This window comes from Microbacterium indicum DSM 19969 (genome assembly GCF_000422385.1).
Classification (GTDB): Bacteria; Actinomycetota; Actinomycetes; order Actinomycetales; family Microbacteriaceae; genus Microbacterium; species Microbacterium indicum.
Window position 1 is genome coordinate 1 of record NZ_AULR01000017.1, and the last position, 57054, is coordinate 57054.

The 57054-nt window shown below is 71.8% G+C and carries 52 protein-coding genes, 1 tRNA gene and 5 pseudogenes (1 of these 58 only partly in view); 43 read left to right on the forward strand and 15 right to left on the reverse strand.

The window, feature by feature from the left end; all coding sequences use genetic code 11:
* The 5 genes and pseudogenes from H576_RS17000 to H576_RS17010 form a co-directional block, all read left to right on the forward strand.
* Positions 1-202: pseudogene (locus H576_RS17000) on the forward strand (hypothetical protein); the annotation flags it as partial.
* Positions 203-357: 155 nt separating this feature from the next.
* Complete coding sequence (locus tag H576_RS0111065) at positions 358-660, forward strand: IS3 family transposase (protein WP_029150988.1); 303 nt, start codon at positions 358-360, stop codon at positions 658-660.
* A pseudogene (locus tag H576_RS17370) lies at positions 660-941 on the forward strand (helix-turn-helix domain-containing protein); the annotation flags it as partial. The gene H576_RS0111065 and the pseudogene H576_RS17370, both read left to right, overlap by 1 nt.
* A 92-nt stretch (positions 942-1033) precedes the next feature.
* Positions 1034-1231, forward strand: a pseudogene (locus H576_RS17375) (DDE-type integrase/transposase/recombinase); the annotation flags it as partial.
* Positions 1232-1289: 58 nt separating this feature from the next.
* The gene (locus H576_RS17010) at positions 1290-1457 is read left to right on the forward strand and encodes a hypothetical protein (RefSeq protein ID WP_211215812.1); all 168 of its coding nucleotides are present in this window, start codon (positions 1290-1292) and stop codon (positions 1455-1457) included.
* Between the two features lie 62 nt (positions 1458-1519).
* Here the strand turns inward: H576_RS17010 and H576_RS0111075 are convergent, their stop codons facing one another.
* On the reverse strand, positions 1520-3472 hold the full coding sequence (locus H576_RS0111075; RefSeq protein WP_036320643.1) for a TPM domain-containing protein: 1953 nt from the start codon (positions 3470-3472) through the stop codon (positions 1520-1522).
* Between the two features lie 60 nt (positions 3473-3532).
* On the opposite strand from H576_RS0111075, the gene H576_RS0111080 reads away from it, so the two are divergent.
* The 5 genes from H576_RS0111080 (at position 3533) to H576_RS0111100 (ending at position 6530) form a co-directional block, all read left to right on the forward strand.
* The gene (locus H576_RS0111080; RefSeq protein ID WP_036320646.1) at positions 3533-4369 is read left to right on the forward strand and encodes a DUF3097 family protein; all 837 of its coding nucleotides are present in this window, start codon (positions 3533-3535) and stop codon (positions 4367-4369) included.
* A 15-nt stretch (positions 4370-4384) separates the two neighbouring features.
* Positions 4385-5101 carry a tRNA (guanosine(46)-N7)-methyltransferase TrmB gene (trmB, locus tag H576_RS0111085; protein WP_029150991.1) on the forward strand — a complete coding sequence of 239 codons (717 nt, stop codon included), beginning with the start codon at positions 4385-4387 and terminating at the stop codon, positions 5099-5101.
* Between the two features lie 76 nt (positions 5102-5177).
* The gene (locus H576_RS0111090) at positions 5178-5687 is read left to right on the forward strand and encodes a hypothetical protein (protein ID WP_051172665.1); all 510 of its coding nucleotides are present in this window, start codon (positions 5178-5180) and stop codon (positions 5685-5687) included.
* Between the two features lie 68 nt (positions 5688-5755).
* Positions 5756-6418, forward strand: a complete 663-nt coding sequence (locus tag H576_RS0111095) for a YcnI family copper-binding membrane protein (RefSeq protein ID WP_029150993.1) — start codon at positions 5756-5758, stop codon at positions 6416-6418.
* Positions 6419-6457: 39 nt separating this feature from the next.
* Positions 6458-6530 (forward strand) — tRNA-Arg (locus tag H576_RS0111100).
* Positions 6531-6636: 106 nt separating this feature from the next.
* On the opposite strand, the gene H576_RS0111105 is transcribed toward H576_RS0111100, so the two are convergent.
* Positions 6637-7200: a TetR/AcrR family transcriptional regulator gene (locus tag H576_RS0111105; protein WP_029150994.1), complete on the reverse strand. Its 564-nt coding sequence runs from the start codon at positions 7198-7200 to the stop codon at positions 6637-6639.
* Between the two features lie 93 nt (positions 7201-7293).
* On the opposite strand from H576_RS0111105, the gene H576_RS0111110 reads away from it, so the two are divergent.
* A complete protein-coding gene (locus H576_RS0111110; RefSeq protein WP_029150995.1) occupies positions 7294-8256 on the forward strand; it encodes an alpha/beta hydrolase in 963 nt (320 codons plus the stop codon).
* 55 nt (positions 8257-8311) lie between these two features.
* On the opposite strand, the gene H576_RS0111115 is transcribed toward H576_RS0111110, so the two are convergent.
* Positions 8312-9100 (reverse strand): tyrosine-protein phosphatase, encoded by a 789-nt coding sequence (locus tag H576_RS0111115; protein WP_029150996.1) that lies wholly within the window; start codon positions 9098-9100, stop codon positions 8312-8314.
* Between the two features lie 86 nt (positions 9101-9186).
* Here H576_RS0111115 and H576_RS0111120 point away from each other — a divergent pair, with 86 nt between their 5' ends.
* Both H576_RS0111120 and gdhA read left to right on the forward strand, forming a co-directional pair.
* Positions 9187-10485: a dicarboxylate/amino acid:cation symporter gene (locus H576_RS0111120; protein WP_029150997.1), complete on the forward strand. Its 1299-nt coding sequence runs from the start codon at positions 9187-9189 to the stop codon at positions 10483-10485.
* 117 nt (positions 10486-10602) lie between these two features.
* Positions 10603-11944 (forward strand): annotated as a pseudogene (gdhA, locus tag H576_RS15515) (NADP-specific glutamate dehydrogenase).
* A 55-nt stretch (positions 11945-11999) separates the two neighbouring features.
* Here the strand turns inward: gdhA and H576_RS17380 are convergent.
* Both H576_RS17380 and H576_RS15525 read right to left on the reverse strand, forming a co-directional pair.
* Positions 12000-12170 (reverse strand): annotated as a pseudogene (locus H576_RS17380) (hypothetical protein); the annotation flags it as partial.
* Between the two features lie 525 nt (positions 12171-12695).
* Positions 12696-13463 (reverse strand): SGNH/GDSL hydrolase family protein, encoded by a 768-nt coding sequence (locus H576_RS15525; RefSeq protein WP_245559171.1) that lies wholly within the window; start codon positions 13461-13463, stop codon positions 12696-12698.
* Between the two features lie 26 nt (positions 13464-13489).
* Here H576_RS15525 and argS point away from each other — a divergent pair, with 26 nt between their 5' ends.
* The 8 genes from argS to H576_RS15535 all read left to right on the forward strand — a co-directional run bounded on the left by argS (position 13490) and on the right by H576_RS15535 (position 25001).
* On the forward strand, positions 13490-15139 hold the full coding sequence (gene argS / locus H576_RS0111140) for an arginine--tRNA ligase (RefSeq protein ID WP_029150998.1): 1650 nt from the start codon (positions 13490-13492) through the stop codon (positions 15137-15139).
* 13 nt (positions 15140-15152) lie between these two features.
* Positions 15153-16565, forward strand: coding sequence for a diaminopimelate decarboxylase (gene lysA / locus H576_RS0111145; RefSeq protein WP_029150999.1), 1413 nt, complete (start codon positions 15153-15155; stop codon positions 16563-16565).
* Positions 16562-17872: a homoserine dehydrogenase gene (locus tag H576_RS0111150; protein ID WP_029151000.1), complete on the forward strand. Its 1311-nt coding sequence runs from the start codon at positions 16562-16564 to the stop codon at positions 17870-17872. Before lysA ends, H576_RS0111150 begins: the two co-directional genes overlap by 4 nt.
* Positions 17869-18777 (forward strand): homoserine kinase, encoded by a 909-nt coding sequence (gene thrB, locus H576_RS0111155; RefSeq protein ID WP_029151001.1) that lies wholly within the window; start codon positions 17869-17871, stop codon positions 18775-18777. Before H576_RS0111150 ends, thrB begins: the two co-directional genes overlap by 4 nt.
* Before the next feature lie 8 nt (positions 18778-18785).
* Positions 18786-20189 (forward strand): threonine synthase, encoded by a 1404-nt coding sequence (gene thrC / locus H576_RS0111160; RefSeq protein WP_029151002.1) that lies wholly within the window; start codon positions 18786-18788, stop codon positions 20187-20189.
* Between the two features lie 220 nt (positions 20190-20409).
* Positions 20410-22464 (forward strand): transcription termination factor Rho, encoded by a 2055-nt coding sequence (gene rho, locus H576_RS15530; protein WP_036320649.1) that lies wholly within the window; start codon positions 20410-20412, stop codon positions 22462-22464.
* An 18-nt stretch (positions 22465-22482) separates the two neighbouring features.
* Entirely contained in the window at positions 22483-23556 is a 1074-nt protein-coding gene (prfA, locus tag H576_RS0111170; RefSeq protein WP_029151003.1) for a peptide chain release factor 1, read from the forward strand.
* A 95-nt stretch (positions 23557-23651) separates the two neighbouring features.
* The gene (locus H576_RS15535; RefSeq protein WP_036320651.1) at positions 23652-25001 is read left to right on the forward strand and encodes an amidase; all 1350 of its coding nucleotides are present in this window, start codon (positions 23652-23654) and stop codon (positions 24999-25001) included.
* Between the two features lie 108 nt (positions 25002-25109).
* On the opposite strand, the gene epsC is transcribed toward H576_RS15535, so the two are convergent.
* Both epsC and cysK read right to left on the reverse strand, forming a co-directional pair.
* A complete protein-coding gene (gene epsC, locus H576_RS0111180) occupies positions 25110-25676 on the reverse strand; it encodes a serine O-acetyltransferase EpsC (RefSeq protein ID WP_036320653.1) in 567 nt (188 codons plus the stop codon).
* Between the two features lie 21 nt (positions 25677-25697).
* Complete coding sequence (gene cysK, locus H576_RS0111185) at positions 25698-26636, reverse strand: cysteine synthase A (RefSeq protein ID WP_029151005.1); 939 nt, start codon at positions 26634-26636, stop codon at positions 25698-25700.
* A gap of 123 nt (positions 26637-26759) precedes the next feature.
* Here cysK and prmC point away from each other — a divergent pair, with 123 nt between their 5' ends.
* The 16 genes from prmC to H576_RS0111265 all read left to right on the forward strand — a co-directional run bounded on the left by prmC (position 26760) and on the right by H576_RS0111265 (position 42509).
* Positions 26760-27656, forward strand: coding sequence for a peptide chain release factor N(5)-glutamine methyltransferase (gene prmC / locus H576_RS0111190; RefSeq protein WP_029151006.1), 897 nt, complete (start codon positions 26760-26762; stop codon positions 27654-27656).
* Positions 27657-27668: 12 nt separating this feature from the next.
* On the forward strand, positions 27669-28361 hold the full coding sequence (locus tag H576_RS0111195) for an L-threonylcarbamoyladenylate synthase (RefSeq protein WP_029151007.1): 693 nt from the start codon (positions 27669-27671) through the stop codon (positions 28359-28361).
* On the forward strand, positions 28358-29536 hold the full coding sequence (locus H576_RS0111200; RefSeq protein ID WP_029151008.1) for an MraY family glycosyltransferase: 1179 nt from the start codon (positions 28358-28360) through the stop codon (positions 29534-29536). The genes H576_RS0111195 and H576_RS0111200 overlap by 4 nt, the downstream gene beginning before the upstream one ends.
* Positions 29536-29997: a Cg1360 family ATP-synthase-associated protein gene (locus H576_RS0111205; protein WP_036320659.1), complete on the forward strand. Its 462-nt coding sequence runs from the start codon at positions 29536-29538 to the stop codon at positions 29995-29997. The genes H576_RS0111200 and H576_RS0111205 overlap by 1 nt, the downstream gene beginning before the upstream one ends.
* Positions 29998-30207: 210 nt before the next feature.
* Entirely contained in the window at positions 30208-30972 is a 765-nt protein-coding gene (gene atpB / locus H576_RS0111210; protein WP_245559172.1) for a F0F1 ATP synthase subunit A, read from the forward strand.
* 42 nt (positions 30973-31014) lie between these two features.
* Positions 31015-31251, forward strand: a complete 237-nt coding sequence (atpE, locus tag H576_RS0111215; protein WP_029151011.1) for an ATP synthase F0 subunit C — start codon at positions 31015-31017, stop codon at positions 31249-31251.
* A gap of 33 nt (positions 31252-31284) precedes the next feature.
* Positions 31285-31833, forward strand: a complete 549-nt coding sequence (locus H576_RS0111220) for a F0F1 ATP synthase subunit B (protein WP_029151012.1) — start codon at positions 31285-31287, stop codon at positions 31831-31833.
* Complete coding sequence (locus H576_RS0111225) at positions 31833-32615, forward strand: F0F1 ATP synthase subunit delta (protein ID WP_029151013.1); 783 nt, start codon at positions 31833-31835, stop codon at positions 32613-32615. The genes H576_RS0111220 and H576_RS0111225 overlap by 1 nt, the downstream gene beginning before the upstream one ends.
* Positions 32616-32669: 54 nt before the next feature.
* Positions 32670-34304, forward strand: coding sequence for a F0F1 ATP synthase subunit alpha (atpA, locus tag H576_RS0111230; RefSeq protein ID WP_029151014.1), 1635 nt, complete (start codon positions 32670-32672; stop codon positions 34302-34304).
* Between the two features lie 21 nt (positions 34305-34325).
* On the forward strand, positions 34326-35225 hold the full coding sequence (locus H576_RS0111235; RefSeq protein WP_029151015.1) for a F0F1 ATP synthase subunit gamma: 900 nt from the start codon (positions 34326-34328) through the stop codon (positions 35223-35225).
* A 24-nt stretch (positions 35226-35249) separates the two neighbouring features.
* On the forward strand, positions 35250-36692 hold the full coding sequence (gene atpD, locus H576_RS0111240; protein WP_029151016.1) for a F0F1 ATP synthase subunit beta: 1443 nt from the start codon (positions 35250-35252) through the stop codon (positions 36690-36692).
* A gap of 2 nt (positions 36693-36694) precedes the next feature.
* Positions 36695-36958 (forward strand): F0F1 ATP synthase subunit epsilon, encoded by a 264-nt coding sequence (locus H576_RS0111245; RefSeq protein WP_029151017.1) that lies wholly within the window; start codon positions 36695-36697, stop codon positions 36956-36958.
* Positions 36959-37023: 65 nt separating this feature from the next.
* Complete coding sequence (locus H576_RS0111250; RefSeq protein WP_029151018.1) at positions 37024-37782, forward strand: YaaA family protein; 759 nt, start codon at positions 37024-37026, stop codon at positions 37780-37782.
* Between the two features lie 72 nt (positions 37783-37854).
* Complete coding sequence (locus H576_RS15540) at positions 37855-38622, forward strand: hypothetical protein (protein WP_051172673.1); 768 nt, start codon at positions 37855-37857, stop codon at positions 38620-38622.
* A gap of 124 nt (positions 38623-38746) precedes the next feature.
* Positions 38747-39553, forward strand: a complete 807-nt coding sequence (locus tag H576_RS0111260) for a PP2C family protein-serine/threonine phosphatase (RefSeq protein WP_029151019.1) — start codon at positions 38747-38749, stop codon at positions 39551-39553.
* Between the two features lie 130 nt (positions 39554-39683).
* Positions 39684-42509, forward strand: coding sequence for an FtsK/SpoIIIE domain-containing protein (locus H576_RS0111265; protein WP_029151020.1), 2826 nt, complete (start codon positions 39684-39686; stop codon positions 42507-42509).
* 7 nt (positions 42510-42516) lie between these two features.
* On the opposite strand, the gene H576_RS0111270 is transcribed toward H576_RS0111265, so the two are convergent.
* Complete coding sequence (locus tag H576_RS0111270; RefSeq protein ID WP_029151021.1) at positions 42517-43515, reverse strand: asparaginase; 999 nt, start codon at positions 43513-43515, stop codon at positions 42517-42519.
* A 23-nt stretch (positions 43516-43538) separates the two neighbouring features.
* On the opposite strand from H576_RS0111270, the gene H576_RS0111275 reads away from it, so the two are divergent.
* A complete protein-coding gene (locus H576_RS0111275) occupies positions 43539-44006 on the forward strand; it encodes an OsmC family protein (protein WP_029151022.1) in 468 nt (155 codons plus the stop codon).
* A gap of 3 nt (positions 44007-44009) precedes the next feature.
* Here H576_RS0111275 and H576_RS0111280 read toward each other — a convergent pair whose 3' ends face one another.
* Positions 44010-44765 carry a lysophospholipid acyltransferase family protein gene (locus H576_RS0111280; RefSeq protein WP_029151023.1) on the reverse strand — a complete coding sequence of 252 codons (756 nt, stop codon included), beginning with the start codon at positions 44763-44765 and terminating at the stop codon, positions 44010-44012.
* 122 nt (positions 44766-44887) lie between these two features.
* Here H576_RS0111280 and H576_RS0111285 point away from each other — a divergent pair, with 122 nt between their 5' ends.
* From H576_RS0111285 to H576_RS0111300, 4 genes are read left to right on the forward strand one after another with little or no spacing between them, the layout of a single operon-like run.
* Positions 44888-45859, forward strand: coding sequence for an FKBP-type peptidyl-prolyl cis-trans isomerase (locus H576_RS0111285; protein WP_029151024.1), 972 nt, complete (start codon positions 44888-44890; stop codon positions 45857-45859).
* 8 nt (positions 45860-45867) lie between these two features.
* Positions 45868-46953, forward strand: coding sequence for a 1-deoxy-D-xylulose-5-phosphate reductoisomerase (locus H576_RS0111290; protein ID WP_029151025.1), 1086 nt, complete (start codon positions 45868-45870; stop codon positions 46951-46953).
* Between the two features lie 14 nt (positions 46954-46967).
* The gene (locus tag H576_RS0111295; RefSeq protein WP_245559173.1) at positions 46968-48599 is read left to right on the forward strand and encodes a Mur ligase family protein; all 1632 of its coding nucleotides are present in this window, start codon (positions 46968-46970) and stop codon (positions 48597-48599) included.
* The gene (locus tag H576_RS0111300) at positions 48599-49894 is read left to right on the forward strand and encodes a M50 family metallopeptidase (RefSeq protein ID WP_029151027.1); all 1296 of its coding nucleotides are present in this window, start codon (positions 48599-48601) and stop codon (positions 49892-49894) included. Before H576_RS0111295 ends, H576_RS0111300 begins: the two co-directional genes overlap by 1 nt.
* A gap of 180 nt (positions 49895-50074) precedes the next feature.
* Here the strand turns inward: H576_RS0111300 and H576_RS15545 are convergent, their stop codons facing one another.
* The 6 genes from H576_RS15545 to H576_RS17015 form a co-directional block, all read right to left on the reverse strand.
* Positions 50075-50719: a pentapeptide repeat-containing protein gene (locus H576_RS15545; protein WP_051172677.1), complete on the reverse strand. Its 645-nt coding sequence runs from the start codon at positions 50717-50719 to the stop codon at positions 50075-50077.
* Complete coding sequence (locus H576_RS16900; protein ID WP_036320664.1) at positions 50716-51231, reverse strand: GNAT family N-acetyltransferase; 516 nt, start codon at positions 51229-51231, stop codon at positions 50716-50718. The genes H576_RS15545 and H576_RS16900 overlap by 4 nt, the downstream gene beginning before the upstream one ends.
* Positions 51231-52655 carry a phytoene desaturase family protein gene (locus H576_RS0111315; protein ID WP_029151028.1) on the reverse strand — a complete coding sequence of 475 codons (1425 nt, stop codon included), beginning with the start codon at positions 52653-52655 and terminating at the stop codon, positions 51231-51233. Before H576_RS0111315 ends, H576_RS16900 begins: the two co-directional genes overlap by 1 nt.
* On the reverse strand, positions 52652-54607 hold the full coding sequence (locus H576_RS0111320) for a chorismate-binding protein (protein ID WP_036320667.1): 1956 nt from the start codon (positions 54605-54607) through the stop codon (positions 52652-52654). The genes H576_RS0111315 and H576_RS0111320 overlap by 4 nt, the downstream gene beginning before the upstream one ends.
* Before the next feature lie 164 nt (positions 54608-54771).
* A complete protein-coding gene (locus tag H576_RS15555; RefSeq protein WP_051172679.1) occupies positions 54772-56646 on the reverse strand; it encodes an ABC transporter permease in 1875 nt (624 codons plus the stop codon).
* 15 nt (positions 56647-56661) lie between these two features.
* On the reverse strand, positions 56662-56799 hold the full coding sequence (locus tag H576_RS17015) for a hypothetical protein (protein WP_211215811.1): 138 nt from the start codon (positions 56797-56799) through the stop codon (positions 56662-56664).
* Positions 56800-56869: 70 nt separating this feature from the next.
* On the opposite strand from H576_RS17015, the gene H576_RS15560 reads away from it, so the two are divergent.
* Positions 56870-57054, forward strand: the 5' end (the start) of a protein-coding gene (locus H576_RS15560) for a TetR/AcrR family transcriptional regulator (RefSeq protein ID WP_169564344.1). The gene runs 469 nt beyond the window's last position; 185 of the gene's 654 nt are visible here — the first part of the coding sequence; its start codon is at positions 56870-56872; its stop codon lies beyond the right edge, outside the window.

Sequence of the window (57054 nt, forward strand, 5' to 3'; positions counted from 1 at the left end):
GAAGTTCCAGATCGGCAGCCACCTCGCCGGAGCACTCGTCACCATCGTCCGAGACGCCACCACCATCGCGTTCTACGACGTCGCTACCGGCGAACTCCTCATCGAACACCCCTGGCCCGAGCCCGGCGTCCGCTACGTCAGCAACGGCAGGCCCCGCGGGCCCCGGAGGACCCCGCCACCGGAACCGTCACCGACGTCTTGACACATGAAGCGTCACCGATCTGCTGATGCGCTTCCGTCACCGAAGTCCTGATACATCACATCTTGGCCAGAGACGGAAGCGATGCCGAAGATGTTCGCGCCTGCTGATGGTTCGGTTGACTCCTGGACCGCTTTCGAGCGGGAAGGATGGCAGCCATGCCGAAGAAGTACACGGACGAGTTCAAGAAGACCGCGGTCGAGCTCGTCGAGTCCGGGTTGTCGCAGAAGCAGGTGTGCGCTGATCTCGGGATCTCGAAGTCCGCGTTGCAAGTGTGGGTGCGCGATGCCCAACTCGAAGAGCGAGGGATCGAGCCCGTGGGCGATGCCGAGGGGCGTCGTGAACAGGCGGCGATGCTGAAGCGGATCAAGGAACTCGAGACGGAGAACCTGATCCTGAGGAAGGCGACAGCGTATCTGTCGCAGGCGAACCTGAAGCTCGGCGGCCAGTCCCCAAAATGATGTTCCCGCTCGTCCAAGACCTTGCCGTGATCGGCGTGCCGATCGCGGTGACGTGCCGGGTGCTGGGGTTCAGCAAGCAGGCCTTCCATCAGTGCAGGAAGCGGCCGTGCTCGCCGCGTGACGAGGAAGAAGCATGGTTGATCAATGCGCTGCGCGACGCTCACGACGACGACCCCGCGTTCGGGTCTCGGCTCCTCTCAGACGAGATCACCGCGGATGGGTATGTGGCAAGCGAGAGACGCGTATGGCGGCTGTGCAACCGGGAGGACATCGTCTCGGTGATCTCCCGGCGCGGCCGCGGGAAGCGGCAAAGGCCGGGGCCGGCGGTGCATGACGACAAGGTCCAGCGTGTGTTCGTCGCGAACGGCCCGACGAGATCTGGCTCACCGACATCACTGAGCACTGGACCGACGACGACAAGCTCTACCTCTGCGCAGTCAAGGACGTGTTCGGGAACAAGATCGTCGGCTACGCGACCGGACCGCGGACGACCGCCCGGCTCGCCGTCACGGCGCTGGAAGACGCCGTTTCCCGGCGCGGGAATGTCGAAGGGTGCATCGTGCACTCGGACCGGGGCAGTCAGGGTGAATTCAACTGGTCGTCGCAACACCTCTATCAGGAGGTGTTCGATGGTTCGTCGTCAGCAGGCCGCGGACAGGGCTGTTCGTCCGAAGCTCCGCTCGCTGGGGCATCCGAAGTTTCAGAAACCCGTCGAGGCGGCGTTCTGGGGCGAGATCGCGAAAGGGCTGATCGAGTTCGAGACCATCATGAACAACGACCTGGCCCTCGCGGCCTAACCAAAACTGTCACCAGTTCCTACATCGGGCCCCTACGTCAACAACGATCCGGGTCGGTACATCTAGAAGCGTCGGCCTCCGCCGGAGCGGCGTCCGGTTCCTCCGAAGGATCCGCCGCCGCCCGAACGGCGTCCGACGCCCCCGAAGGACCCGCCGAAGCCGCCGCCGAACGATCCGCGCGACGAGGACCCCCAGCCGGACCCGCGTCGTGACCCGCCGCTCAGCGCGTTGCCGATGAGGCCGCCCACGATGCCGCCGACGATGTCGCCGCCGATGCCGGACCCGCCGCCGTAGCCGCCGCCGCTTCCGTACGACGACATGTCGCTGCGCGCCTGCGTCGAGGCCTGCTGCGCGAGCGACGCGGCCTGCTGCGCCTCGCGCGCCGCGGTCGCGGGGTCGGTCGACGCGATCGCCGTCGCGTGGTCGAGGGTCGCGCGGGCCTCGGCGAGGCGCGAGCGGGCGGCGGATCCGATCGATCCGCGGCGCGTGCCGATGAACGAGTCCGCCGATTCGATCGCCGTGCGCGCCTGCGCGAGCGCCTGGTCGACCTGTCGCCGCTGGCGGTCGGCCGACTCGACGACCTGATCCATCTGCCGGTTCGCGGTGGCGAGCGCCTCGAGCATCAGGACGGGCTTGCGGGCCGATCCCGCGAGGTTCTCACGCGCCAGGCGGATGCTCTCGGTCGCCGCCTGGACGGCCGCCGCCGCGGACAGCAGACCCTGCGCCCGCGCGATGTCGGACTCGAGGTCGGCGATGAGCGCCTGCGCCTGGTGCTCGGACTCGGCGAAGCGCTTCTCGAGGTTCGTGACGGCCGACGCGAGCTCGCCCGCCTGCGCGAGCGCCTGCTCGGCGTCGTGCAGGTCGAGGGCGGCCTCGCCGGAGTCGCCCGCGTCGAGGTGCGCCTTCGCCTCGGCGAGCTCGGCGTCGGCGAACGCGAGGCGGGAGGCGGCCTGCGCGTCGTTGTCGTCGACGTCGTCGAGCAGGGGAGAGGCGTAGGTCTCGCGCAGCCGAGCGATGTCGGCGGCGATCTGCGCGGGCGCGCCCTCGGCGGCCGCTCGCCGGGCCGTGAGCTCGGCGAGCACCTTCGGCGCGTTCTGCGACAGGCCGCGCAGCTTCTCGAAGTCGTCCGCGCGCGCGTCGAGGTCGGCGTCGGCCTGCTCGAGAAGGCCCACGATCCGCTGCAGCGCGGCCCCGCGCTCTGCGGGCGCGGATCCCTCCGCCTCCTTCTGCAGCGCGAACGACTGCTGGAGCGCCGCCTTGGCACCGTCGAGGGAGCGCTGGTAGTCGGCGGTCGACTCGGCGCCGAACTCGGCCTCGGCGAAGCCCAGCTCCTGCTCCGTCGTCCGCACCGCGTCGTCCATCTCGATGAGCAGGGTCGACGCGTGCTTCTCGAGCTCCGCGAGCTGCTCGGCGGTGGCCGCCTCCTGCTCCTGCCGCGCCCTGCGGGCCTTCGCTCCCCGCGAGATCGCGAGTGCAGCGACGACGATCGCCGCGACGACGACGAGCGCGAGGATCACCCACCAGACGGTGTGGTTCGGCGCCGTGCGCTGCTCCATCTCGTCGGCCGCGGTGTCGACGGCCGCCGCCCAGTCGTCGGTGCCGATCGCGTCGCCGACCGCCGTCTCGATCGCCGAGAGGTCGCTCTCGCCGAGGCCGCCCGACACGGGAGGGGTGAGGTAGAGCTGGCGCGCGTCGGTCGCGATCGACAGCAGGTACTGGTCGGATCCGAGCCCGTTTAGGTCGGCCGTGCCGTTGCTCCACTCCGCCGAGTCGGAGGGGTTCGTGAAGTCGTCGACGAACGCGACCCACAGCTCGACGCCGCTGTCGTCGGCCAGGGTCTGGAGGCGGTCCTGCGCCGCCGACTCCTCCGACGACGAGAGGGCGTCGCTCCCGTCGTAGACGTACGTGCTCCCGAGGGTCACGGGATCGGTCGCGAGCGCGGCGCCCGCTGGAGCGAGCGCGAGGCCTGCGGCCATCGCGAGAGCGGCGAACAGGTGGGCGCGGGCACGGCGCATGTGGATCCCCCTCGTGTGCTTGCCCCGATCCTACGGTGGCACCCGCTTACCCTGAGGGTGATGTTCGAAGACAGGTACGGATCCGATGTCCTCGCCCCCGGCTGGAAGCAGAAGGGGCAGAAGACGTCGCGCCCCGTCCCCGCCGAGATCGACCTCGTGATCGAGGTCGCGGGCGACGGCTTCACGGGCGCGATCACGCGCGTCGAGGCCGGCAACGTCGAGCTCGAGGACTGGAAGGGGCGCCGCCGGCAGTTCCCGCTCGGCTCGGGATTCCTCCTCGAGGGCGAGCCCGTGATCCTCGAGAAGGTCGTCGCGAAGCCGCAGGGCCGCCAGCGCACGGCGTCGGGATCGTTCGCGGCCAGGGACGCCAGGGCGCGCGTCGCGCTTCCGAACCGGATCCTCGTCGAGGGCAAGCACGACGCCGAGCTCGTCGAGAAGGTGTGGGGCGACGACCTGCGCGCCGAGGGCGTCGCCGTCGAGTTCCTCCAGGGGGCCGACCTGCTCCCGGACCTGCTGCGCGACGAGCCGCCGAGCGCGAAGCGGCGCTACGGCGTGCTGCTCGACCACCTCGTCCCGGGGTCGAAGGAGCAGCGCCTCGCCGACCAGATCCTGCGGGGCCCGCACGGCGCGCACATCGCGATCGTCGGACACCCCTTCGTCGACGTGTGGCAGTGCGTGAAGCCGCAGGCGATGGGGATCCCCGCGTGGCCCGTCGTGCCGCGCGGCCAGGACTGGAAGACGGGCATCTGCCGCGGCCTCGGGTGGCCGGCCGACACGAAGGCCGACATCGCGATGGCGTGGAAGCGGATCCTCTCGCGCGTCTCGTCCTACAAGGACCTCGAGCCCGCGCTGCTCGGCCGCGTGGAGGAGTTGATCGATTTCGTGACCGCGCCCTGAATTAGGCTGGGGCGCATGCCCGAACCCGGAACAGGCCGCCGCGAGATCCTCTCGTTCGTTCGTCGCGGCGGGCGCATGTCCGACGGGCAGGAGCGCGCCTGGAACGAGCTCTCGCCGTTCTACCTCTTCGACGTGCCCCGCGCCGAGGGCGTCACGAGCGTCGACCCCGACGCGCGACTCATTCCCTCCGAGGAATACGGTCGCGAGGCGCCGCTCGTCGTCGAGATCGGAACGGGCCAGGGCCACTGCATCGTCAACGCGGCGACGACGCGCCCCGACACCGACTTCCTCGGCATCGAGGTCTATGACTCGGGCCTCGCCCGGACGATGCTCGACGCCGACAGGGCCGGAGCGAAGAACCTGCGCCTCATCGAGGCGAACGCGCCCGAGGTGCTGAAGACGCTGCTGCCCGAGGCCTCGGTCGACGAGGTGTGGATCTTCTTCCCCGACCCGTGGCACAAGGCGCGCCACCACAAGCGCCGCCTCGTGAGCCCCGGATTCGGCGCCGTGGTCGGCAGGGTCCTCCGGCCGGGCGGCGTCCTCCGCCTCGCGACCGACTGGCAGGACTACGCCGACCAGATGGTCGAGGTCCTCGACGCCGAGCCCGAGGTCGAGCGCGCGTTCGACGGCGACTGGGCGCCCCGATTCGACGGCCGCATCATGACGGCCTTCGAGCGCAAGGGCCTCGACAAGGGGCGCGACATCCGCGACCTGACGTACAAGCGGGTCTGACCTGAACGTCCCGGCGCGTTCGCGCGCCCGCCAGCTCGTCGCGATCCGCGGATCGGCGGCCTCCGCCGTCGCGACCGTGATCGCGGCGATCTCGCACACCGTGGGTGGGGGAGCGCCGCCCGCGCCGCTGCTCGTCGTCGGCATGGCGGCCGTGCTCGTGTTCCCGGCCATGGCGCTCATGGGGTCGAGGCCGCGCCCGTTCCGGATCGCGGCGACGACCCTCGCGGCGCAGGGCGCGTTCCACGCGGCCTTCCTCGCGCTCGGCGCGCCCGTCGCGGGCGGCCCATTCGTCGCGGGGCATCACCACCACGACATGGTGCTGCCGCTCGCCGTATCGCATGCGGACGGCGGCATGTGGGGCGCTCACGTCGTGGCGGCTGCCGTCACGATCGCGATCCTGACCTTCGGTGAGCGAGCCGTGCTGCGCGCTCTCTCGTGGGTCGTCGCGCGCTCCGCCGTGCGCGTTCCCGCGCCGCGGGTCGTCCGGTTCCCGCGGATCCTCGCCACGGGCCCCGTCCTCGCCGCGCCGCGCACGCGCGCCGCGGCGCTCGTCGGGCCGCGCGGCCCGCCCCTGCTCTCCTTCTGACACATCCCTTTCCTCGTCCGGAGCCGACCTGGCCCCGGCGATGACCATGCATGCCCGAAGGAAGAGAAATGACCATCACACAGAAGAACCGCGCCCTCCGATACTCGATCGGCGCGATCGCCGTCGCGGCGGGGCTGGTGCTCGTGCCGGCCGCCGCGCAGGCCCACGTCGGCCTTACGTCCGAGGATCCCGCCGTCGCGGGAGCCGACGCCGAGCTCACGTTCGGCTTCAACCACGGCTGCGACGGATCCGCCACGACGGCGCTCGCGATCACGCTGCCCGACGGCCTCACGGGCGTCCACCCCGTGCAGGAGCAGGGCTGGACGATCGACGTCGCGCGCGACAACGCCGACGGCAGCGCGTCGAGCGTCACCTACACGGCCGACACGCCCATCGCGGCCGACCTGCGCGGCGAGGTGCGCATGCTCGTCGGCATCGACGAGAGCGCCGAGGGATCCCTCGCCTTCCCCGTCGAGCAGGTCTGCGAGAGCGGATCCGAGTCGTGGAGCGAGGTCGCCGAGGCCGGTCAGAGCGAGGACGACCTCGAGTCGCCCGCGCCCGTGCTGGCGCTCGCGTCGGCGAGCGAGGCCGCGACGCCCGAGCCCGAGGCGGCGGCCGACGACCAGGGCTCGACGATCGAGCCCGTGACCCTCACGGTCACGATCGCGGCGCTCGTCGTCGCGGTCGGCGCCCTCATCACGGCGATCACCGGCGCGCGGCGCCGGTGCTGAGCTGATCCGAACCCCCGGCCTGGTAATGTCTCTCTGTCCGCCTCCGTAGCTCAGGGGATAGAGCGCCGGTTTCCGGTACCGAAGGTCGGGGGTTCGAATCCCTCCGGGGGCGCCGTGCAATGTCCCGCGACATATGTCTCATATGTCGCGGGACATCTGTCATTTCGGGGCCGACGCTCGCCAGGTCGCCGGTCGCGGGCCGAGCGCCCCGCGATCGCTCAGCCGGCGAGGCCCGCCGCGCCGATCAGCGTCTCGGCGGCGCTGCGGGCGACTCCCGCGGCGTCGGAGGTGCCGGCGATGGCGGCCGTCGTCTGCGCGCCCTCCGCGAGGATCGCGAGCTGGGCGGCGAGCTCGCGGCTGCCGCCGCCTGCAGCCACGATCTCCTCGACGTAGCGCTGGAACGACTGCTTGTGCTCGCGCACGGCCTCGGCGACGCGGCGGCTCGATGAGCCGAGCTCGCCGAACGCGTTGATGAAGCCGCAGCCGCGGAAGTCGGCCTCCTCGAACCAGACGGCGAGGTAGTCGTACACGGCGAGCATGCGCGCGGCAGGGTCGGTCATCCCGTCGACCTCGCGCCTGACCCCGGTCGTCCACATGTCGTGGCGCAAGCCGAGCACGGCGAGGACGATGTCCTCCTTCGCGGGGAACTCCTTGTAGAGAGCTCGCAGCGACACGCCGGCCGCGTCGCGCACCGCGTCGACGCCCACGTTGCCGATCCCGCGGCCGTAGAACAGCTCGTCCGCCGCTTCTATGACCCGATCGCGCACGCTCGTCTTGTCCATGTGACGATCCTACTTGACGTGAGAACGATCGTTCTCTACTGTGATCCGCAGAAGCGAGAACGATCGTTCTCGCGCTTACCTGAGGAGTCACTCATGTCCGGAAATCCGAAGCAGATCTCCCTCGAGCCGGCCGCGCAGGCCTTCGTCGACGCCACGGCCGAGCCCCCGTTCCTCTACCAGCTGCCCCCGGAGGAGGGACGGGCCGCCGTCGACGGCGTGCAGGACGAGCCGATCGAGAAGCCCGACGTCGACGAGGCGTGGATCGACGTGCCGGGCGGCCCCACGGGATCCATCAGGACTCGCATCGTGAAGCCCCTCGGATCCACGGGGCCGCTGCCCGTCGTGCTGTACCTGCACGGGGCCGGCTGGGTGTTCGGGAACGCCCACACGCACGACCGCCTCGTGCGCGACCTCGCGATCGGCGCGGGCGCGGCGGTCGTCTTCCCTGAGTACGACCGCTCGCCCGAGGCGCGCTATCCGCACGCGATCGAGCAGGGCTACGCCGTGGCCCAGTGGGTCGCTTCGCAGGGCGCCGAGCAGGGGCTCGACGGGTCGCGGATCGCGGTCGCCGGCGACTCCGTCGGCGGGAACATGAGCGCCGCGCTGACGCTCATGGCGAAGGAGCGCGGCGACGTCTCGTTCGCGGCGCAGCTGCTGTTCTACCCCGTGACCGACGCGGCGTTCGACACCGCCAGCTACCGCGAGTTCGCCGACGGCTACTTCCTCACGCGCGACGGCATGAAGTGGTTCTGGGATCAGTACACGACGAGCGAGGACGAGCGGGCGCAGATCACGGCGTCGCCGCTGCGGGCGACGCTCGACCAGCTCGCGGGCCTGCCGAAGGCGCTCGTCATCACGGCCGAGGCCGACGTCCTGCGCGACGAGGGCGAGGCGTACGCCGCCCGGCTGCGCCGCACCGGCGTCGAGGTGACGGCCGTGCGCTACGCGGGGATCGTGCACGACTTCGTCATGGTGAACGCCCTCCACGGCACCCAGGCCGCCCGTGGCGCGATCGCCCAGGGCGCGGCCTTCCTCGCCGACGCGCTCGGCGCGTGACGCGACGTGCGGTGCGGGCGGCCCATCGGACCGCCCGCACCGCACGGGGGGAGGGTCAGGCGAAGCGCGCCCGGAGAGCCGTCAGCTCGTCCTGCGTGAGGCCGTGGGCGACGAGGTACTCCGCCGCCCCGCCGAACTCGCGCCGCACATCGGCGAGGACCTCCTCGATGTAGGGCGCGGGCGACTCGAGCATCGCGCCGGTCCACTCGTCGGGGATCGCGGGGATCCCCATCAGCGCGGTAATGTCGTCGACGAAGCCGCGCCCGAGGCGCTCGGCCGACTCGGCGTAGGTGCGCACGATGTCGTCGTCGACGACGTCGACGGCCGCGAGGAGCAGCGCGACGAAGACGCCCGTGCGGTCCTTGCCCGCCGTGCAGTGCACGAGCACGGCCCCGTCGTCGGTCGCGAGGATCTCGCGCATGCCCGCGACGAGATCCTCACCGCGGGTCTGCCAGATCTCGCGGTACACCTCGGGGAGACCCGGGTGCGCGACGGCGCCGCGCAGCGACCGCTCGGCCCGGTCCGCCCCCTCGGCGTCCGGCTCGTGGAGGGGGAGGTGCATGAGGCGCGCGCCGAAGTCGGCGTCGGGGAACTGGGTCGCCTCGGTGCGGCCGCGCAGGTCGATGACGGTCCGCACCCCGTAGGCGCGCAGCGCCGCGATGCCCGGCTCGTCGAGCGCGTGGAGCCCCGCCGTCCGCAGCAGGACGCCGTCGCGCAGAACCGAGCCGTCGGTCGTCCGCAGCCCGCCCACGCCGCGCGCGTTGCGGACGCCGGGTACGTCGACGCCGAGGTGGTCGCCTGTCGGCGGGGCGGTGGTGCCGGGGGATGCTTCGAGTGCGCTCATGCCACCAGCATGGCGTCTGCCGAGGCGACGCGCCTCGCCCGCCGACCTGTAACACCGGTGAAACCGGGCGCACCTACCGTTCCGGGATGCGCATCCTCAAGAACTCCGCCCTGCTCATCGGGATCGGGGCGGTCGCCGGCGGCGTCTTCGGGCTCGTCGCCGGCGACTGGGCCGCGAACCTCAAGTTCGTCGGCGACATGTTCATCCGCCTCATCCAGATGTCGATCGTTCCGCTCGTCATGGCCTCGGTGATCGTCGCGACGGGCGGGATGACCGGCAAGGGTACGGGCAGCCTCATGGCGCGGACCTTCGGGTGGATCCTCGGCTTCTCCGTCGTCTCCGCTGTTCTCGCCTGGGGCCTCAGCGTCGCGTTCCGCCCCGGCCAGGGCATGCGTTTCGACGGCGAGCTCGACCCCTCGCTCGCCGAGCAGGCGGGGGAGGCGGCCGGCTGGCAGGACACGCTCCTGAACTTCGTGTCGACGAACATCGTCGAGGCGATGGCGACCGCGAACATGGTCCCGATCATCGTCTTCTCCCTGATCTTCGGCCTGGCCCTGCAGATCTACGTCAGGAACACCGGCAACAGGCTCGTGCTGCAGGTCGCGGATCAGGTCCAGTCGATCGTTCTGACGATGATCCGCCTCGTCATGCACCTCGCCCCGATCGGCGTCTTCTGCCTGCTCGCGAACCTCACGGGGACGGTCGGCTTCTCCGTCGTGACGTCGGCGCTCGCGTACCTCGGGACGACGGCGGCCGGCGTGATCATCATGACGCTGGTCATGGTGGCTGTGACGTGGGCCGTCACGCGCCTCAACCCCGCCCTCCTGCCCGCGAAGCTCGGCGAACAGACCCTCGTCGCCGTCACCACGACGAGCTCTGCCGTCACGTTTCCCACGGTCCTGCGCAACACCGTCGAGAAGGTCGGCGTGAGCCAGCGGGTCGCGAGTTTCACGCTCTCGGTCGGTATGACGATGGGATCCTGCGGTGCCGTCCTCAACTACACGATCGTCGTCATGTTCCTCGCCCAGGCGGGCGGGATCGAGCTCTCGTTCGGCGAGATCGCGCTCGGCATGATCCTGTCGATCCTGCTGAACATCGGCACCATCACGGTGCCGGGCGGCTTCCCCGTCGTGGGGATGTTCCTCGCGACGTCGCTGGGGCTCCCGTTCGAGGCCGTCGGCCTGCTGATCGCGGTCGACTGGTTCACGGGGATCCTGCGCACGTTCCTCAACGTCAACGGCGACACCTTCGTGACGATGCTCGTCGCCCACCCGACGGGCGACATCGACCGCGAGGTATACGCGGGGCGCAAGACGGTCAGGACGGAGGAGATCGACCTCTCGGAGCTCGAGGACGAGTTCCGCAGGGCCGACGAGCTGGAGTGACGCGGCGGCTCTGCCCCCGCCGACCGGCAGTAGTCTCGCAGGTGGCCCTCGCGAGCGCGGGGGCTTCCCCAACACGCGGTGCTACCGAGGGTCGCAAGCGAGAGAACGCGAGCGCACATGACGCAGGCCATCGACGCCGTCAAGGACCAGATCTTCGCGAGCAACGCCGGAGAGCCCGAATTCCATCAGGCGGTCGCGGAGGTGCTCGACTCGCTCGAGCCCGTGATCGCGCGGCACCCCGAGTATCTGGACATGGCGATCGTGCGCCGCCTCGCCGAGCCCGAGCGGCAGGTCATCTTCCGCGTGCCGTGGATCGACGACTCCGGCCGCGTGCAGATCAACCGCGGCTTCCGCGTCGAGTTCAACTCGGCTCTCGGCCCGTACAAGGGCGGCCTGCGGTTCCACCCGTCGGTCAACCTCGGCATCGTGAAGTTCCTGGGCTTCGAGCAGATCTTCAAGAACGCGCTCACGGGACTGCCCATCGGCGGCGGCAAGGGCGGGAGCGACTTCGACCCGCGCGGGCGCAGCGAGCGCGAGATCATGGCGTTCTGTCAGTCGTTCATGACCGAGCTGCACCGCCACATCGGCGAGCACACCGACGTGCCTGCCGGCGACATCGGCGTGGGCGGCCGCGAGATCGGCTACCTGTTCGGGCAGTACAAGCGGCTCACCAACCGCTTCGAGGCCGGCGTCCTCACCGGCAAGGGGCGGACAGGGGGCGGATCCCTCGTGCGCCCCGAGGCGACGGGGGACGGCACGGTCTTCTTCGCCGAGGCGATGCTCGCCGCGCGCGGCGAGAGCTTCGCGGGAAAGACCGTGGCGGTGTCGGGATCCGGCAACGTCGCGACCTACGCGATCGAGAAGGCCCACCAGCTGGGCGCGCGGGTCGTCACGGCGTCCGACTCGTCGGGCGCCATCCACGATCCCGACGGCATCGACCTCGATCTTCTGAAGCAGATCAAGGAGACCGAGCGCGGGCGCATCGGCGAGTACGCCGAGCGTCGCGGGGGTCGTGCCGAGTTCCGCCCCGACGCGTCGCTCGTGTGGCGGATCCCCGTCGACATCGCCCTGCCGAGCGCGACCCAGAACGAGCTGGACGGCGCCTCGGCGCGCGCTCGTCGAGGGCGGCGTGCGCGTCGTCGCCGAGGGCGCGAACATGCCGTCCACGCCGGAGGCCGTCGGGGTGTTCCGCGAGGCGGGCGTGCTCTTCGGGCCGGCGAAGGCCGCGAACGCGGGAGGCGTCGCGACGAGCGCCCTCGAGATGCAGCAGAACGCGTCGCGCGACTCGTGGTCGTTCGAGCACACCGAGGCGCGCCTGCACGAGATCATGACCGACATCCACACGCGCTGCCGCGAGACGGCGGCCGAGTACGGGCACGAGGACGACTACGTCCTGGGAGCCAACATCGCGGGCTTCTCGAAGGTCGTCGACGCGATGATCGCGCAGGGCGTCGTCTGAGCCCGCGCAGGTAGACCGCGAGAAGCCAGTCATCCTGGCCCGTGAAGTCGGCCGGCGCGCCGTCGGGCAGCGTGCGCGTGAGCTGGATGATCCCGAGGAGGAAGCGCGCGGCCGTGACGTCGGCCGCGACGAGCCCCGCCTCGCGTGCGACCGCGAGCGTCTCGGCGACGGTCGCGATCGTGCGCTCGCGATCCGCGAGCAGGTCCGCGATGTCCGACTCCCGGATCTCCCGCGAGAGGGCTGACGCGAGCGCCGGGCTCCAGGTGGCCTACGACGACGTCGCCCCGCTGACCGAGGACGACCCGACGGGATCCGCGATCGCGCTCCTGGGCCTCCCTCTCGTCTTCGGCGGCAACGTCTCGGCGATCCTCCTCATCACCCTCTTCAAGCGCCACCGCGTCGTCCGCGTGGTCGGCGGCCTCCTGACGGCGGCTGTGGGCGGCGTCGCGACGACGTACTTCCTGCAGGAGATCCTGCACGTCGTCGACGGGCGCTTCTGGCTCACCGCCGCGGCGCTCGGCCTCGGCATCGCCGCGATCAACGTGCTGCTGCTCGCGCTCCACAACCTCTTCGGCATGGCCGGCATCGGCCAGTTCCTGCCCATCGGCGCGGCGGGAACCGCGGTTCGATCCGCCGCGTTCTTCGACGGCGCGGGCACGGCTTTCCTCGTGCTCGGCTGCTGGGCGCTCGCGGGCGCCGTCGTCGCGTCGATCGCCTTCCGCGCGAAGAAGGCGGCGCCGACGGTCGCAGCCTAGGCCGCAGGCACCAGCCGTTCGAGCTCGTCCGCGAGCTTCTCGGCGAGGTAGGCGTGGCCCGCATCGCTCGGGTGCAGGGCCGCGTCCGCCGACTGGTCGATCACGGTGTCGTAGTTGTCCTCCGTGATCCAGTCGTCCTGGATCGGCGAGATGTAGGTCAGGCCCTCCTGGGCCGCGGCCTCGTCGAGCATCTCGTCGAGCTCGGCCGTCGCGTCCTGGACGGGAAGTACCTGGGGCGCGGGGCCGAGCACGATGATCTCGGCGTCGGGATACTTCGCCTCGAGCGCGTTCCACACCGCGATCGCGGCCTTCTCGTACTTGTAGAGCTTCTTGTCGCGGTCGTTGATGGATCCCTGCACGACGATCACGTCGGGGTCCAGGTCGGCGGGAAGGGAGAGGACCCGCGTTCCGTAGACCTCGCCGTCGGATCCGGGGGAGAGGTAGCCGGATCCGTTCTCGCCGTCGACCGTCGTCGGCCAGCCGAGGATCTCGCCCGTGAGCGTCGCGTAGCGCTTGTCGGTCGACGTCGCCGCGAGGCCGTTGGTCCACGAGTCGCCGAAGATCAGCATCGTCGGGTCGGCCGGGAGCTCTCCCGCCGGCCGGGCGGCCGCCGCCGACGGGTCGGGGGTCGGCGTCGCGGTCTGCCCGAAGTCGGGCCAGTCGGCCGAGACGTCGATGCCCTGCGACTGCGCCGCGCACCCGCTGAGCAGTGCGACGGAGCAGAGAGCCAGCGCGGCGGTGAGGCGGGGCACAGGTCGGGTCACCCGTCCAGCGTAAACTTCGAAGCGCTATGACTCCCGATGATCTCGCCTCCGTTCTGCTCACCGTGCTCCGGGCCGCCGCCGAGCGCCGCAGCCCCGAGGAGCCCCTCACCGCGACGGCAGCCGACATCACGGTCGAGCGCCCCCGGAACCGCGACCACGGCGACTGGGCGACGAACGTCGCGATGAAGTTCGCGAAGAGGCTCGGAACGAACCCCCGCGAGCTCGCGGGCGAGATCGCCGCAGGCCTCGAGGCGGTCGACGGCGTCGCCTCGGTCGAGGTCGCGGGCCCCGGCTTCATCAACGTGCGCCTCGAGGCGGGCGCGGCTGGAGCCCTCGCGAAGACGATCGTCGACGCGGGAGACGCGTACGGCCGCGGCGACTCGCAGGCCGGCAACAGCATCAACCTCGAGTTCGTGAGCGGCAACCCCACGGGTCCGCTCCACATCGGCCACACGCGCTGGGCCGCGCTCGGCGACTCGATCGGCCGCCTGCTCGAGGCGTCGGGCGCGAACGTCGCCCGCGAGTACTACATCAACGACGCGGGCGCGCAGATGGACCGCTTCGGCGCGAGCGTCCTCGCCGCGATCACGGGCCGGCCGGCGCCCGAAGACGGTTACAAGGGCGCCTACATCGACGACCTCGGCAAGGCCGTCGTCGCGAAGGACCCGACGGTCCTCGACGCCGCGGATCCCGAGGCCGCCGTGCGCGAGGTCGCGTACGAGCTGCAGCTCGCCGAGATCCAGGAGTCGCTCGCGAAGTTCAACGTGCACTTCGACGTGTGGTTCTCGGAGCGCACGCTGCACGCGGGTGACCCGAGCCTCATCGACCAGGCCGTCGAGCGCCTGCGCGAGCAGGGCCACGTCTACGACGAGGACGACGCCGTCTGGGTGCGCACGACCGAGTTCGGCGACGACAAGGACCGCGTGATCCGCCGCGGAAACGGCGTCTACACGTACTTCGCCGCCGACGCCGCGTACTACCTCGACAAGGGCGACCGCGGCTACAAGCACAAGATCTACCTCCTCGGCGCCGACCACCACGGCTACGTGCACCGCCTCAAGGCGCTCGCGGGCGCCGCGGGCGACGACCCCGAGGCCGACATCGAGGTCCTCATCGGCCAGCTCGTCTCGGTCAACGGGGCCAAGCTCTCGAAGCGCGCCGGCAACATCATCGAGCTCGACGACCTGCGCGACTGGATCGGCACCGACGCGCTGCGCTACTCGCTCGCGCGCTTCCCCGCCGATTCGCCGCTCTCGCTCGACCCCGAGCTGCTGCGCAAGCGCACGAACGACAACCCCGTCTTCTACGTGCAGTACGCGCACGCCCGTACCGTCAACGTCGCCCGCAACGCGTCCGACGCCGGCGTCACCCGCGACGCGTTCCAGCCCGAGCTGCTCGAGCACGACACCGAGAGCGCCCTCCTCGGCGCGCTGCAGGAGTTCCCGCGCGTCGTCGCCTTCGCCGCCGAGCAGCGCGAGCCGCACCGCGTCGCGCGCTACCTCGAGGAGCTCGCGGGCCTCTACCACCGCTGGTACGACAGCTGCCGCGTCACGCCCAAGGGCGACGAGCCGATCGAGCCCGTGCACGGCACGCGCCTCTGGCTCAACGACGCCACGGGGCAGGTCCTGCGCAACGGGCTCTCGCTCCTCGGCGTCTCGGCGCCCGAGCGCATGTAAGTAAACTCGGTCCGTGGTCTCCGAGCACCCCGCCCCCTTCGTGCCCGAATGGCTCGTCGCGCCCGACGACGCCAACGATCTCGCGCCCCTCGTGTGGCCCGAGTCGGCGTCGCGCACGGGCGACGGCGTGCTCGCGATCGGGGGAGTCCCCGCGACCGAGCTCGCGGCGCGGTTCGGGACGCCGCTCTACGTCATCGACGAGGACGGCGTGCGCGCCCGCGCCCGCGAGGTCCTCGCGGCGTTCCGCTCGGCCGCCGAGGCGCACGGATCCCGCGCCCGCGTCTACTACGCGAGCAAGGCCATGATCACGACCGAGATCGTGCGCTGGGTTCGCGAGGAGGGCCTCGCCGTCGACGTCGCGTCGGGCGGGGAGCTCGAGATCGCGCTCGCCGCGGGCGCCGATCCGTTCCACATCGGCCTGCACGGCAACAACAAGCTCCCAAGCGAGCTCGAGCGCGCGATCGAGGTCGGCGTCGGGTCGATCGTCATCGACAGCGAGATCGAGCTCGAGCGGATCGTCGGGATCGCCCGGCGCCGCGGGGTCACGCAGCGCGTGCTCCTGCGCGTCAACACGGGCGTGCACGCCGAGACGCACGACTTCCTCGCGACGGCGCACGAGGATCAGAAGTTCGGCTTCCCGCTCGCGCGCGCCGAGGACCTCGTGGCGCGGATCCGCGAGCACTCCGAGCTCGAGTTCATGGGCCTGCACTGCCACATCGGCTCGCAGATCTTCGGCGCCTCCGGCTTCGCCGAGTCCGCCGAGCGCCTCGTCGAGGTGCACGCGCGCCTGCTCGAGGGAGGCCCCGTCCCCGTCATGAACCTTGGCGGCGGCTTCGGCATCGCCTACACGCGCGTCGACGACCCGACGCCGATCGCCGACCTCGCGGCCGGCATCGTCGAGGCCGTCGCGGGCGTCTGCGTCGCGCGGGGGATCCCGCTGCCGAACCTCGCGTTCGAGCCGGGCCGCACGATCATCGGCCGCGCCGGCGTGACGCTCTACGAGGTCGGCACGACGAAGGCCGTCCGTGTCGACGACGAGCACGAGCGCCTCTACGTCTCCGTCGACGGCGGCATGAGCGACAACGCGCGCACGGCGCTCTACGGGGCGCAGTACTCGGCGCGGATCGCGTCGCGCGTCTCGTCGGCCGGCCCCGTCGTCTCGCGCGTCGTCGGCCGCCACTGCGAGTCGGGCGACATCGTCGTCGACCACGAGCACCTCCCGGGCGACGTCGCTCCGGGCGACCTGCTCGCGGTCCCCGCGACGGGGGCCTACTGCTACTCGCTGTCCAGCAACTACAACGCCGTTCCCCGCCCGCCGGTGGTGGCCGTCTCGGGCGGATCCGCCCGCGCGATCGTGCGCCGAGAGACCATCGCCGACCTGCTCGCCCGCGACCTGGGCGTCCACCCGAATGAGGTAGCCGAATGATCGATCACCGCACGCTGCGCGTCGCCCTGCTCGGGGCCGGATCCGTGGGATCCCAGGTCGCGAACCTGCTGATCGAGCGCGCCGACGAGCTCGAGGAGCGCACGGGCGCCCGCCTCGAGCTCTCGGGCATCGCGGTCCGCGACGTCGACGCCCCGCGCGACGTCGAGCTCCCGCGCGAGCTGCTCACGACCGACGCGTCGCAGCTCATCCTCGGCAGCGACATCGTGATCGAGCTCATGGGCGGCATCGAGCCCGCCAGGACGCTGATCCTCGAGGCGCTGAACTCGGGCGCCGACGTCGTCACGGGCAACAAGGCGCTCCTCGCGACGCACGGCGCCGAGATCTTCGACGCCGCCGACCAGGTCGGCGCGTCCGTCTCGTACGAGGCCGCCGTCGCGGGCGCGATCCCGATCATCCGCCCGCTCAAGGACTCGCTCGCGGGCGACCGCGTCAAGCGGATCTTCGGCATCGTCAACGGCTCGACGAACTACATCCTCGACCGCATGGACCGCGACGGCCTCTCGGCCGACGAGGCCATGTCGATCGCGGCCGAGCTGGGCTACCTCGAGGCCGACCCGACGCTCGACGTCGAGGGCTACGACGCCGCGCAGAAGGCCGCGATCCTCGCGAGCCTCGCGTTCCATACGACGGTGTCGATCGACGACGTCCACCGCGAGGGCATCACCTCCGTGACGGGCGAGATGGTCGAGAGCGCGCGCCGCGCGGGCCTCGTCATCAAGCTCCTCGCGGTGTGCGAGCGCCTCGGCGAGGGCGACGACGAGTCGATCTCCGTGCGCGTGTACCCGGCCCTCATCAGCCGCGAGCACCCCCTCGCGAGCGTGCGCGGCGGCAACAACGCGGTGTTCGTCGAGGCCGAGGCCGCGGGCGACCTCATGTTCTACGGCGCGGGCGCGGGCGGGATCCAGACGGCCTCCGCCGTCATGGGCGACGTCGTCTCGGCCGCCCGCCGCCACATCGCGGGCGGCGTCGGCGTCGGCGAGTCGCCGCGCGGCGACCTGCCCGTCGCGCCCATCGGCGCCATCGTGACGCGCTACCAGATCCGCCTCGAGGTGTCGGACGAGCCGGGCGCGCTCGAGGCCATCGCGCGCGCGTTCAGCGCCGGCGGCGTCTCTCTCGCGACCGTCGAGCAGACGACGATCGAGACCGACGACGGCGCGCCCACGGCGCAGATCGTCATCGGCACCCACCGCGCCCACGAGGAGGACCTCAGCGACATCGTCGCGGCCCTCGCGGCGAGCGAGGTCGTCGAGCGCGTCGCCTCCGTCCTCCGGGTGGAGGGCGAGTGACCGCCCGCACCGCCTCGGTGCGCGTCCCGGCGACGAGCGCCAACCTCGGCCCCGGCTTCGACACGCTGGGCCTCGCGCTCAGCGTCTACGACGAGGTCGACGTGACGGCGCTCCCCGCGGGCGAGCTCGAGATCGAGGTCACGGGAACGGGATCCGCCGAGATCCCGCGCGACGAGTCGCACCTCATCGCGCGCACCATCCGCTACTGCTTCGAGGCCGTCGGGCGCACGGCGCCCGGCCTGCGCATCGTCGCCCGCAACGGTATCCCGCACGGCAAGGGCCTCGGCTCCTCCGGTGCGGCGGTCGCGGCAGGCGTGCTCGCGGCGAAGGGCCTGCTCGCGGGCGACGCCGAGCTGACCGACACCGATCTCCTGCGCCTCGCGACCGAGCTCGAGGGCCACCCCGACAACGTCGCCCCCGCGCTCTTCGGCGGCCTGACGATCGCCTGGACCGAGAACGGCGCCCCGCGACACAAGAAGCTCCTCGTGCACCGCGGCGTCGCGCCCCTCGTCTTCGTGCCCGACCGCACGATGTCGACCTCGACGGCGCGCAGCGTGCTCGACGCCGAGGTCTCGCGCGAGGACGCCGTGTTCAACGTCTCGCGCTCGGCCCTGCTCATCGCGGCGCTGACGCAGAGCCCCGACCTCCTGCTCTCGGCGACCGAGGACAAGCTCCATCAGGAGCGTCGCGGCGCCCAGATGCCCGAGACCTTCGCCCTCGTCGGGGCGCTCCGCGAGCGGGGTTTCGCGGCCGTCGTCTCGGGCGCGGGGCCCAGCGTCCTCGTGCTCGCCGACGGCCCCGGGGCGCGCCTCGAGGCCGCCCGCGTCGCCGAGGAGGCCGCCGGATCCTGGCAGCCGCTCATGCTCGCCGTCGACTTCCTCGGCGGAACCGTCAAGCTCACGTGAGGAATCCCATGCAGTACGTCTCGACGCGCGGCCAGGCCGCGCCGATGTCCTACAGCGACGCGCTCCTCGAGGGGCTCGCGACCGACGGCGGCCTCGCGGTGCCGGTGGAGATGCCCGAGGCCTCGGGCGAGCAGCTCGAGGCGTGGCGCGACCTCACCTACCCCGAGCTCGCGGCCGAGGTCCTGGGCCTGTTCGCGACCGACATCCCGAGGGACGACCTCGCGCGCATGACGGCCGCCGCGTATGCGGGCTTCCCCGAGGGCGTCGTGCCGGTGCGCGAGATCGAGGACGGCCTGTCGCTCGTGGGGCTGAGCGAAGGGCCGACCCTCGCGTTCAAGGACATGGCGATGCAGTTCCTCGGGCAGGTGCTCGAGTACGCGCTCGAGGAGCGCGGCTGGGTCCAGAACATCCTCGGCGCGACGTCGGGCGACACCGGATCCGCGGCCGAGCACGCGCTGCGGGGCAAGGAGCGCGTCGCGGTCTTCATGCTCTCGCCGCAGGGCCGCATGAGCGACTTCCAGCGCGCGCAGATGTTCTCGCTCGACGACGCGAACGTGCACAACATCGCGGTCGCGGGCGTCTTCGACGACTGCCAGAACCTCGTCAAGGAGCTCGCGGGCGACATCGACTTCAAGCGCGCGCAGCACATCGGCGCCGTCAACTCGATCAACCTCGCCCGCATCACGGCGCAGGTCGTCTACTACTTCTGGGCGTGGCTGCGCGCGACCGACGCGGGCGGCTGGACCGAGGTGTCGTTCGCGGTGCCGACGGGCAACTTCGGCAACATCCTCTCGGGCCTCTACGCCAAGCTCATGGGCCTTCCCGTGCGCCGCCTCGTGGTCGCGACGAACGAGAACGACGTGCTCGACGAGTTCTTCCGCACGGGCGTCTACCGGCCCCGCGGTTCGGCCGAGACGCTCGCGACGTCGAGCCCCTCGATGGACATCTCCAAGGCGTCGAACCTCGAGCGCTTCGTCTACGAGCTCGTGGGCCGCGATCCCGAGCGGCTCGCGGCGCTGTGGGCCGAGCTGGGGGAGAGCGGATCCTTCGACCTGTCGGCCGAGCAGCCGCGCTTCGCGGCCGAGTTCGGCTTCGTGAGCGCATCGTCGACGCACGCCGACCGCCTCGCGACGATCCGATCGGTGCACGAGGCGACCGGCGAGATCATCGACCCGCACACCGCCGACGGCGTCAAGGGCGCCCGAGCGAACCTCGAGCCCGGCGTCCCGATGCTCTCGCTCGAGACGGCGAAGCCCGAGAAGTTCGCCGACACGATCCGCGAGGCGATCGGCGTCGAGCTCGACTGCCCGGAGGACGTCGCCGCGATGCTCGCCGCCCCGCAGCGCGTGACCGAGATGGCGGACGACGCGGACACGCTCCGCGCCTTCCTCGAGGAGAACGCCCTGCACTGACGGCGGTGTTAGGGTTGGTGGCATCAGCGGAGGGTGCCACGTCGCACGAACTCTGAACCTCCGTCGCAAATCTGCGAAGCCCCGCACGGATCCCCGACGGTCCCACGAGAGCAGCTCGCTCCCGCGGTGCAACCGGGAATCGTCGCGCGCTCAGCGCGCACAGCAAGTCTTCCGTCGTGCGGATCGGCTCTGACGCACCCGAATGACACAAGGAGAACTCGTGGATTCGACCACCGAGACCACGGCAGCCGACCAGGCCGCCGCAGACCAGGCCGCGATCAACGCGGCGCTCGACGCCGCCGAGCGGGCCTCGAAGCCCGCGCGCCGTCGCGCCCCCCGCCGGGCGACGTCCGCCACCGCGGCCGCGCAGTCCGCCGAGACCGCGGCTCCCGCCGCCGAGGCGCCGGCCGAGCCCGCCGCCGACGCGCAGGTCGCCGAGGCGCCCGCCGAGGAGGCCCCCAAGAAGCCCGTGCGCAAGCGTCGCACGAAGGCTCAGATCGAGGCCGATCGCGCCGCCGAGGCCGCCGCGAAGGCCGAGGCCGAGGGCGAAGCCGCCCCCGAGGCGCCCGCCGCCGAGCCCGTCGCCGAGAAGCCCGTGCGCCGCCGCCGGACGAAGGCTCAGATCGAGGCCGACCGCGCCGCCGAGGCCGCCGCGAAGGCCGACGCCGAGGTCGTCGCCGAGGAGGCTCCCGCCGAGGAGAAGACGCCCGTGGAGGAGGCACCCGCCGAGGAAGCCCCCGCCGCCGAGGTCGCGCCCGAGCCCGCCGCCGACGAGAAGCCGGCCGACGAGAAGTCCGCCGAGGAGACGCCGGCCGACGAGAAGCCCGCCACCGAGGCCTCCGATGCCGAGGGCGAGCAGCCCGAGCAGCAGGAGGGCACGGGCCGCGGCCGCAGCCGCCGTTCGCGCAACCGCCGGAAGAAGAACGGCGGCGACGAGCAGCAGGGCGAGCAGAGCGATGAGCAGCAGGGCGCGTCGCAGCAGCAGAACCCGGGCGGCCAGAAGCAGCAGCCCAAGCAGCAGCAGAACCAGAACCAGGGCCAGCAGAACGCGGGCGGCCGGAACAAGGGCCGCCGCGGCGGCCGCCAGGACGAGTTCGAGCCCGAGATCGGCGAGGACGACGTCCTGATCCCGATCGCCGGAATCCTCGACGTCCTCGACAACTACGCGTTCGTCCGCACGACGGGCTACCTGCCCGGCACGCAGGACGTCTACGTCTCGCTCGGCCAGGTCAAGAAGTACAACCTGCGCAAGGGCGACGCGGTCGTCGGCGCCATCAAGCAGCCCCGCGAGGGCGAGCAGCACGGCCGCCAGAAGTACAACGCTCTCGTCAAGGTCGACTCGGTCAACGGCCTCTCGGTCGACGACGCCGCGAAGCGCGTCGACTTCGCCGACCTCACGCCGCTCTACCCGCAGGACCGCCTGCGGCTCGAGACGAGCGCCGAGAAGACGACGCAGCGCATCATCGACCTCGTGGCGCCGATCGGCAAGGGCCAGCGCGGCCTCATCGTCGCGCCCCCCAAGGCCGGCAAGACGATCGTCCTGCAGCAGATCGCGAACGCGATCGCGCAGAACAACCCCGAGGCGCACCTCATGGTGGTCCTCGTCGACGAGCGCCCCGAAGAGGTCACCGACATGCAGCGCTCGGTCAAGGGCGAGGTCGTCGCGTCGACCTTCGACCGTCCCGCCGAGGATCACACGACGGTCGCCGAGCTCGCGATCGAGCGCGCCAAGCGCCTCGTCGAGCTGGGCCGCGACGTCGTCGTGCTGCTCGACTCGATCACCCGCCTCGGCCGCGCCTACAACGTGTCGGCCCCGACGTCGGGACGCGTCCTCTCGGGCGGCGTCGACGCCGCCGCGCTCTACCCGCCGAAGAAGTTCTTCGGCGCCGCGCGCAACATCGAGAACGGCGGATCCCTCACGATCCTCGCGACCGCGCTCGTCGAGACCGGATCCAAGATGGACGAGGTCATCTTCGAGGAGTTCAAGGGCACCGGCAACATGGAGCTGCGCCTCTCGCGCCAGCTCGCCGACAAGCGGATCTTCCCGGCCGTGGACGTCAACGCGTCGTCGACGCGCCGCGAGGAGATGCTGCTCTCGCCCGACGAGGTCAAGATCACGTGGAAGCTGCGCCGCGCCCTCGCCGGCATGGATCAGCAGCACGCCCTCGCGGTCATCCTCGAGAAGCTCAAGGAGACCGGTTCCAACACCGAGTTCCTCGTGCAGATGCAGAAGTCGATGCCGACCGGGCGCGGTGACGACACCGAGATCCGCTGACCCGGAGTCGCTGATTCCGTGTTCGAGTCCGTCCAGACGCTGATCGACGAGCACCGCCGGGTCCAGGAGGAGCTCTCCGACCCGGCGGTGCACGCCGACGCCGTCCGCGCCAAGCGCGTCAACCGGCGCTACGCCGAGCTGTCGAAGATCGTCTCCGCCCACCAGCAGTGGACCCAGGCGGGCGACGATCTCGAGGCCGCCCGCGAGCTCGCGAAGGAGGACGACGCCTTCGCCGACGAGATCCCGGGCCTCGAAGAGGGCCTCGCCGAGGCGCAGGAGAAGCTGCGCCGACTGCTCGTGCCGCGCGACCCCGACGACGCGCGCGACGTGATCATGGAGATCAAGGCGGGGGAGGGCGGCGCCGAGAGCGCCCTCTTCGCCGCCGACCTCCTGCGCATGTACTCGCAGTACGCCGCGTCGAAGGGGTGGAAGGTCGAGATGATCGAGTCCGACGACTCCGATCTCGGCGGCTTCAAGAACGTGCAGGTCGCGATCAAGGGATCCTCGAACGATCCCGCGCAGGGCGTCTGGGCGCACCTCAAGTACGAGGGCGGCGTGCACCGCGTGCAGCGGGTTCCCGCGACCGAGTCGCAGGGGCGCATCCACACCTCGACGACGGGCGTCCTCGTCTTCCCCGAGGTCGACGCCCCCGAAGAGGTGCAGATCGACCCGAACGACCTGAAGATCGACGTCTACCGCTCGTCGGGCCCCGGCGGCCAGTCGGTCAACACGACCGACTCCGCCGTCCGGATCACCCACGTGCCCACGGGGATCGTCGTGTCGATGCAGAACGAGAAGTCGCAGCTGCAGAACCGCGAGGCGGGCATGCGCGTCCTCCGCGCGCGCCTCCTCGCGCGCCAGCAGGAGGAGCTCGCGGCTCAGGCGGCCGACGCGCGACACAGCCAGATCCGGGGCATGGACCGATCCGAGCGGATCCGCACCTACAACTTCCCGGAGAACCGCATCGCCGACCACCGCACGGGCTTCAAGGCGTATAACCTCGACGCCGTCATGGACGGCGCGCTCGGCCCCGTGGTCGACTCGTGCATCGAGGCCGACGAGGCCGAGCACCTCGCCGCCATCGGCGACTGACCGCCGAAGGACATCTTCCTGCCTGAAGGACATCGAATTCGATGTCCTCTGGGCAGGAAGATGTCCTCGCGAGCGGGGCACGGCAGGATAGGGGCATGGGCGATCTGCGGGATCTCGTCGGGCGGCTGCAGGACCGGGAGACCACACCCCTCCAGGAGGTCGAGCGGGCACTCCACGCGATCGGGGACGACGAACTCGGCGCCTTCGCCCACGTCGACGCCGAGGGGGCGCGCGAGCGGGCCGCGGCGCTGGGGGATCCGCAGGACCTCCCGCTCTGGGGCGTTCCGCTCGCCGACAAGGACCTGACGGCGCGCGCGGGCATGCCGACGCGGTACGGATCGCGCGCCTTCGCCGGGTTCGTCCCGGCGGAGTCGGATCCCTACGCCGCGGCCCTCGACGCCCTCGGATCCGTGTCGATCGGCAAGACGGCGACGCCCGAGTTCGGCCTCACGGGCTACACCGAGACGCTGATCGGCCCTCCCGCGCGCAACCCGTGGGATCCCGAGACGGGCGCGGGCGGATCCAGCGGGGGCGCGGCCGTCGCCGTGCAGCAGGGCGTCCTCGCCGCGGCCCCGGCGTCGGACGGCGGGGGATCCACCCGGATCCCCGCGGCCACGGTCGGCGTCGTGGGGCTCAAGCCCTCGCGCGGCCGGCTGCCGTTCGCGAACGGCCTCGACTCGCCCGGCGGGCTGTCGGTCGCGGGCGTCATCACCCGAGCGGTCGACGACGCCGCGTACCTCCTCGACGCGCTCGTCTCCTCGGCTCCGCGCGTGCACGCGACCCGGGCGCCAGGCCGGGGCCGCTTCCTCGACGCCCTGGGTCGGGATCCGGGCCGCCTCCGCATCGGCGCGACGACCGTCTCGCCGTGGGACGGGTGGACCGACACGACCCTCGACCCCGGCGCCCGGGACGCGTACGAACGGGCGATCGACGCGCTGACCGCGGCCGGACACGACGTCGTCGACGCCGACTGGCACCCCGAGGGATACCCCGAGATGTTCACGACGATCTGGCGCGCCTCGGCCGCGAACCTGCCCGTCGCCGACGCGGACCTGGATCGCCGGACCGAGCCGATCACGGCGTTCATGGCGCGCGAGGGGCGCGCGATGCCGGCGCAGCGGGTGCTCGCGGGCCTGCAGGCGGCGACGGCGTTCGAGCGCCGGACGATCGCGGCGTTCGCGCCCTTCGACGCCGTCCTGACCCCCGCTCTCGCGATGGCGCCCCAGAAGATCGGCTGGTTCGCCGAGACGGGCGATCCCGAGGAGAACTTCGCGCGCCAGTGCGGCTACGCGCCGCACACGAGCTTCGTCAACGTCTCGGGGCTCCCGGCGATCACGGTCCCGCTGCCCGACGGATCCGGAGCCCGCCCCTGGAGCGTCCAGCTGGTGGGCCGCCCCGGCGGCGAGGCGGCCATCCTGCGGCTGGCGAGGCATGTCGGACCCTGACCGCGAGCGACGGTGCACGAACCGTCGCCGAACGCGTGCCGTCGAACACGTTTTCGCACGCGAAGACCGTCGACCTGGCGGTGCGATCCAACGCCGGTTGAGGCTTCCTCAGATCTGGAAGTCGGGGGCCTGCAGCAGCAGGGCCTTGCGGTCGTCGTCGGGGGTGTAGGGGCGGATCTTCGCGGGCACGCCGAGCAGGACGGAGCGCGGGGGAGCGTCACGCGTCACGACCGCGTTGGCGCCGACCGTCGAGTGCGCCCCGATCGTCACGGGGCCGAGCACCTTCGCGCCCGCGCCGACCGCGACGCCGTCGCCGATCGTGGGGTGGCGCTTGCCGTGCGACAGCGACCGGCCGCCGAGCGTGACCTGGTGGTAGAGCATGACGTCGTCGCCGATCTCGGCCGTCTCTCCGATCACGACGCCCATGCCGTGGTCGATGAAGAATCGGCGCCCGATCGTCGCGCCGGGGTGGATCTCGATGCCCGTCATCCAGCGCGAGATCTGCGAGCCCGCGCGGGCGGCGAAGCGCGCGCCGCGGAGCCACAGCCAGTGGTTGACGCGATGGGCCCAGATGGCGTGCAGGCCCGGATAGAGGAGCGCGATCTCGACGAAGCCGCGCGCCGCGGGATCCCGGCGGCGCGCGGCTTCGACGTCCTCGCGGACATGGAGAGGCATAGACCTACGAATCTAGACCCGTCAGTCGTCGAGGAGGTGCTCCCAGAGGGCCGTCGAGATGTAGCGCTCGCCCGTGTCGGGGATCACGACGACGATCTTCTTGCCGGCGTTCTCGGGGCGCGCGGCGACCTGCAGGGCGGCCCACACGGCGGCGCCCGACGAGATGCCGGCGAGGATGCCGTCCTTCGCCGCGAGGTCGCGGGCCGTCGCGATCGCGTCGTCGAGCGCGACGTCGACGACCTCGTCGATGACCGACTGGTCGAGGATCTCGGGGAGGAAGTTCGCGCCGAGGCCCTGGATCTTGTGGGGGCCCGCCTTGCCCTCGGTCAGGAGGGGCGAGTCGGCCGGCTCGACGGCGACGACCTTCACGCCCGGGACCTTCTCCTTGAGCGCCTGGCCGACGCCCGTGATGGTGCCGCCCGTGCCGATTCCCGCGACGAAGATGTCGACCTCGCCGTCGGTGTCGGCGATGATCTCCTCGGCGGTCGTGGTGCGGTGGATGTCGACGTTCGCCTGGTTCTCGAACTGGCGGGCGAGGACGGCGCCGGGGGTCTCGGCGACGATGCGCTTGGCCTCCTCGACGGCGCCGTTCATGCCCTTCGCGGGCTCGGTGAGGACGAGCTCGGCGCCGAGCGCGCGCAGCAGGACGCGGCGCTCCTTCGACATCGAGGCGGGCATCGTGAGGATGACCTTGTAGCCGCGCGCCGCGCCCACGAGGGCGAGCGCGATGCCCGTGTTGCCCGAGGTCCCCTCGACGATCGTGCCGCCGGCGGGGAGCTCGCCCGACTTCTCCGCCGCGTCGACGATCGCGACGCCGAGGCGGTCCTTGACGCTCGAACCGGGGTTGAAGTACTCGAGCTTGCCGATGACCGTGGCGTCGACGCCCTCGGCGACGCGGTTGAGCTGGACGAGGGGGGTCTTGCCGAACGTGCTGGTGACGTCGGAGTGGATCGCGGACATGGCGAGCCTTTCGTGAGGTCGGGTGCCCGCGGGCGTGCGCCGGCGGACTCGCGGCTCAGCCTAGGAGCGCGGGCCAGGGGCCCGCCAGGAATATGACGGTGCGTGTCAGTAGGCTCGGGTGTCGTGCCAGCATCCGTCTCCTTCCGCGACGCGCTGCGCGGCGCCTCCGACGTGCTCGCCCAGGCGGGCGTTCCGGATCCCCTCGTCGACGCCGAGCTGCTGCTCGCTCACACGCTCGGCCCCGACGTCTCGCGGGGCGAGGTGCAGTCGGGGGTCTTCCTCGGCACGGCGCTGAGCGCCGACCAGCACGCGGCCTTCCGCGCCGACGTCGCGCGCCGCGCCTCCCGCGAGCCGCTGCAGCACATCACGGGCCTCGCCGCCTTCCGCCACCTGACGCTGCGCGTCGGCCCCGGCGTCTTCGTCCCGCGGCCCGAGACCGAGGTCGTCGCCCAGATCGCGGTCGACGCGCTCGCGGCCGCGGCCGAGCCCGAGCCCGTCGCCGTCGACCTCGGAACGGGATCCGGCGCGATCGCGCTCGCGATGGCGACGGAGGTCCCGCACTCCCGCGTGCACGCCGTCGAGAAGTCGGACGACGCGATCGCCTGGACGCGGCGCAACGTCGCGCAGGTCGCGCCCCGGATCGACCTGCGCCACGGCGACCTCGCCGACGCCTTCCCCGACCTCGACGGGACCGTGGCGGTCGTGGCCTCGAACCCGCCTTACGTGCCGGACGACGCGATCCCGCGCGACGTCGAGGTCGCGACCCACGACCCCGCGCTCGCGCTGTACGGCGGCCCGGACGGCCTCGACGTCGTGCGCGTGATCAGCCGCGTCGGCCTCCGCCTCGCACGGCCGGGCGGCACGATCGTGCTCGAGCACGGCGAGTGGCAGGGCGCCCCGATCCGCGAGATCCTCGCCGCCGACGGGTGGCTCGGCGCGGCGACGCATCCCGACCTCACGATGCGCGATCGCGCGACGACGGCGGTGCGGCCTCAGCAGGATCCGAACCCCGCCTCCTAGAATCGACCCGACATGTCCACGATCTTCGACTGCGCCGACCGCGAGCAGATGCTTGCCGGCATGCGCCAGGCACGCCAGGCCGTCGCCCGCGGCGACGTCATCGTGCTGCCGACCGACACCGTCTACGGCGTGGGGGCCGACGCCTTCAGCCCCGCCGCGGTGCAGAAGCTGCTCGACGTGAAGGGCCGCTCGCGCCAGCAGCCGCCGCCCGTCCTCGTCGGCTCGGCCGACGCGCTCCCGGCGCTCGTCGAGGCCGTCCCTGAGGCCGTGCAGTCGCTCGTCGACGCGTTCTGGCCGGGAGGCCTCACGATCGTGCTGCCGTCGCAGCCCTCGCTCACGTGGGATCTCGGCGAGACCCACGGCACGGTCGCGGTGCGACAGCCCGACAACCCGCTCGCGCTCGAGCTGCTCGCCGAGACAGGCCCGCTCGCGGTGTCGAGCGCCAACCTCACGGGCCAGGCCGCCGCCGTCGACGCCGTCGGCGCGCGCCGCATGCTCGGCGACTCCGTCGCGCTCTACCTCGACGACGGGCCCGTCTCGACGGGCGTGGCGTCGACGATCGTCGACGCGACCTCGCTCCTGCCCGGCCGCGGCGATCCCCTCGTCCGCGTCCTGCGCGTGGGCGCGATCAGCCGGGATCAGCTGCGCGAGGTGCTGGGCGACCTGCTCGAGCCCGACCCCGAGCAGGATCACGACCACTCGTGAAGCTCTATCTCTTCACGATCCTGCTGACGGCGACGATCACGCTCGTCCTGTCCTGGATCGTCTGGCGCATCGCGCTCCGGTACAAGCTGTACCCGGCGGTCCGCGCGCGCGACGTGCACAAGACGCCGACGCCGCGGCTCGGTGGCGTCGCGATGTTCTTCGCGATCGTCGCCGCGGTCCTGACCTCGCGGGCGATCGACTTCTTCGGCGGCTTCTGGGTCGAGCCCCGCATGATGTGGTCGGTCCTCGCCGCGACGGCCCTCATCGCGTTCATCGGCATCGCCGACGACCTGTGGGACCTCGACTGGATGCTCAAGCTCGGCGCGCAGTTCCTCGCGGCCGCGATCATCGCGATCGGGGGAGGGCTGCAGATCTACGCGCTCCCGATCGGCGGGATCGCGATCTGGTCGAGCTGGGTGAGCATCGTCCTCACGATGTTCGCCGTCGTGATCGTGATGAACGCCGTCAACTTCATCGACGGGCTGGACGGCCTCGTCGCGGGCGTCGCCCTGATCGCGAACAGCGTCTTCTTCATCTACTCGTACATCCTCGTGCGCGACTCGGGGGCGACGAGCTACGCGAACCTCGGCACCTTCCTCGCCGCCGTCATCGTGGGCGCGTGCCTCGGCTTCCTGCCGCTCAACTGGCACCCCGCGAAGATGTTCATGGGCGACACGGGGGCCCTCGTCGTCGGCCTGCTCATGGCCACGAGCGCCATCGCGATCACGGGCCAGCTGCCTCCCGCCGCCCTCGATCCCGTGACGACGGGCCGCTCGCAGATCTTCGGAACCCTGCTTCCGATCATCCTGCCGCTCATCGTCATGCTCCTGCCGCTCCTCGACTTCGGCCTCGCCGTGATCCGGCGCATGAGCCGCGGGAAGTCGCCCTTCTCGCCCGACCGCGAGCACCTGCACCACCGCATGCTCGACATGGGGCACTCAGACAGGGATGCGACGCTGATCTTCTACGCGTGGACGGCGATCGCCTCGCTCACGGTGCTCCTCATGTACCTCTTCACGGGAGCCGACTGGTTCGGCGACCACTGGTTCGGGGAGTACTGGCTGGCGATCATCTTCGGCGTCATCGGCCTGGCGGCCTGCCTCGTCGTGACCGTCGTCCCGTCGCGCCCCGCCGCGAGGAACCGCGAGCCCGAGCCCGAGCACCAGGAGACCTGATGGCCCCCTCACCCGTGTCCAGCAACCCGATCATGCGCAACGTCCTGATCTGGAGCGCCGTCGTCTGCGGCGTCGTCCTCGTCGCGTCGGCCGCGATCGGGGCGGCCGTCGGCGGATCCGCCGGGCTGTGGAGCGGCGTCATCGGCACCGTGATCGGGTTCCTCTTCCCGGCCCTCACAGCGGGGACGATCCTCTTCGCGAACCGCTGGTTCGGCCGGCCGAGCTACCCCGTCGTGTTCTTCGGCATGTTCATGGGCGTCTTCCTCGTGAAGATCGTCGTCTTCATCGTCGCCCTCAACCTCGTCTTCGGCCTCGACTGGGTCGTCCGCGGCGTGCTCTACGGAGCGCTCGTCGCGACCGCCGTGGCCTCGCTCGTCGTCGACGTCCTCGTGATCGCGAAGATGCGCATCCCGTCGGTCAGCGACGTCGCGCTGCCGGGCGACGACGAGATCGAAGACTGATCGTCCGATTTCTACAGGCTGTCAAAACCGGTCCAGCTCTTTGATAGGCTTGCCTACGGCCCTGCGGAAAGGTGCCCTCGGCGCGCTGAGGAGCCGGACCCGCCGCAGACCGAGTTCTCTCTCGAAATCCCACCCGCGCAGCATGACCGCGCGAGAAGCTGGAGCCACGCGTTGACTCAGGCGAGCATCATCGCACCGAAGACCGCCGAGGTGGAGTTCCATCCGCCGTCGATCAGCGAGTTCTTCCCCGACGCCATCTTCGGCGAGGGCAGCCCGTTCGCGTTCACGCGCATCAACCTCGCGCAGGTCATCGCCACGGTGCTCCTCGTGCTGGTGCTCGTGCTCGGCACGCGCAACCTGAAGGTGATCCCGGGCCGCTTCCAGCAGGTCATCGAGGGCCTCTTCGGCTTCGTGCGCAACAACGTGGTCTACCAGGTCCTGGGCGAGAAGGACGGCAAGCGGTTCCTGCCGCTGCTCACGGCGATCTTCTTCGGGATCCTCTTCCTGAACCTCACGGGCATCATCCCCGGCCTCAACATCGCCGGCACGAGCGTCATCGGCGTGCCGCTGCTGTTCGCGGTGATCGCCTACGTGATGTTCATCTACGCGGGCATCAAGAAGCACGGCTTCGGCCGCTTCATGAAGAACTCGCTCGTCCCCGGGGGAGTGCCGAAGGTCCTCGTCCCCGTCATCGGCATCATCGAGCTGCTCTCGACCTTCGTGTTCCGCCCCGTGTCGCTCACCCTGCGACTCCTGCTGAACATGATCGTCGGCCACCTCATGCTCGTGCTGCTGTTCTCGGCGACGCAGTTCTTCCTGCTGAGCTTCAACGGCCTCACGGTGCTGTCGCCCGCGACGCTCGCGATCGGCCTCGCCTTCACCCTGTTCGAACTCTTCGTCGCCGCCCTCCAGGCGTACGTCTTCACGATCCTCACCGCGGTCTACATCCAGCTCGCGGTCGCGGAAGAGCACTGACGGCCAGCCGACCGGCTGACCGCCCAATGAAAGGAAAAACCAGTGGACGCAACGACCGTTCTCGCTGAGATCACCGGCAACATCGGGACCATCGGCTACGGCCTCGCCGCCATCGGCCCCGCCATCGGCCTCGGCATCGTCGTCGGCAAGACGATCGAGTCGACGGCTCGCCAGCCCGAGCTCGCCGGACGCCTCCAGACGCTGATGTTCATCGGTGTGGCGTTCATCGAGATCCTCGCCTTCATCGGCATCGCGACGCCCTTCATCTTCCAGGGCTGATCTCATTCCGCGACTCACAGGTAAGGAGACAGGATGCTGAAGGCTCTTGTCACCGCCGCGGCGGAGGAGTCCCACAACCCTCTCGTCCCGGCGAGCTACGACATCATCTGGTCGGCGGTGTGCTTCGTCATCATCGTCCTCGTGGTGGTCTTCGTGGCGATGCCGCGGCTGAACAAGGTGCTCGACGCCCGCTCTGCCGCCATCGAGGGCAACATCGAGAAGGCTGACGAGGCGCAGCGCCAGGCCGAGGCCGCGCTCGCCGAGTACACGCAGCAGCTCGCTGATGCCCGCAAGGAAGCCGGCGAGATCCGCGAGGCGGCTCGCGCCGACGGCAAGAAGATCGTCGACGAGGCCAAGGCCACGGCGTCGAGCGAGGCCGAGCGCCTCACCGCGACGGCGCACACGCAGATCGAGGCCGAGCGCCAGGCGGCGATGGTCTCCCTCCGCAACGACGTCGGATCGATCGCCCTCGACCTCGCCGGCAACGTCATCGGCGAGTCGATGACGGACGACGCGAAGGCCCAGAACGTCGTCGACCGGTTCCTCGCCGACCTCGAGGCGTCCGAGAAGGCGGCCAAGTAATGGGAAGCGCGACCACTCAGGCGCTCGAGGCCAGCGCGCAGGCGCTCGCCACGGCGACGGTCGACCTCGACACGGCCCGCGAGCTGTTCGCGGCGGCCCGCGCCGTCGCCGGCTCGTCCGCGCTGAGCGGCGCGCTCGCCGACCAGTCGGTGGATCCCGCCGTCCGCGGCGGCCTCGTCGGCGCGGTCTTCGCGCAGCTCTCGCCGGCCGCTCAGGGCCTGCTCACGACGATCGCCGTCCAGCGGTGGTCGTCTGCGACCGACCTGACCGACGGCATCGAGCAGCTCGCGATCCGTGCAACGGCGAAGGCCGACACGGCCGACCTCGAGGGCGAGCTCTTCCAGGTCACCCGCCTGGTGGCGCAGAACCCCGAGCTCGAGCTCGCGCTCGGCGCCCGCTTCGGCGAGGCGCAGGCCAAGGGCGACCTCGTCGAGAAGATCATCGGATCGCAGGCGAGCGCCGGCACGACCCTCGTGGTCTCGTCGCTCGTGCAGCAGCCGGGGGAGCGCCGCGTGCGCGCCGCCCTGCAGCGCGCGATCTCGATCGTCGCCGCCGAGCGCGGCCGCACGGTCGCGACGGTCACGACGGCGTCGCCGCTGACCGCAGCGCAGCGCGACCGCCTTGCCGCGTCGCTCTCGCGCACCTACGGCGTCGAGATCACGATCAACGAGGTCGTCGACCGCGACGTCCTCGGCGGAATCCGCGTCCAGATCGCCGACGACGTCATCGACGGCAGCATTTCGTCCCGCCTCGCCGACCTCCGGTCGAGGCTCGCAGGCTGACGCCCTCCTCGAGGGCATGAGGGCCCCACCGGGCCCGCACAACTAAGGAAGACAATGGCAGACATCACCATCAGCCCCGACGTCATCCGTGACGCGCTGAAGGACTTCGTCGCCGCCTACGAGCCCACCGGTTCTGGCGCGAGCGAGGTCGGCACCGTCATCGACGCCGCCGACGGCATCGCACACGTCGAGGGCCTCCCCGGCGCCATGGCGAACGAGCTCCTGCGCTTCGAGGACGGCACGCTCGGCCTCGCGCAGAACCTCGACGAGCACTCGATCGGCGCGATCGTCCTCGGCCCGTTCAGCGGTGTCGAGGAGGGCCAGCCCGTCGCCCGCACGGGCAAGGTGCTCTCGGTTCCCGTGGGCGAGGGCTACCTCGGCCGCGTGATCGACCCGCTCGGCAACCCGATCGACGGCCTCGGCGACATCACGGGCATCGAGGGCGACCGCGAGCTCGAGCTCCAGGCCCCCGGCGTCATGGACCGCAAGTCGGTCCACGAGCCCATGCAGACCGGCATCAAGGCGATCGACGCCATGATCCCCGTCGGCCGCGGCCAGCGCCAGCTGATCATCGGCGACCGCCAGACCGGCAAGACGGCCATCGCGATCGACACGATCATCAACCAGAAGGACAACTGGGAGTCGGGCGACGTCAACAAGCAGGTGCGCTGCATCTACGTCGCCGTCGGCCAGAAGGGCTCCACGATCGCCTCCGTAAAGGGCGCGCTCGAGGACGCCGGAGCCATGGAGTACACGACGATCGTCGCGGCTCCCGCCTCCGACCCCGCCGGCTTCAAGTACCTCGCGCCGTTCACGGGATCGGCCATCGGCCAGCACTGGATGTACGCGGGCAAGCACGTCCTCGTCATCTTCGACGACCTGTCGAAGCAGGCCGAGGCCTACCGCGCCGTGTCGCTCCTCCTCCGCCGTCCGCCGGGACGCGAGGCGTACCCCGGCGACGTCTTCTACCTGCACTCCCGCCTGCTGGAGCGCTGCGCGAAGCTGTCCGACGAGCTCGGCGCCGGTTCGATGACGGGTCTCCCGATCATCGAGACCAAGGCGAACGACGTCTCGGCGTACATCCCGACCAACGTGATCTCGATCACCGACGGCCAGATCTTCCTGCAGTCCGACCTCTTCAACGCCAACCAGCGTCCGGCGGTCGACGTGGGCATCTCGGTGTCGCGAGTCGGCGGCGACGCCCAGCTCAAGCACATCAAGAAGGTCTCGGGCACGCTCAAGCTCGAGCTCGCCCAGTACCGCTCGCTCGAGGCGTTCTCGATGTTCGCGTCCGACCTCGACCCCGCGTCGCGTCGCCAGCTCGACCGCGGCGCGCGCCTGACCGAGCTCCTCAAGCAGCCGCAGTACTCGCCGTACTCGGTCGAGGAGCAGGTCGTCTCGATCTGGGCCGGCACCAAGGGCAAGCTCGACACGATCGCGGTCGCCGATGTGCTGCGCTTCGAGCGCGAGCTCCTCGACTACCTGCGCCGCAATACGCAGGTCCTCGACAAGCTCCGCGAGTCGGGCAAGCTCGAGGACGACACGATCGCCGAGATGGAGAAGGCGACCGACGCGTTCGTGCAGGAGTTCCAGGCGTCCGACGCCGACGGAGCCCTCGCCGGCTCGGAGCAGGCCGCCGACCCCGAGGACGTCGCCCAGGAGCAGATCGTCAAGGGCCGCAAGGCGTAACGCCTTCCGGAGAAGACGCATATGGGCGCACAACTCAGGGAGTACAAGCAGAAGATCTCTTCTGCTCAGTCGACCAAGAAGATCACGAAGGCGATGGAGCTCATCGCGGCTTCGCGGATCCAGAAGGCGATGGCGCGCGTGCGCGCGTCGTCGCCCTTCTCCCGCGCGGTCACGCGGGCCGTCTCGGCCGTCGCGACGCACACCGACATCGATCACCCGCTCACGCGGGAGCCCGAGACGGTGACCCGTTCGGCGATCCTCCTCCTCTCCAGCGACCGCGGCCTCGCCGGCTCGTTCAACTCGCAGGTCATCCGCGAGGCGCTCGAGCTGGCGGAGCTGCTCCGCGAGGAGGGCAAGGAGGTCGTCTTCTACCTCTTCGGTCGCAAGGCGGTGGGCTACTTCCAGTTCCGCCGCATGGTGGCCGCCGAGGAGTGGATCGGCGAAGCCGACACCCCCACCTTCCAGACGGCCGTGCAGATCTCCGACGCGCTCGTCGCGGCGTACGAGACCGATGAGGCGGAGGGCGGGGTCAACGAGATCCACGTCGTCTACAACCGCTTCGTGAGCATGATCACGCAGACGCCGGAGTCGATCCGCCTTCTGCCGCTCGAGGTCGTCGACGCCGAGTCGGCGGGATCCTCGGGCCAGGCCGAGCTCTACCCGCTGTACGAGTTCGAGCCCGACGCCACCGAGGTGCTCGACGGGCTTCTGCCGGTGTACATCCAGAGCCGCATCTTCAACGCGCTCCTGCAGTCGGCCGCTGCGAAGCAGGCCGCCACGCAGGCCGCGATGAAGTCGGCGAGCGACAACGCCGACAAGCTCATCACCGACTACACCCGCCTGCGCAACAACGCGCGCCAGGCCGAGATCACGCAGCAGATCGCCGAGATCGTCGGCGGCGCCGACGCGCTGGCGTCCTAGGACACCCCAGGAAAGAGACAGAACATGACTACGGCAGACACCGCCACCGCGGTCGTCGGGCGCGTCGCGAGCATCACGGGTCCCGTCGTGGACATCGAGTTCCCGCACGACTCGCTGCCCGACATCTACAACGCGCTGAAGACGACGATCACGATGGGCGACACGTCCACCGAGATCACCCTCGAGGTCGCCCAGCACCTGGGTGACGACAAGGTCCGCGCGATCTCGCTCAAGCCGACCGACGGCATGGTCCGCGGCCAGGAGGTGCGCGACACCGGCGAGGCCATCTCGGTCCCCGTCGGCGACGTCACCAAGGGCAAGGTCTTCGACGTCACGGGCAACCCCCTGAACCTCGCCGAGGGCGAGACGTTCGAGGCGACCGAGCGCTGGTCGATCCACCGCGAGCCCCCGGCCTTCGACCAGCTCGAGTCGAAGACGCAGATGTTCGAGACCGGCATCAAGTCGATCGACCTCCTCACCCCCTACGTGCAGGGCGGGAAGATCGGCCTCTTCGGCGGTGCGGGCGTCGGCAAGACCGTCCTCATCCAGGAGATGATCACCCGTGTGGCCAAGGACCACGGCGGTGTGTCGGTGTTCGCCGGCGTCGGCGAGCGCACCCGTGAGGGCAACGACCTCATCTACGAGATGGAGGACGCGGGCGTTCTGGACAAGACCGCCCTTGTCTTCGGCCAGATGGACGAGCCGCCGGGAACGCGTCTGCGCATCGCGCTGACGGGCCTCACGATGGCGGAGTACTTCCGCGACGTGAAGAACCAGGACGTGCTGCTCTTCATCGACAACATCTTCCGCTTCACGCAGGCGGGCTCCGAGGTGTCGACCCTTCTGGGCCGCATGCCGTCGGCCGTGGGCTACCAGCCCAACCTGGCCGACGAGATGGGCATCCTGCAGGAGCGCATCACGTCGACGCGCGGCCACTCGATCACCTCGATGCAGGCGATCTACGTCCCCGCCGACGACTACACCGACCCGGCCCCGGCCACGACGTTCGCGCACCTCGACGCGACGACCGAGCTCTCGCGCGAGATCGCCTCGAAGGGTCTTTACCCGGCGATCGACCCGCTGACCTCGACGAGCCGCATCATGGACCCCCGCTACCTCGGCGAGGACCACTATCGCGTGGCCACGGGTGTCAAGGCGATCCTCCAGAAGAACAAGGAACTCCAGGAGATCATCGCGATCCTCGGTGTCGACGAGCTCTCGGAAGAGGACAAGATCACCGTGGCGCGCGCCCGCCGCATCCAGCAGTTCCTGTCGCAGAACACCTACACGGCCGTGAAGTTCACGGGCGTCGAGGGCTCGACGGTTCCGCTCAAGGAGACGATCGAGTCGTTCGACGCGATCATCAAGGGCGAGATGGACCACGTCGCCGAGCAGGCCTTCTTCAACGTGGGCGGTCTCAACGACGTCCTCGCCAACTGGGACAAGATCCAGAAGGAGAACGCCTGATCATGGCGCTGCAGGTGAACCTGGTGTCGGCCGAGGCTCAGGTCTGGAGCGGCGAGGCGACTCTCGTCGTGGCCAAGACCCCCGAGGGCGAGATCGGATTCATGCCCGGCCACGAGCCCACGCTCGCGATCCTCGCCGACGGCCAGGTGCGCATCACGCGCCCCGACGGCTCGAAGGTGATCGCCGTCGCGGGCGACGGCTTCATCTCGATGGAGCTCGGCGACGAGCTCAACATCGTGGCGGGCAACGCGCAGCTCGCTGCCTGACCTCCTCTCTTCGCGGGGCGGGGATCTTCGGATCCCCGCCCCGCGTCGTGCTTCCCGGAGAACACATGCTTCTGCTCCTCCCGCCGTCCGAGACGAAGCGGCCCGGGGGATCGGGCGCGCCGCTCGACCTCGGCGCGCTCGCGCTCCCCGCCCTCTCCCCGCAGCGCGCCGCGGCGCTCGACGCGCTCGTGGCCCTGTCGGCCGACCCCGAGGCCGCGGCCGCGGCGCTCAATCTCTCGGATCGCCAGCGGGGCGAGATCGGCGTCAACGCCGCCGTCCGCACGGCGCCGACCATGCCCGCGATCGACCGGTTCACGGGCGTGCTGTTCGACGCGCTCGACGCCGCCTCCCTGCCGGCGCCCGCGCGCGGGTGGCTCGGGGATCACGCGCTCATCCAGACGGCGCTCCTCGGCCCCGTCGGCGCGCTCGACGCCGTCCCGGCGTTCCGGCTCTCGGCGTCGTCGCGCCTCGCGGCGCTCGGCCCGCTCAAGCGCCACTGGGCGGGCGCGACGAGCGCCGCGCTTCCGGGGGATCCGCTCGTCGTCGACCTGCGCTCCGAGGCCTACCGCGACCTCGGCCCCGCGCCCGGCTCGCTCTACGTCCGCGTCGTCGCCGAGGGATCCGACGGCCGGGTGCGGGCGCTCAACCACTTCAACAAGAAGACGAAGGGCCTCTTCGCGCGGGCCCTCGCGCTCTCCGCGCCCGACGTCGCCTCGGCGGGCGAGCTCCTCGCCTGGGCGGGCGGCGCGGGCATCGACCTGCGCCGCTCCGACGCGCCCGGGGAGCTGCTTCTCACGGCGCGCGACGAGATTTCTCCGCGCTGAGCGGCCATTCTCGCTACGCTGAGAACGAGCGGCCTGCCCGGTCGTCCGAACCCCTCCACAGGAGACGTCATCATGATCGACCTCTTGAACGCGGCGTCGTACTACGACCCCGGCTTCGATTACGGCACGGGGGCGGGGCTGAGCTTCGGCGCCATCTTCGGCCTGATCTTCGGGATCTTCCTCATCCCGGCTCTCATCGTGTACGCGCTCTTCTCGGTGTTCTACATGTTCCTGTTCGACAAGGCTGGCGTGCAGGGCAAGTGGCGGGCGTGGATCCCCGTGTATCGCGAGATGATCTTCCTCAAGCTCGGCGACGTGAACCCGTGGCTGATCTTCTTCTTCATCGGCGGCCTCGTGCTGACGTGGGCCTTCGTCGGTTACCTCGGCGTCCTGGCCTACACGGTCTTCAACCTGCTCGCCGTCGTCCGCATCAGCCAGAAGGCCAAGGGCGAGGCCGGCTGGGTCGCGCTCTACGCGGGCTTCCCGGGCATCGGATCGCTCATCTGGCTCGGCATCATGGCGTTCTCGAAGACGCAGGCATGGGACAACACTGTCGCGCCCTCGAAGTGGTCGCGCAGCGGCTTCCTCTCCGACAGCACGCAGTGGTCGGGCGTCCCGTCGTCGGCCGCCCCCGCGGCGCAGCCCGACTACACGGCCGGCTACGCGCAGCCCGGCTACCCCGCGCAGCCCGGCTACGCGGCTCCCGCCGCGCCGGCCGCCCCGCAACCGCCGACGTACCCCGCCGCGCCGCAGGCTCCCCAGACCCCGCCGACGGCTCCCGAGGCGCCGCAGGCCGACGGCACCGACCCTCTCGAGCCGCCGCGCCCGCCGCAGGCCTGATCCGTCGCGAGCGACCCCGCCCCGCCAGGGCGGGGTCGCTCGCGTATTCCGGCGAACCACCCGCTTAGACTGGTTCGGTCCGCGCCGCCCGCTGACGGCGCGCCGCCTCCCCGAAAGGCCTCTCGTGCCCGAGACCACACCCGCCGCACCGCAGCGGCCCGAGACGCGTTCCCGCGACGTCGCCCTCGCCGACGGATCCGCGCTCACGCTCCGCTGGGCAGGCCAGACAGACGTCGGCCGCAAGCGCGAGAACAACCAGGACCGCTTCCTCACCGCCTATCCGCTGTTCGTCGTCGCCGACGGCATGGGCGGACACATCGGGGGAGAGGTCGCGAGCGAGAGCGTCGTCAACAGGCTCGACGAGATGGTCAGGCAGGGGCCCGTCACCCCCGAGGGCATCGACCAGGCGCTCGAGCACGCGGTCTCCGACATCGTCGCCCACCCCGAGACGACCGACGAGGGAACGGGCACGACCATGACGGGCATCTACCTCGACGTCGACGCGCAGGAGACTTCGATCGTCTCGATGAACATCGGCGACTCGCGCGTGTACCTCCAGCGGGGCGACCAGCTGATGCAGGTCACGACCGACCACTCGCTCGTGCAGGAGCTCGTCGCGGCGGGCCGGCTCAGCGAAGAGGAGGCCGAGACGCACCCGTACAGCAACGTGATCACGCGAGCCGTCGGCCCGACCGAGCACGTCACGCCCGACTACGTGCGCATCGACCTGCAGCAGGGTGACCGCTACGTGATCTGCAGCGACGGGCTCACGAAGGAGCTCACCGACTACGGGATCCTGCACTTCCTGCACGAGCACGAGGATCCGGCCGACGCGGTCGAGGCCATGATGGCGGCCGCCCTCGACAACGGCGGGCGCGACAACGTGTCGATCGTCGTCGTCGACGTCGCGAGCTACGCGCCCGCGGCCTGACCTCGCTCGGGCGCGTCGCTCCCCGGGGCAGCGCGTCCACAGGGGGCGGATCGGCCCCGCTGTCCACCGATCCGGCCGGATCGGCCGTCTCCCGGCGCCGCCCGTCGGCGGTGAGCGGTTCGATGGCCGCATGTCCCCAGCTCCCGCATCGCGCCGCCTCGCCGAGCCGATCGCACTCCCCGACCTTCCGGCCACCCCCTCGCGGCGGCCGTTCCCGATCGCGGCGTCGATCCTGCCCGTCCTCGGCGCCGTCGTCATGTGGCGCGTCACGGGTTCGGTATTCATGCTCTGGTTCGCGGCCCTCGGCCCCGTCCTGGCCGTCGCGTCGCTGTTCGACACGGCGCGCGGCGCGCGGCGCGACCGTCGGCGCGGGGGACGCGTCCTCGCCGCCGCGTGCGTCGACGCCCGGGCCGAGCTGGCCCGGCGCCACGACGAGGAGCGCGCTCTCGCCCGGGCGGCCGCGCCCGACGTCGAGCGCGTCGCCGCCGACGACGGACAGACGTGGCGGCGGCGCGGCGACCTCGTCGTCGGCACGGGCACGACGGCGAGCGTCGTCAGCGTCACGGGCGGCGAAGGCGCCGACGCCGAGGCCCTGCGGTCGTCGGCCGCCGAGCTGACCGGCGCGCCCGTCACCGTGCCCTGGGCCGAAGGGGTGTGCGTGCGGGGCGCGGGACCCGCGGCGCTCGCGGTGGTGCGGGCGCTGGCCGTGCAGCTGATCCTGCGCAACCCGCCGTCCGTCCTGCACCTCGCGGGGCGCCCCCTCGGCGAGGGCTGGGCCGACGAGTCGCCCCACCTCGCGGCACCCGTCGACGACCCGGGCGCCGTGCGGGTCGCGATCGTCCGCGCGGGCGAGGCCCCGCTCCTGCCGGTCGACGCCCTCATCGCCCTCGCGGGCCCCGACGAGCAGATCCCGCACGAGTGCGCGGCGCTCGTCGAAGCGGGCCCCGGTCTCACCGGCCGGCTCGTCGTCGACGGCGGCGACGTGGAACTCGAGCTCGAGGCCGTGTCGCTCGCGCAGGCGCGGGCCCTCGTCCGGCCGCTCGCGCGTCGATCCGAGGCGCGCGATGAGCGGCTCCCGAGCGGCCCGATCCCGCTCGCCGAGGTGCGCTCGCGCGATGCGGCCGAACACGACGGCGACGCCGTCGCGGCGGGGCTGCGCGCCGTCGTCGGCCTCGGTCCGCATCGCGGCGGCGACGCACCGCCCCTCGCGGCCCTCGACCTCGTGACCGACGGGCCGCACGCCGTCGTCGTCGGCACGACGGGCGCGGGCAAGAGCGAGCTCCTCACGGCGTGGATCCTCGCGCTCGCCGCCGCCGTTCCTCCCGACGCGCTCGTGTTCCTTCTCGCCGACTTCAAGGGCGGCACGGCGTTCGACCACCTGCGGGCGCTTCCCCACGTCACGGGCGTCCTGACCGACCTCGACGGGGCGGGCGCGCGGCGGGCGGTCGAGGGGCTCCGCGCCGAGCTCCGGCGGCGGGAGCGCGAGATCGCGGCGGCGGGGGCCCGCGACGTCTCCGACCCGCGGGTGGGGCTCGCGCGGCTCGTCATCGTCGTCGACGAGTTCGCGGCCCTGCTTGGCGAGCACCCCGATCTGCACGCCGTCTTCACCGACGTCGCGGCGCGGGGGCGGGCGCTCGGCATGCACCTCGTCCTCGGCACACAGCGCGCGTCGGGCGTGCTGCGCGACGCGCTCGTCGCGAACGCCCCGCTGCGCATCGCTCTGCGGGTCGCCGAGGCGTCCGAGAGCACCCAGGTCGTGGGCTCCGACGCGGCCGCGCGGATCCCGGGCGACGACGCGCACCGGGGCGTCGGGTACGTCCGGCGGTCGGGTGACGCCGCGCCGCGGCTCGTGCGCTTCGCGCTCGGCCGGCCCGACGACGTCCGCTTCGCGCTCCGCGCCCACGCCGGCGTGGCGGCGGCGCGCGGGCCGCTCCTCGAGCCGCTTCCGGCCTCGTGGCGGCCGCACGAGGCCGAGACCCGCGGGGCGATCCGCTTCGGCCTCTCCGACGACCCCGCCGAGCAGCGCCAGGTCCCGGCCGAGCTGCGCGTCGGGTCCGATCGGGGGCTCCTCGTGGTCGGGGGAGCGGGATCGGGCAAGACCGAGGCCGCACGGTGGATCGCGTCGGCGGCGCGGGCGGCTGGCCGGCGGGTGATCGAGGTGCCGCGCGACAGCGAGGGCGCGTGGGACGCGCTCGACGCGGCGCAGGCCGACCCGCCCGACCTCTTCGTCGTCGACGACGCCGACGCCGTGATCCAGCGCTTCCCCGCCGAGCACGCGCGGGCCGCCGGCGAGCTGCTCGAGGCGATCGTGCGCGACGCCGGTGCGACGGCGACGACCGTCGTGGTCACGGCGGCGAGGCTGACGGGGGCGGTGGCGAAGCTCGCCGATCTCCTGCCGCGACGCGTCGTGCTCGCGCTCCCGACGCCGAGCGACCACGTGGCGGCCGGCGCCGACCGCTCCTCCTTCGACGCGGCGCGGCCGCCGGGGCGCGCCGTCGTCGACGGGCTCGAGACCCAGCTCGCGCGCTCCGCCGTGTCGGGCGCCGTCCAGGCCGCGGCCGCGCAGGCCCCGGCCTGGATCCCGGCCGCGCCGGTGACGGCCCTGGTCGCCCGGGCGGCGGCGCGGCGGGCCGTGGCGCTGCGGGCCGTGTGGGGCGGCGACGTGCGGGTCGTCGGCGTCGCCGAGATCTCGCCCGGCGCGTCAGTCGACGACCTCGTCGCGCAGGCGCGCGGCCCGCTCGTGATCGCGGGCGACGGCGACGAGTGGCAGCGCGCCTATCCGATCCTGCAGCGCGCGCGGGCCCTGGGCGACGTCGTCGTCACGGCCGACTCGCCGGGGGAGCTCCGAACCCTCGCGGGCGAGCGCGACCTGCCCCCGTTCGCGCGTCCCCGCGCGGGGCGGGCATGGCTCGTGTCGGGATCGGCCGCGCCGCGACGGATCGTCCTCGCGGCGTAGCGGGCCGTCAGACCGAGGCGCGGATGATGCCGACCGGCTTGCCGCCGCCCAGCACGCGGAGGTCCGGGCGCTCCGCGAGCGCCTCGCCGACCGCGGCGACCGTCACGGCCCCGGCGCGCGCCAGGAGCGCGAGCGCGACGAGCGAGCCGGCGCGGTTCGATCCGTCGAGCATCTTGAGCGCGACGGTCGTGCCGTCCTCGGCGATGAGCACCTGGACGCCCTCGGCGCCCTTCTTCGAGAAGACGCCGAAGCGCTCGATCGTCAGGGTGTCGTCGCCGCCCGGCCCCTCGACCGCCCAGGGGTTCTCGCGCACCGCGCGCAGCAGGGCCCCGGCCGTGCGATGCATCGCGAACGGCGAGCGCTCCGAGGACGTGCCGATGCGGTGCATCCCGCGGGCGAGGCTTTCGAGTGACATCGCGTAGACCGGGGCGCCGCACCCGTCGGTCACCGTTCCCGCGATGCGCACCCCCGTGAGGCGCTCGATCGTCTCGCGGATGTGCACCTGCAGCGGGTGCGCCGCGTCGAGGTACGTCTGGGTGTCCCAGCCGTTCACGCGGCACGCGGCGAGCATGGCGGCGTGCTTCCCCGAGCAGTTGTGACGCACGGGGGAGGGGGATCCGTGGTCCTGGACGAGCGCGTCGCGCGTCGCCCTGTCGCCGGGCCACGCCGGCGGGCAGCGCAGGGCGTCCTCCGTCAGGCCGACCTCGGCGAGCATCCCCCGCACGACCTCGGCGTGGCGGTCGGTGCCCTCGTGGCTCGCCGTCGTGAGCGCGAGCCGCTCGCCCTCGAAGGTCGCGCCCGCCGTCGCGCACGCGATCGCCTGCATCGGCTTCATCGACGAGCGAGGCAGGATCAGCTCGGACGGGTCGCCGAGCGACTGCACGGTCTCGCCGGTCGGGCCGAGCACGATCGCCGACCCGATGTGGCGGGACTCGACGAAACCGCCGCGCTCCACCACGGCGAGTTCGACGGCGGAGGTGGCGGGGAAGGTCGCGGCTGTGCTCACCGCAACAGCCTAATCTTTGGACCATGGGCAGCCACAGCTACGCACTCACGACGACATGGACCGGCGACAGGGGAACGGGCACGAGCGGGTATCGCGACTACGCGCGCGACGTCACGGTCGCCGCCACGGGCAAGCCCGACGTCCTCGGGTCGGCCGACGTCCCCTTCCGCGGCGACGGAACCCGGTGGAACCCCGAGGAGCAGCTCCTCGCCGCGCTGAGCCAGTGCCACCTGCTCTCGTACCTGCACGCCTGCACGCTGCGCGGAGCGATCGTCCGCTCCTACGTCGACGACGCGGAGGGCTCGATGGTCACGGAGGGCAACGGCGGCCGCTTCGAACGGGTCGTCCTGCGCCCCCGGATCGAGGTCGCGGATCAGGCGATGGTGCAGGACGCCGTCGACGCGCACCACGAGGCGCACGAGTGGTGCTTCATCGCGAACAGCGTGAACTTCCCCGTCGAGATCGAACCCGTCGTGACGGTCGCCGCCTGACGCTCAGCGGCGCTCGTGCGGGAGCGCCTGCTTGATCTTCTCCACGGCGCCCTGCGCGGGCGGCTCGTTGTACGCGTTCGCGAGCTCCTGCCCCGAGAGGGCGTGGATCGCCGACATGACCTCGTCGGTCGCGAGTCGGCGGGCCCTGCCCGACTTCGCGGGCCCGTGGTGGGAGAGATCGAGCGGCTCGCCGAACTTCACGACGACGCGCTCACGGAACGACGGCATGCGCTTGCCGACGGGCATGACGCGATCGGTGCCGATGAGCCCGATCGGGATCACGGGGGCGCCGGTCTCGAGAGCGAGGTATGCGATGCCCGTGCGCCCCTTGTACAGGCGCCCGTCGCGCGAGCGCGTGCCCTCCGGGTGGAGCGCGACGGCGCCGCCCGACTCGAGGATCTCGCGCTGCCGGTCGAGGGCGTCGATCGCGGCCTGGCCCGCGCCGCGCCGCACCGGAACGGCGCCGATCGCCGTGAAGACCTGCTTCGAGAGCCACCCCGAGAAGCCGGGGCCGTCGAAGTACTCGGACTTCGCGAGGAAGTTGACCGCGCGCGGCGCTGCGGCGATCGGGATCGCGAACGAGTCGATGACGGACAGGTGGTTGCTCGCGAAGATCACGGCGCCGTGCTTCGGGATGTTCTCCTTGCCCTCGACGCGCGGCCGGTACAGCGCGCGGGCGAGGGGAGCCAGGATGATGCGTCCGAAGGTGTAGGCCCAGCTGGGCGACACAGGACGCTGGGCGGGGGAATCGCTCATCATTCCAGCGTACGGGCCCCACATGCCCGGTCCGGAATCTTCGGCCCGCGCGGCGGGTCAGCACGCGCATAACGGAAATGCGCGAGGATGGGCGGGTCCCATCCTGATCCGATTGAGGTTCCTCCGTGCGTCGTCGCTCCCTTGCGATCCTGTCCACCGCCGCCATCGCCGTGCTCGCCCTCGCGGGCTGCTCGTCGTCGGATTCGAGCGACGCCGACGCGACGGCGACGCCGAGCGCCTCCGCGGCGGCCGATCTCTGCGACGCCGCCGCCGACTCGGGCGACGCGATCGACGGCGTCGAGGTGTCGGGTGACTTCGGCAGCCCCGCCGAGGTCACCTTCGACGCACCGCTCGACGTCACCGACATCCAGCGCAAGGTGATCACGGAGGGCGAGGGCGATCCCCTCACCGCCGGCGAGTACATCGACTACGCCGCGGTCGTCTACGACGCCGACTCGGGCGAGCAGCTCGGATCCGAGGGCTACGAGGAGGCCTCGTCGCTCCCCGCGCCCGTCGCGGCGGACAACATCTTCGGCATGTCGCTCGGCTGCGCGACCCCCGGCACGCGCGTCGCCTTCACGGTTCCGAGCCAGACGTCGTCGAGCGACGGGACCACGACCCCCAACCTCGTCTACGTCATGGACTTCCTGGACACGGCCCGCACGGCCGCGTGGGGCGAGGAGCAGGAGCCGCAGGACGGCTTCCCGACCGTCGAGCTCGCCGACGACGGCACGCCCAGCGTGACGATCCCCGACGGCTTCGAGACGCCAGACACGACCGAGCTCGAGCAGCTCAAGCAGGGCGACGGCATCACGGTCGAGGACGGCGACACGGTGTTCGTCCAGTACCTCGGCGTCCAGACGTCCGACGGCACCGAGTTCGACTCGAGCTGGTCGCGCGGAACCCCGACGTCCTTCGCCACGAGCGGCGTCATCGAGGGCTTCACGAAGGCGCTCGTCGGCCAGAAGGTCGGCTCGCAGGTGCTCGCCGTCATCCCGCCGTCCGAGGGCTACGGCGACAGCGACTCGAGCGACCTCCAGGACGAGACTCTCGTCTTCGTCGTCGACATCCTCGGCACGATGCGCGCCGCGTCCTGACCGGAACCATGCGCAAGGTCATCGTCCTCGGATCCTCGGGGTCCATCGGCACGCAGGCGCTCGACGTCATCCGCGAGAACCGCGATCTCTTCGAGGTCGTCGGGCTCTCGACGGGATCGCAGGCCGACGTGCTCGCCGCGCAGGCCGCCGAGTTCGGCGTGGAGCACACGGCGCTCGGCGCCGACGAGTCGGAGCGGCTCGTCCGCGACGTCGAGGCCGACGTCGTGCTCAACGGCATCACGGGCGCCGTCGGCCTCGGCCCGACGCTCGCGGTGCTCGAGGAGGGCCGCACCCTCGCGCTCGCCAACAAGGAGTCGCTGATCGTCGGGGGCGACCTCGTGAAGCGGCTCGCGCGGCCGGGCCAGATCGTGCCCGTCGACTCCGAGCACTCCGCGATCGCGCAGGCGCTGCGCTCGGGCGCGCCCGGCGAGGTCCGTCGGCTCGTCGTGACGGCGTCGGGCGGGCCCTTCCGGGGGCTCGGCCGCGACGAGCTGCGCGGTGTGACCCCCGCCCAGGCGCTCCGGCACCCGAACTTCTCGATGGGCCGCGTCATCACGACGAACTCGGCGACGCTCGTCAACAAGGGGCTCGAGGTCATCGAGGCGCACCTGCTCTTCGACGTGCCGTACGAGGCGATCGAGGTCGTCGTGCACCCCCAGCAGGCGATCCACTCGATGGTCGAGTTCCATGACGGGTCGACGATCGCCCAGGCGGGCCCGCCGCGCATGCTCGTCCCGATCGCCCTCGGCCTCTCGTGGCCCGATCGCGTGCCGGACGTCGACGTCCCGATCGACTGGACCCGCGCCCAGACGTGGGAGTTCCAGCCGCTCGACGACGCGGCCTTCCCCGCCGTGAGCCTCGCCCGCCGCGTCGGCTCGGCCGGCGGCACGTTCCCCGCCGTCTACAACGCCGCGAACGAGCAGGCCGTCGACGCGTTCCACCGCGGCGAGATCGGGTTCCTCGACATCGTCGAGACCGTGGAGGCCGTCGTCGACCAGCACGAGGCGCCGTCGGAGATCACGCGCGAGGCGCTCGCCGACGCCGACGCCTGGGCGCGCCGGGCCGCCGATCAGCGGATCCGCGGACTGCGCTGACAGAATCGGGGGCGATGGACATCGACCTCACACAGCTCCCGCGCGTGCGGCGCACGCCCCCGACGATGCTGCGTCCGCAGCGCCCGACGCCCCGCTCGCTCGCCGAGCTCGCGACGCGGATCGGCGGCGAGCTGCGGGGCGACGACGCCCGGATCACCGGGATCACGCTCTCGTCCAGCGACCTCGCGGCCGGCGACGTCTTCGTCGGGATCCGCGGCGCCAACCGCCACGGCGCCGAGTTCGCGGTGCAGGCGGCCGCGAACGGCGCCTCGGCCGTCCTGACCGACGCCGACGGTGCGGCGCTCGCCGACGGCACGGGTCTCCCCGTCGTCGTCGTCGACGACCCGCGCGGGGCGCTCCCGGCGGCCGCCGCGTGGGTCTACGGCACGACGCCCGACGACGAGCTTCCGCTGCTCCTCGCGACGACCGGCACGAACGGCAAGACGAGCGTCACGCACCTCCTCGACGGGCTCCTGACCCAGATCGGCGCCGTCTCCGGCGCGTCGACCTCCGCCGAGCGCGTCATCGCGGGGGAGCGGGTCGTCGCGGGCCTCACGAGCCCCGAGGCCACCGAGTTCCACGCGCAGCTCGCGCGCATGCGCGAGGCCGGCGTCGAGGCCGTCGCGATCGAGGTCAGCGCCCAGGCCGTCACGCGCCACCGGGTCGACAGCGTTCTCTTCGACGTCATGGCTTTCACCAACCTGACGCATGACCACCTCGACGACTATGGCGACATGGAGTCGTACTACCAGGCGAAGGCTCCGCTCTTCACGAAGGAGCGCGCCCGCCGAGCCGTCGTCTCGCTCGACTCGACCCCCGGATCCCGCATCGCCGCCGAGGCCACCGTGCCCGTCACGACGATCGCGACCCCCGACATCGCGGCCGATCGCGCCGTGGCCGAGAAGGCCGACTGGATCGTCGAGGTCACCCGCGAGGAGCAGCGCGGCACGTCCTTCCGCCTGACGGGCCCGGAGGGATCCCTCGAGACGACGGTCCCCGTCATCGGCGCGCACATGGCGTCGAACGCGGGCCTCGCGATCGTCATGCTCCTCGAGGCCGGATACACGTGGTCGCGGATCCGCGAGGCGCTCGAGCGCGACGGCGGGATCCGCGCGTGGGTCCCCGGACGCACGCAGCTCGTCTCGGGCGCGGAGGGGCCCGCGGTCTACGTCGACTTCGGGCACACGCCCGACGCCTTCGAGAAGACCCTCGCCGCCGTCCGCCGCGTCACCCCCGGCCGCGTCCTCATGCTCTTCGGCGCCGACGGCGACCGCGACACCCTCAAGCGCCCCGACATGGGCCGCACGGCGGTCGAGGGGTCCGACATCGTCGTGATCACCGACCACCACCCGCGCTTCGAGGACGCCCCGTCGATCCGCCAGACCCTGCTCGGCGCCGCCCGCGCGGCCGACCCGCAGCACGAGATCTACGAGGTCTCGCCGCCCGAGGCCGCGATCGTGAAGGCCGTCTCGCTCGTCGGCCCCGGCGACGCGATCCTCTGGGCGGGGCCGGGCCACCAGAACTACCGCGACATCGAGGGCACCCAGTGGGGCTACTCGGCCCGCGAGCTCTCGCGCCGCGCGCTCATCGCGGCGGGCTGGCCCGCACCCGACCGGGTGTGGCCGAACCCGTACCTCGACGACTGATGGCCGTCATCGCGTTCATCGTCGGCGTGCTCGTCATGCTCGTCGGCCTCGGCATCTCGATCGCGCTCCACGAGATGGGGCACATCCTCCCCGCCAAGGCCTTCGGCGTGCGCGTCGGGCAGTACATGATCGGCTTCGGGCCGACCCTCTGGTCGCGGCGCATGGGCGAGACGGAATACGGCTTCAAGGCGCTGCCGCTCGGCGGCTTCATCTCGATCTCGGGCATGTACCCGCCGAGCCCCGAGGCCGAGGGGATCCGCAAGCGCGTGTGGTCGACGCTCGTGCAGGAGGCGCGCGCCGCCAACGACGAGTCGATCGGCGACGCCGGCGACCGCGTCCTCTACAAGCAGGCCACGTGGAAGCGCCTCGTCGTCATGCTCGGCGGCCCCTTCATGAACCTCGTCCTCGCGGCCGTGCTGTTCTCGATCCTCTATTCCGGGATCGGCATGTACACCTCGACGACGACCGTCGGGACCGTGTCGCAGTGCGTCCTCCCCGCCGACACCGACCAGACCGAGTGCGCCTCGGGCGACACGCCGTCGCCCGCCGCGGCCGCGGGCCTCGAGCCCGGCGACGTCATCGTCGCGGTCGACGGCACCGACGTCGCGACCTTCGACGAGGCCTCGGCGATCATCCGCGTCCACGCCGGCGACACGATCCCGCTCACGGTCGAGCGCGACGGGTCCGACGTGACGCTGCAGATCACGCCCGTGCTCGCCGAGAACCAGTACACCGACGAGAACGGCGACACCGTCACGGGCCAGGTCGGCTTCGTCGGGTTCAGCCCCACGACCGAGCGCGAGGCCCAGCCGATCTGGGCCGGGATCCAGGCGACGGGCCAGCAGGTCGGCAACGTCGTCGACGTCATCGTCCACCTGCCCCAGCGGATCTACGAGACCGCCGTCGACCTCTTCACGGGCCAGGCGCGCGACCCCGACGGGCCCATCGGCGTCGTCGGCGTCGGGCGCATCGCCGGCGAGGTCGCCGCGGCCGACGCCCCGATCATGGACCGCGTCGCGACCATCGTGAACCTCCTCGCGTCGCTCAACGTCGCCCTCATGGTGTTCAACCTCATCCCTCTCCTCCCGCTCGACGGCGGCCACGTCGTCGTCGCCCTCTGGGACGGGATCAAGAGGATGTGGTTCCGGATCCGCCGCAAGGGCACCCCGAAGCCGGCCGACGCGACGCGCCTCGTTCCCCTCACGCTCGTCGTCGTGACCCTCATGATCGGCATGAGCGTGCTGCTCCTCGCAGCAGACCTGTTCAACCCCGTCGACCTGTTCGGGACGGGGTAGGTTTCCGGCCGGCCCGGCCGCGACCGGCTTCGGTCGCGTCCGCTTCGCGGTCAGGGGGCGGGCGGCGCAGTCCCCGGCGGCTTCGCCGCTCCCGCCAGGCCCGATGCCGGCGCCGCCCGGCCCCTGACCGCTCCGCTCGTCAGGTGGAGTGCGGGGGGGGCGAGCACGCCGCGGGTGGATTCAGCCCTCGACGGCGATGCCGTGCGACTCGGCGAGGAGGCGCGCGAGCTGCTGCAGCTGGAGCGACGAGATCGTCGCGCCGCGCAGAGACGGGACCCCCGCGAGGCCGTCGAGGTCCGCGCCGCGCAGGTCGACGTCGCGGAGCGTCGCCTGGGCGACGTCGAGCCGCGAGATCCGGGTCCCCGGGGCGGCGAAGCGGGTGATCTTCGACTGCCCGAGGTCGAGCTCGTCGATCGTGCAGTCCGTGAAGGTCACGTCCTGGAGCGTCGAGCCGCGGAAGTTCACGAACCCCAGGCGGCAGTCGACGAAGTGCACGGCCTCCCACGCCGAGTCGAAGGACTCGACGGAGCCGAGTCGGGATCCGCGGACCTCGACGTCGCGCCACCGGCTGCGCGTGCCGCGCAGGACGGGGACGTCGAGGCGCTTGACGCGCGACTCGAGGACCTGCGCGTACCGGGTGCTGCCCTCGGGCGCGCGGACGCCCGCGAGGTCGCACGCGATCAGGGTTCCGCCCTCGATGTCGAACGCGTCGAGGGTCAGGGCGTCGAACGAGAGGCCCTCGGCCGTCGTGCGGGGCGCGAGGTCGTACGCGTCGCCGGGCCGGAGATCCTCGAGCCCCAGCTGGGGGAGGGACGGCGCCTTCACGGATCGACCGTCCTGCCCATGATCTGCATGACGCGGGTGCCGTCGTAGCTCGGATGCGTCGCGAGGCGGCGCCAGCCGCGGGCTCGGTAGAAGACCACCGCGGGGTCGGCGTCGTCGTCCCAGGTGCTCAGGAGGGCGGCGCCGCGGACCCCTCGGAAGACGGCGTCATACAGGGCGCCGCCGACGCCCGTCCGACGGTGCTGCGGGATCACCCCGAACTGCACGAACTCGAAGCCGGGGGTCCACAGGTCCGCGTCGGGGCCGAGCGCCTCGCGCACGCTGTCGGTGTAGTACTGGCCCCGGGCCCCGCGATATCCGTAGGCGAACCCGATCATCGCGTCGTCGGCGTATGAGGCGGCGAGGCGGAACTCGTCGCGCCGGGCGTGGCGACGCAGGAGACCGCCGAGCCACTCGTCGCGGTCGGGTGCGTCGCCGAACACCGCCTGGTAGACGGCCCAGATCTCGTCACCGCGGTCGATCGCGGCTGCGCCGTCGAAGAGATCGACCCGCATCAGCCGAGGCGCGCGAGCACGGTGCGGGCGGCGAGGCGGCCCGGCATGCCGTGGACCCCGGGGCCGGGGAGAGTCGAGGCGGAGGCGAGGAAGACCTGCGGATCCGGCGTCGCCCAGGGCGTGAGCGACAGGCGCGGGCGGGCGAGGAGCTGCGGCAGGCTCGAGAGGCCCCCGTCGATCGCGCCGCCCACGAGGTTGGGGTTGTAGGCCTCGAGCGCCGCGGGATCCCAGGACCGCCGCGCGAGCACGCGCTCGCGGAACCCGGGCGCGAAAGCCTCGATGCGCGCCTCGATGCTCTCGGAGATGTCGCCGTCGTACCCGAACGGCACGTGCGCGTAGCCGCTGAACGCGACCTTGCCCTCGGGCGCGCGGGACGGATCCATGCGCGACGCCTGCGAGAGGAGCAGGAACGGCTCGTCGGGGAGGCGACCGCGCGCGACGTCGCGCTCGGCGGCGATGACCTGCTCGGCGGTTCCCCCGAGGTGGATGAACCCCGCGTCGGCGAGGCCCTCGTCGGCCCACGGGACGGGGGCGTCGAGCGCCCACTCCATCTTGTAGACCCCCGCGCCGTAGCGCATGCGGTGCAGGGCGTTCGCGTAGCGCGCGGGGAAGCGATGGCCCGCGATCCGCAGCGCCTCGCGGGGAGACGTGTCGAGGATCACGGCGCGCGCGTGGGGGAGCGCCTCGACGTCGGTCACGCGCTCGCCCGTGACGACGGCGCCGCCGAGCGACTCGAGCCGCGCGACGAGGGCGTCGGCGATCGACTGCGAGCCGCCGACCGCGACGGGCCAGCCGACCCCGTGCGCGAACGCTCCGAGGGCGACGCCGACGAGGGCCGTCGCCGGCTGGCGCAGGTCGACGATCGAGTGGGCCGCGAGGCCCGAGAGGAGGGCGCGCGAGCGCTCGTCCCGCAGGGCCCGCAGGATCCAGGGCGTCGGCCACACGCTCGTCGCGCCGAGCGCGATGAGGTCGGGCGTCGGGTGCAGCGGGTCGCCGATCGCGCGCCCGACCTGCCGCCACCTGCCGGCGAAGCGGCCCATGACCCCGCGCCAGAGCGCCGCGTCGCGTCCGAAGCCCGCGGCCGTCTCGGCGACGTCGCGGCGCAGCAGCGCCGAGCGGCCCGGCGCGATCGGGTGCCCCAGCGGGACGTCGGTCTGGGCGAAGCGCAGGCCCTCGCGCTCGAGCCCGAGCTCGCGGAAGGCGGGGCTCGCCATCGCCATCGGGTGGTTCGAAGCCCCCGAGTCGAAGACGAATCCCGGCAGAAGCGATTCGTGGCTGCGCAGCGCGCCGCCCGGCGTCTGCTGCCCCTCGAAGACCGCAACCTTCCACCCCGCCTCCGCGAGCGTCACGGCGGCGACGAGCCCGTTGGGGCCCGAGCCGACGACGACGGCGTCGAGGTCGAGGTCGCGATCCGAGGTAGTCACGCTCCCACGGTAGCGGGGGTCGCGGCGTGGGTGACGAGCCTTTCGAGGGTTCGGATCCCGTCGCGCGACAGGATCGACTCGAGGTGGCCCTGGACGCTCGCGAATCCGGATCCCCGGAGCGCGTACACGTCGCCGTTGTCGGCGGCCGCGATCTCGACCTCGCCGACGCCGGGGCAGCGGCTCTCGCTCGGCGTCAGGTGGCTCACGCCCGGCAGGACGCGCGCCGTGAACGTGTTGTAGAACCCGATCGCGGCGGGCTCGCCGAACAGGTCGACCGTGAGCTGCACGCCCTGGTGCGGGCTCGCGAGCGGGCCGCTGCCGATGCCGAGCTCGCGCGCGAGCACCTGGTGGCTCAGGCACACGGCGACGATCGGGGCGTGCGCCTGGAGGCGCCGCGACACGACCTCGCGGAGGCGCGCGATGCGGGGGCTCGACGCGTCGTTCGGATCCCCGGGGCCGGGGCCCGACACGACGATGTCGGCGGCGTCGACGCGCTCGGGCGTCGCCTCCTCCCACGGCACGATCTCGACCGCGAGGCCCAGGTGGCGCAGCTGGTGGGCGAGCATCGTCGTGAACCGGTCCTCGGCGTCGACGACGATCGCGCTCCGCCCCGCGAGGGGCCGCTCGGCCGGCGCCGCCGACTGGTCATCGAGCCAGAACGGCGCGAGGCGCGCGTTGCGCGAGGCGAGCTGGGCGGCGATCAGCGGGTCGTCCGCGAGGCGCGCGGGCGCCTCCGCCGGCGCGTCCTGGTCGACGCCCGCGACCGAGGTGACCGCGCGGGGGATCGCGCCGATCGCTCCGAGGACTCCCGCCGCCTTGCCGTGCGTCTCGGCGACCTCGCCGTAGGGATCCGAGTGGCGCACGAGGGTCGCGCCCGCGGCGACGCGCAGCCGGCCGTCGGCGAGGTACGCCGTGCGGATGAGGATCGGCGCGTCGAGGTCGTGGCCCCCGTCGCGCGGCGTGAAGAGGGCCGCGACCCCCGAGTAGTAGCCGCGCGGCTCGGACTCGTGCCGCGTGATGACGGCGCACGCGTTCTGCATGGGCGAGCCCGTCACCGTCGGTGCGAACATCGTCTCGCGCAGGATGTTGCGCGGGTCCATCTTCGAGGTGCCGCGCAGGACGTACTCGGTGTGGGTCAGGCGCGACATCTCCTTGAGGTGCGGCCCCGTGATCCGGCCCCCGTCGCCGCAGACGGCGCTCATCATCTTGAGCTCCTCGTCGACGACCATGAAGAGCTCCTCGGTCTCCTTGGCGTCGTCGAGGAACGCGCTGAGCGCCTCGACCGTCGCGCCGCCCGCGGGGTGGCGGAAGGTGCCCGAGATCGGGTTCATCGTGACGGTGCGGCCCGCCGGACCGGCGTCGACCGCCGTCACGTGCGCCTCGGGGCTCGCGCCCACGGCGACGTGCCCCGGCGTGACGATCGCGAAGGTCCAGTACGCGCCGCGCTCGTGCTCGAGCAGCGCGCGGAACCAGGTGAGGGCCGCGAGGCGCGGGTCGGCGTCGACGCCGGCGGTGAAGTCGCGGCGGATGACGAAGTTCGCCCCCTCTCCGCGCCCGATCTCGTCGCGGATCACGGTGCGGACCGTCTCGGCGTACGCCTCGTCGTCGATGTCGAAGCCCGCGTCTGCCAGGGGGATCTCCTCCGACGGGAGCGCCGCGATCGCCTCCGCCGACGGGATCTGGTCGTGCTGCTCGACGAGGAGGCAGCGCAGGGGCGCGCCGTCGTCGTGCGCGTCGAAGCCGCGCTCGCGCACCTGACGGTAGGGGACGAGCGCGAGGACCTCCCGCGGGGATCCGTCGGCCCGCTCGAGCGGGATGTCGGCCAGGAGCTCGACGTCGAGCGTCGGACCCGTGAGGATCTCGACCTCGGAGCCGTCGCCGCGGGCCAGGAGGGCGAAGGACGCGGCGGGGTCGGCCGCGAGATCGAGGATGCGCTGCGCGGTGGTGCTCATGTTCCGCTTTCTGTGTCGTGCGACGGGCGGAACGCCCCGCATACGCGAAACGACCGCCGGATCGACGGTCGTTCTCTGAGAGGATTCGCGAGAGTGGGGCCGCCTAGGAGACGAGCCACCACCAGGACTGTGCCGCGAACATGCGACGAAATTACCACACGGCCTCAGGCGCTCATGACGGGCTCCGTCTCGCCGAAGTCGTGCGCCGTCCGCGGCGGGCGCACGGCGTCGATCCCGATCACGATCGCGAGCGAGACGGCGCCCCAGATCCCGAGCACCATCCACTCCGACATCGCGGCGTTCGACGACGGGACGCCGAGGAACATCAGCGTGCCGACGGTCGGCAGCACAGCGAGCACGCCGATGAGGCGCTCGAACACCATCGCGAACATCGTGACGCAGGCGATCGTGACGGTTCCCGCGCCCCAGAGGGCCGCGAAGTGCCCGTCGACGGCGCCCGTGATCGGGCCCGCGATGACTCCGACGACCGCCGACATGAACGGGGCGTAGGCGGCGAGGAGCGGCAGCATGCGCTTCAGCGGGCGTCTGCGCGGCTGCGCGTTGGCCGCGACGACCACGACCATGAAGCCCGCGAGGATCCATCCCATCGCGAGGTACATGACGACGACCCCGTTCGGGTCGCTGTCCGGCAGGGGAGCGACGTCGTCGACGACGAGCGGCATCTCCTGCGCCGCCGCGACCTGCGCGAAGGTGCCGTCGACGACCTGGAACGCCGTCCCCGACGCGGCCTGGTTGGCGATGAGGGTGAACTGCGGGCTGTCCTGCGTGGGCAGGACGATCGCCGCGACGAGATCCCGATCCTCGACGAGCGTGCGCACGTCGTCCTCGTCGGCCGCCGCGTAGACCGCGAAGTCGTACATGCCGTCCATCTGCTCGTCGAGCCCGTCGGCCGCCTGCTGCGCCTGATCGGACGTCTGCCCGACCACGGCGACGGGCATGTCGTGCGGCGTCGCGGCGTGCATCGAGCCGAGCATCGACGAGATCATCATCGTGACCATCGCGAGGGGGAAGGCGAGGACCGAGATGTAGCGCCCGACGCGCGAGGCCGGGCGCCTGCCGCCCCACAGGGTCGGGATCGAGGGCGCGAGCTCGCGGCCCTCGGGGTGGCGACGCCGCGAGATCGCGTCGTACGCCTTGGTCGCGAGCAGGCCCGCCGCGGCGCCGAGCGCGAGGACGAGAAGGTGCGGCGTGACGCCCTCCCCGCCGAAGTAGAGGACGGATCGCATCGACTCGCCGATCGCCGGCATCGGCAGGAACCCGTGCGTCCATTGGAAGAACGTCGGCATCGTGTAGACCGACATCGCCATGTTCGACGACGGCATGCCGAGCACCATGAGGAAGAGCATCCCGACGATCACGCCGAGCGGGCCGAGGAGCCGCGTGATGAACAGCTGCACGCTCGAGATCGCGAAGACCTCGAGCCAGTCGATCACGAGGACCGCCGGGGTGCGGTCGAGCGAGACGACCCCGAGGATCGGGCCCGCGACGGCCCACACGATGCCCGCGATGAGCGCGGCCCACCCCGCCATGAGCGGGACGATGCGGCGGAAGCGCAGCAGCTCGGGGCTGTTCGACGCGAGGACGCTGAACGGGAGGTACCCCGCCATGACGAGCGCCGTGGTCATGAGCATCGCGCCCATGCCCGTGAGGTCGCCGTCGGGGAGGGGCGCCACGTCCTCGTTGGTGGGCGCGAGGCCCTCCTCGCCGAGGAAGGGCGCGACGAGCGAGACGACCGTCCTCGCCTGCGACGCCCCCGCTGCGCTCGACGTGTAGATGGTCGCGGATCCGTCGCCGACGACGATCGCCGCCGAGACCTCGCGCGCGATGACGGCCTCGCGCGCCTCGAGCGCCGAGTCGGCCGTCGAGACGTCGACGGCGTCGCCCTCGGCGTCGGCCAGCGCGCTCGCCACGTCTCCCGCCTGCGCGCCCGCGACGACGATCGGCATGTGGTTCGGCTCGGGCGCTTGCATCGTGCCGAGGTAGCTCGTGATCATCATGCCGACGAGGATCAGCGGCATGATCAAGATCGCCGCCTATCGGCCGATGATCTCGGCCGTGGCGCGCTTCGCGGCCTTCTCCTCGAGCTCCTCGGGGGTCGGCGTCTCGGCGGGTTCTTCTGGTGTGGATCCGCGTGCGGCGCGGCGCGTCGGCGGGGTCGGTGTCATCGTCACGATCACCGAAATTAAGACACATGGCGTAAAAAGAGAAGCGCCGGAACGGCATTTGGAGGAAGCGGTCAGCATGGGACGACACGGCGACAGGGTGCGGGAGCAGCTCATGGACGCGGCCGAGCGGCTCTACGCGTCCGAGGGCGTCGCCGCCGTCTCGGCGCGCCAGATCGCCGACGCGGCCGGCATGTCGAACCACTCGGCCGTGGCCTACCACTTCGGCGGGCGCGACGAGCTGCTCGAGGCGCTCGTGGGGCG

Coding starts and splice junctions, on each gene's coding strand:
- H576_RS0111065 (WP_029150988.1), top strand. CDS start 358: ATGCCGAAGAAGTACACGGACGAGTTCAAGAAGACCGCGGTCGAGCTC.
- H576_RS17010 (WP_211215812.1), top strand. CDS start 1,290: ATGGTTCGTCGTCAGCAGGCCGCGGACAGGGCTGTTCGTCCGAAGCTC.
- H576_RS0111075 (WP_036320643.1), bottom strand. CDS start 3,472: ATGCGCCGTGCCCGCGCCCACCTGTTCGCCGCTCTCGCGATGGCCGCA.
- H576_RS0111080 (WP_036320646.1), top strand. CDS start 3,533: ATGTTCGAAGACAGGTACGGATCCGATGTCCTCGCCCCCGGCTGGAAG.
- trmB (WP_029150991.1), top strand. CDS start 4,385: ATGCCCGAACCCGGAACAGGCCGCCGCGAGATCCTCTCGTTCGTTCGT.
- H576_RS0111095 (WP_029150993.1), top strand. CDS start 5,756: ATGACCATCACACAGAAGAACCGCGCCCTCCGATACTCGATCGGCGCG.
- H576_RS0111105 (WP_029150994.1), bottom strand. CDS start 7,200: ATGGACAAGACGAGCGTGCGCGATCGGGTCATAGAAGCGGCGGACGAG.
- H576_RS0111110 (WP_029150995.1), top strand. CDS start 7,294: ATGTCCGGAAATCCGAAGCAGATCTCCCTCGAGCCGGCCGCGCAGGCC.
- H576_RS0111115 (WP_029150996.1), bottom strand. CDS start 9,100: ATGAGCGCACTCGAAGCATCCCCCGGCACCACCGCCCCGCCGACAGGC.
- H576_RS0111120 (WP_029150997.1), top strand. CDS start 9,187: ATGCGCATCCTCAAGAACTCCGCCCTGCTCATCGGGATCGGGGCGGTC.
- argS (WP_029150998.1), top strand. CDS start 13,490: ATGACTCCCGATGATCTCGCCTCCGTTCTGCTCACCGTGCTCCGGGCC.
- H576_RS0111150 (WP_029151000.1), top strand. CDS start 16,562: ATGATCGATCACCGCACGCTGCGCGTCGCCCTGCTCGGGGCCGGATCC.
- thrC (WP_029151002.1), top strand. CDS start 18,786: ATGCAGTACGTCTCGACGCGCGGCCAGGCCGCGCCGATGTCCTACAGC.
- H576_RS15535 (WP_036320651.1), top strand. CDS start 23,652: ATGGGCGATCTGCGGGATCTCGTCGGGCGGCTGCAGGACCGGGAGACC.
- epsC (WP_036320653.1), bottom strand. CDS start 25,676: ATGCCTCTCCATGTCCGCGAGGACGTCGAAGCCGCGCGCCGCCGGGAT.
- cysK (WP_029151005.1), bottom strand. CDS start 26,636: ATGTCCGCGATCCACTCCGACGTCACCAGCACGTTCGGCAAGACCCCC.
- H576_RS0111195 (WP_029151007.1), top strand. CDS start 27,669: ATGTCCACGATCTTCGACTGCGCCGACCGCGAGCAGATGCTTGCCGGC.
- H576_RS0111205 (WP_036320659.1), top strand. CDS start 29,536: ATGGCCCCCTCACCCGTGTCCAGCAACCCGATCATGCGCAACGTCCTG.
- H576_RS0111220 (WP_029151012.1), top strand. CDS start 31,285: ATGCTGAAGGCTCTTGTCACCGCCGCGGCGGAGGAGTCCCACAACCCT.
- H576_RS0111225 (WP_029151013.1), top strand. CDS start 31,833: ATGGGAAGCGCGACCACTCAGGCGCTCGAGGCCAGCGCGCAGGCGCTC.
- atpA (WP_029151014.1), top strand. CDS start 32,670: ATGGCAGACATCACCATCAGCCCCGACGTCATCCGTGACGCGCTGAAG.
- H576_RS0111235 (WP_029151015.1), top strand. CDS start 34,326: ATGGGCGCACAACTCAGGGAGTACAAGCAGAAGATCTCTTCTGCTCAG.
- atpD (WP_029151016.1), top strand. CDS start 35,250: ATGACTACGGCAGACACCGCCACCGCGGTCGTCGGGCGCGTCGCGAGC.
- H576_RS0111245 (WP_029151017.1), top strand. CDS start 36,695: ATGGCGCTGCAGGTGAACCTGGTGTCGGCCGAGGCTCAGGTCTGGAGC.
- H576_RS0111250 (WP_029151018.1), top strand. CDS start 37,024: ATGCTTCTGCTCCTCCCGCCGTCCGAGACGAAGCGGCCCGGGGGATCG.
- H576_RS15540 (WP_051172673.1), top strand. CDS start 37,855: ATGATCGACCTCTTGAACGCGGCGTCGTACTACGACCCCGGCTTCGAT.
- H576_RS0111265 (WP_029151020.1), top strand. CDS start 39,684: ATGTCCCCAGCTCCCGCATCGCGCCGCCTCGCCGAGCCGATCGCACTC.
- H576_RS0111275 (WP_029151022.1), top strand. CDS start 43,539: ATGGGCAGCCACAGCTACGCACTCACGACGACATGGACCGGCGACAGG.
- H576_RS0111280 (WP_029151023.1), bottom strand. CDS start 44,765: ATGATGAGCGATTCCCCCGCCCAGCGTCCTGTGTCGCCCAGCTGGGCC.
- H576_RS0111290 (WP_029151025.1), top strand. CDS start 45,868: ATGCGCAAGGTCATCGTCCTCGGATCCTCGGGGTCCATCGGCACGCAG.
- H576_RS0111295 (WP_245559173.1), top strand. CDS start 46,968: ATGGACATCGACCTCACACAGCTCCCGCGCGTGCGGCGCACGCCCCCG.
- H576_RS0111300 (WP_029151027.1), top strand. CDS start 48,599: ATGGCCGTCATCGCGTTCATCGTCGGCGTGCTCGTCATGCTCGTCGGC.
- H576_RS16900 (WP_036320664.1), bottom strand. CDS start 51,231: ATGCGGGTCGATCTCTTCGACGGCGCAGCCGCGATCGACCGCGGTGAC.
- H576_RS0111320 (WP_036320667.1), bottom strand. CDS start 54,607: ATGAGCACCACCGCGCAGCGCATCCTCGATCTCGCGGCCGACCCCGCC.
- H576_RS15555 (WP_051172679.1), bottom strand. CDS start 56,646: ATGCCGCTGATCCTCGTCGGCATGATGATCACGAGCTACCTCGGCACG.